This window comes from Micromonospora sp. NPDC048839 (assembly GCF_040649915.1).
GTDB lineage: Bacteria > Actinomycetota > Actinomycetes > Mycobacteriales > Micromonosporaceae > Micromonospora.
In genome coordinates, this window is the sequence record NZ_JBEZGL010000004.1 from 287534 (window position 1) to 345204 (window position 57671).

At 70.8% G+C, this 57671-nt stretch carries 43 protein-coding genes and 2 pseudogenes (2 of these 45 running past the window's edge); 22 read left to right on the forward strand and 23 right to left on the reverse strand.

The window, feature by feature from the left end; all coding sequences use genetic code 11:
- Positions 1 to 371: the start of a hypothetical protein gene (locus tag AB0C25_RS10040; protein WP_357371511.1), read on the reverse strand. 775 nt of this gene lie to the left of the window's left edge; the window shows 371 of its 1146 coding nt (coding positions 1-371); it begins with the start codon at positions 369 to 371; its stop codon lies beyond the left edge, outside the window.
- 196 nt (positions 372 to 567) lie between these two features.
- Positions 568 to 1701, reverse strand: a complete 1134-nt coding sequence (locus tag AB0C25_RS10045) for a pyridoxal-phosphate dependent enzyme (RefSeq protein WP_357371513.1) — start codon at positions 1699 to 1701, stop codon at positions 568 to 570.
- A gap of 842 nt (positions 1702 to 2543) precedes the next feature.
- Here AB0C25_RS10045 and AB0C25_RS10050 point away from each other — a divergent pair.
- The 5 genes and pseudogenes from AB0C25_RS10050 (at position 2544) to AB0C25_RS10070 (ending at position 7259) form a co-directional block, all read left to right on the forward strand.
- Entirely contained in the window at positions 2544 to 4109 is a 1566-nt protein-coding gene (locus AB0C25_RS10050) for a hypothetical protein (RefSeq protein WP_357371515.1), read from the forward strand.
- 272 nt (positions 4110 to 4381) lie between these two features.
- Positions 4382 to 4759: pseudogene (locus AB0C25_RS10055) on the forward strand (S-4TM family putative pore-forming effector); the annotation flags it as partial.
- A gap of 25 nt (positions 4760 to 4784) precedes the next feature.
- Positions 4785 to 5273 (forward strand): annotated as a pseudogene (locus AB0C25_RS10060) (S-4TM family putative pore-forming effector); the annotation flags it as partial.
- A gap of 117 nt (positions 5274 to 5390) precedes the next feature.
- Positions 5391 to 6335, forward strand: a complete 945-nt coding sequence (locus AB0C25_RS10065; RefSeq protein ID WP_357371517.1) for an NAD(P)-dependent oxidoreductase — start codon at positions 5391 to 5393, stop codon at positions 6333 to 6335.
- A gap of 3 nt (positions 6336 to 6338) precedes the next feature.
- The gene (locus AB0C25_RS10070; protein ID WP_357371519.1) at positions 6339 to 7259 is read left to right on the forward strand and encodes an RNA polymerase sigma-70 factor; all 921 of its coding nucleotides are present in this window, start codon (positions 6339 to 6341) and stop codon (positions 7257 to 7259) included.
- Between the two features lie 41 nt (positions 7260 to 7300).
- On the opposite strand, the gene AB0C25_RS10075 is transcribed toward AB0C25_RS10070, so the two are convergent.
- Positions 7301 to 8365 (reverse strand): SMP-30/gluconolactonase/LRE family protein, encoded by a 1065-nt coding sequence (locus AB0C25_RS10075; RefSeq protein WP_357371521.1) that lies wholly within the window; start codon positions 8363 to 8365, stop codon positions 7301 to 7303.
- Between the two features lie 319 nt (positions 8366 to 8684).
- Here AB0C25_RS10075 and AB0C25_RS10080 point away from each other — a divergent pair, with 319 nt between their 5' ends.
- Complete coding sequence (locus tag AB0C25_RS10080; protein WP_357371989.1) at positions 8685 to 9068, forward strand: hypothetical protein; 384 nt, start codon at positions 8685 to 8687, stop codon at positions 9066 to 9068.
- A gap of 68 nt (positions 9069 to 9136) precedes the next feature.
- Here the strand turns inward: AB0C25_RS10080 and AB0C25_RS10085 are convergent, their stop codons facing one another.
- The 3 genes from AB0C25_RS10085 to AB0C25_RS10095 are packed head-to-tail and all read right to left on the reverse strand — an operon-like array spanning position 9137 to position 12092.
- Complete coding sequence (locus AB0C25_RS10085) at positions 9137 to 9781, reverse strand: response regulator transcription factor (RefSeq protein ID WP_357371523.1); 645 nt, start codon at positions 9779 to 9781, stop codon at positions 9137 to 9139.
- A gap of 51 nt (positions 9782 to 9832) precedes the next feature.
- Entirely contained in the window at positions 9833 to 10951 is a 1119-nt protein-coding gene (locus tag AB0C25_RS10090; protein ID WP_357371525.1) for an ATP-binding protein, read from the reverse strand.
- A 1-nt stretch (position 10952) separates the two neighbouring features.
- Positions 10953 to 12092, reverse strand: coding sequence for a hypothetical protein (locus AB0C25_RS10095; protein WP_357371527.1), 1140 nt, complete (start codon positions 12090 to 12092; stop codon positions 10953 to 10955).
- A gap of 129 nt (positions 12093 to 12221) precedes the next feature.
- On the opposite strand from AB0C25_RS10095, the gene AB0C25_RS10100 reads away from it, so the two are divergent.
- Positions 12222 to 13367, forward strand: coding sequence for a hypothetical protein (locus AB0C25_RS10100; RefSeq protein WP_357371529.1), 1146 nt, complete (start codon positions 12222 to 12224; stop codon positions 13365 to 13367).
- Here the strand turns inward: AB0C25_RS10100 and AB0C25_RS10105 are convergent.
- The 3 genes from AB0C25_RS10105 to AB0C25_RS10115 form a co-directional block, all read right to left on the reverse strand.
- On the reverse strand, positions 13348 to 14817 hold the full coding sequence (locus AB0C25_RS10105) for a hypothetical protein (RefSeq protein WP_357371531.1): 1470 nt from the start codon (positions 14815 to 14817) through the stop codon (positions 13348 to 13350). The two genes, AB0C25_RS10100 and AB0C25_RS10105, sit on opposite strands and share 20 nt — an antisense overlap.
- Before the next feature lie 93 nt (positions 14818 to 14910).
- On the reverse strand, positions 14911 to 15996 hold the full coding sequence (locus tag AB0C25_RS10110) for a glycosyltransferase family 2 protein (RefSeq protein ID WP_357371991.1): 1086 nt from the start codon (positions 15994 to 15996) through the stop codon (positions 14911 to 14913).
- Between the two features lie 54 nt (positions 15997 to 16050).
- Entirely contained in the window at positions 16051 to 17856 is a 1806-nt protein-coding gene (locus AB0C25_RS10115; RefSeq protein WP_357371533.1) for a hypothetical protein, read from the reverse strand.
- Between the two features lie 259 nt (positions 17857 to 18115).
- Between AB0C25_RS10115 and AB0C25_RS10120 the strand changes: the two genes are divergently transcribed.
- The 5 genes from AB0C25_RS10120 (at position 18116) to AB0C25_RS10140 (ending at position 22525) form a co-directional block, all read left to right on the forward strand.
- Positions 18116 to 18505, forward strand: a complete 390-nt coding sequence (locus AB0C25_RS10120; RefSeq protein ID WP_357371536.1) for a GntR family transcriptional regulator — start codon at positions 18116 to 18118, stop codon at positions 18503 to 18505.
- Positions 18502 to 19383 (forward strand): ABC transporter ATP-binding protein, encoded by an 882-nt coding sequence (locus tag AB0C25_RS10125; RefSeq protein WP_357371538.1) that lies wholly within the window; start codon positions 18502 to 18504, stop codon positions 19381 to 19383. The genes AB0C25_RS10120 and AB0C25_RS10125 overlap by 4 nt, the downstream gene beginning before the upstream one ends.
- Positions 19384 to 19797: 414 nt before the next feature.
- The gene (locus AB0C25_RS10130; RefSeq protein ID WP_357371540.1) at positions 19798 to 20403 is read left to right on the forward strand and encodes a hypothetical protein; all 606 of its coding nucleotides are present in this window, start codon (positions 19798 to 19800) and stop codon (positions 20401 to 20403) included.
- A 126-nt stretch (positions 20404 to 20529) separates the two neighbouring features.
- Positions 20530 to 21417, forward strand: coding sequence for a helix-turn-helix transcriptional regulator (locus AB0C25_RS10135; protein ID WP_357371542.1), 888 nt, complete (start codon positions 20530 to 20532; stop codon positions 21415 to 21417).
- Positions 21418 to 21520: 103 nt separating this feature from the next.
- Positions 21521 to 22525 carry a hypothetical protein gene (locus tag AB0C25_RS10140; protein ID WP_357371544.1) on the forward strand — a complete coding sequence of 335 codons (1005 nt, stop codon included), beginning with the start codon at positions 21521 to 21523 and terminating at the stop codon, positions 22523 to 22525.
- Between the two features lie 71 nt (positions 22526 to 22596).
- Here AB0C25_RS10140 and AB0C25_RS10145 read toward each other — a convergent pair whose 3' ends face one another.
- The 4 genes from AB0C25_RS10145 to AB0C25_RS10160 all read right to left on the reverse strand — a co-directional run bounded on the left by AB0C25_RS10145 (position 22597) and on the right by AB0C25_RS10160 (position 27290).
- The gene (locus AB0C25_RS10145) at positions 22597 to 23079 is read right to left on the reverse strand and encodes a hypothetical protein (protein ID WP_357371546.1); all 483 of its coding nucleotides are present in this window, start codon (positions 23077 to 23079) and stop codon (positions 22597 to 22599) included.
- Positions 23080 to 23194: 115 nt separating this feature from the next.
- Entirely contained in the window at positions 23195 to 24346 is a 1152-nt protein-coding gene (locus AB0C25_RS10150; protein WP_357371548.1) for a hypothetical protein, read from the reverse strand.
- Positions 24343 to 26007, reverse strand: a complete 1665-nt coding sequence (locus tag AB0C25_RS10155) for a CHAT domain-containing protein (protein WP_357371550.1) — start codon at positions 26005 to 26007, stop codon at positions 24343 to 24345. Before AB0C25_RS10155 ends, AB0C25_RS10150 begins: the two co-directional genes overlap by 4 nt.
- Positions 26008 to 26009: 2 nt before the next feature.
- On the reverse strand, positions 26010 to 27290 hold the full coding sequence (locus AB0C25_RS10160) for a CHAT domain-containing protein (RefSeq protein WP_357371552.1): 1281 nt from the start codon (positions 27288 to 27290) through the stop codon (positions 26010 to 26012).
- A gap of 27 nt (positions 27291 to 27317) precedes the next feature.
- On the opposite strand from AB0C25_RS10160, the gene AB0C25_RS10165 reads away from it, so the two are divergent.
- Positions 27318 to 29474 carry an NACHT domain-containing protein gene (locus AB0C25_RS10165; RefSeq protein ID WP_357371554.1) on the forward strand — a complete coding sequence of 719 codons (2157 nt, stop codon included), beginning with the start codon at positions 27318 to 27320 and terminating at the stop codon, positions 29472 to 29474.
- A gap of 165 nt (positions 29475 to 29639) precedes the next feature.
- On the opposite strand, the gene AB0C25_RS10170 is transcribed toward AB0C25_RS10165, so the two are convergent.
- The 7 genes from AB0C25_RS10170 to AB0C25_RS10200 are packed head-to-tail and all read right to left on the reverse strand — an operon-like array spanning position 29640 to position 39172.
- A complete protein-coding gene (locus AB0C25_RS10170; RefSeq protein WP_357371556.1) occupies positions 29640 to 30425 on the reverse strand; it encodes a PP2C family serine/threonine-protein phosphatase in 786 nt (261 codons plus the stop codon).
- Positions 30422 to 31000, reverse strand: coding sequence for an FHA domain-containing protein (locus AB0C25_RS10175; protein ID WP_357371558.1), 579 nt, complete (start codon positions 30998 to 31000; stop codon positions 30422 to 30424). Before AB0C25_RS10175 ends, AB0C25_RS10170 begins: the two co-directional genes overlap by 4 nt.
- Positions 30988 to 31632 carry a 4Fe-4S single cluster domain-containing protein gene (locus tag AB0C25_RS10180; RefSeq protein WP_357371560.1) on the reverse strand — a complete coding sequence of 215 codons (645 nt, stop codon included), beginning with the start codon at positions 31630 to 31632 and terminating at the stop codon, positions 30988 to 30990. Before AB0C25_RS10180 ends, AB0C25_RS10175 begins: the two co-directional genes overlap by 13 nt.
- On the reverse strand, positions 31629 to 33491 hold the full coding sequence (locus AB0C25_RS10185; RefSeq protein WP_357371562.1) for an AAA family ATPase: 1863 nt from the start codon (positions 33489 to 33491) through the stop codon (positions 31629 to 31631). The genes AB0C25_RS10180 and AB0C25_RS10185 overlap by 4 nt, the downstream gene beginning before the upstream one ends.
- A complete protein-coding gene (locus AB0C25_RS10190; protein ID WP_357371564.1) occupies positions 33488 to 34738 on the reverse strand; it encodes a hypothetical protein in 1251 nt (416 codons plus the stop codon). The genes AB0C25_RS10185 and AB0C25_RS10190 overlap by 4 nt, the downstream gene beginning before the upstream one ends.
- A gap of 28 nt (positions 34739 to 34766) precedes the next feature.
- Positions 34767 to 37349, reverse strand: coding sequence for a serine/threonine-protein kinase (locus AB0C25_RS10195; protein WP_357371566.1), 2583 nt, complete (start codon positions 37347 to 37349; stop codon positions 34767 to 34769).
- On the reverse strand, positions 37346 to 39172 hold the full coding sequence (locus AB0C25_RS10200; protein ID WP_357371568.1) for a hypothetical protein: 1827 nt from the start codon (positions 39170 to 39172) through the stop codon (positions 37346 to 37348). The genes AB0C25_RS10195 and AB0C25_RS10200 overlap by 4 nt, the downstream gene beginning before the upstream one ends.
- A gap of 309 nt (positions 39173 to 39481) precedes the next feature.
- On the opposite strand from AB0C25_RS10200, the gene AB0C25_RS10205 reads away from it, so the two are divergent.
- The 6 genes from AB0C25_RS10205 to AB0C25_RS10230 all read left to right on the forward strand — a co-directional run bounded on the left by AB0C25_RS10205 (position 39482) and on the right by AB0C25_RS10230 (position 45747).
- Positions 39482 to 40657, forward strand: coding sequence for an ATP-binding protein (locus AB0C25_RS10205; RefSeq protein WP_357371570.1), 1176 nt, complete (start codon positions 39482 to 39484; stop codon positions 40655 to 40657).
- Positions 40645 to 41295 carry a response regulator transcription factor gene (locus tag AB0C25_RS10210; protein ID WP_357371572.1) on the forward strand — a complete coding sequence of 217 codons (651 nt, stop codon included), beginning with the start codon at positions 40645 to 40647 and terminating at the stop codon, positions 41293 to 41295. Before AB0C25_RS10205 ends, AB0C25_RS10210 begins: the two co-directional genes overlap by 13 nt.
- A gap of 484 nt (positions 41296 to 41779) precedes the next feature.
- Complete coding sequence (locus AB0C25_RS10215) at positions 41780 to 42577, forward strand: GntR family transcriptional regulator (RefSeq protein WP_357371574.1); 798 nt, start codon at positions 41780 to 41782, stop codon at positions 42575 to 42577.
- Between the two features lie 129 nt (positions 42578 to 42706).
- Positions 42707 to 43909 (forward strand): tryptophan synthase subunit beta, encoded by a 1203-nt coding sequence (gene trpB / locus AB0C25_RS10220; RefSeq protein ID WP_357371576.1) that lies wholly within the window; start codon positions 42707 to 42709, stop codon positions 43907 to 43909.
- Positions 43906 to 44688 carry a tryptophan synthase subunit alpha gene (gene trpA / locus AB0C25_RS10225; RefSeq protein WP_357371578.1) on the forward strand — a complete coding sequence of 261 codons (783 nt, stop codon included), beginning with the start codon at positions 43906 to 43908 and terminating at the stop codon, positions 44686 to 44688. Before trpB ends, trpA begins: the two co-directional genes overlap by 4 nt.
- A gap of 51 nt (positions 44689 to 44739) precedes the next feature.
- On the forward strand, positions 44740 to 45747 hold the full coding sequence (locus tag AB0C25_RS10230) for a hypothetical protein (protein WP_357371580.1): 1008 nt from the start codon (positions 44740 to 44742) through the stop codon (positions 45745 to 45747).
- A 37-nt stretch (positions 45748 to 45784) separates the two neighbouring features.
- Here AB0C25_RS10230 and AB0C25_RS10235 read toward each other — a convergent pair whose 3' ends face one another.
- Positions 45785 to 46264 carry a hypothetical protein gene (locus AB0C25_RS10235; RefSeq protein WP_357371582.1) on the reverse strand — a complete coding sequence of 160 codons (480 nt, stop codon included), beginning with the start codon at positions 46262 to 46264 and terminating at the stop codon, positions 45785 to 45787.
- Between the two features lie 256 nt (positions 46265 to 46520).
- Between AB0C25_RS10235 and AB0C25_RS10240 the strand changes: the two genes are divergently transcribed.
- Positions 46521 to 48164: a lectin gene (locus tag AB0C25_RS10240; protein WP_357371584.1), complete on the forward strand. Its 1644-nt coding sequence runs from the start codon at positions 46521 to 46523 to the stop codon at positions 48162 to 48164.
- 369 nt (positions 48165 to 48533) lie between these two features.
- Positions 48534 to 51533 (forward strand): glycoside hydrolase family 95 protein, encoded by a 3000-nt coding sequence (locus tag AB0C25_RS10245; protein ID WP_357371586.1) that lies wholly within the window; start codon positions 48534 to 48536, stop codon positions 51531 to 51533.
- A gap of 261 nt (positions 51534 to 51794) precedes the next feature.
- On the opposite strand, the gene AB0C25_RS10250 is transcribed toward AB0C25_RS10245, so the two are convergent.
- Both AB0C25_RS10250 and AB0C25_RS10255 read right to left on the reverse strand, forming a co-directional pair.
- The gene (locus AB0C25_RS10250; RefSeq protein ID WP_357371588.1) at positions 51795 to 55253 is read right to left on the reverse strand and encodes an alpha-glucuronidase family glycosyl hydrolase; all 3459 of its coding nucleotides are present in this window, start codon (positions 55251 to 55253) and stop codon (positions 51795 to 51797) included.
- Positions 55254 to 55396: 143 nt separating this feature from the next.
- A complete protein-coding gene (locus tag AB0C25_RS10255) occupies positions 55397 to 56479 on the reverse strand; it encodes a LacI family DNA-binding transcriptional regulator (protein WP_357371590.1) in 1083 nt (360 codons plus the stop codon).
- A 185-nt stretch (positions 56480 to 56664) separates the two neighbouring features.
- Here AB0C25_RS10255 and AB0C25_RS10260 point away from each other — a divergent pair, with 185 nt between their 5' ends.
- Positions 56665 to 57671, forward strand: the 5' portion of a protein-coding gene (locus tag AB0C25_RS10260) for an extracellular solute-binding protein (protein ID WP_357371592.1). It continues 214 nt past the right edge of the window; the window shows 1007 of its 1221 coding nt (coding positions 1-1007); it begins with the start codon at positions 56665 to 56667; its stop codon lies beyond the right edge, outside the window.

Consider the following 57671-nt stretch of genomic DNA (forward strand, 5'->3'; position numbering starts at 1 on the left):
ACCCGGTACCACTGCGCATCACCGAGGTCGAGGTCGGCGGGACCGACGCCGCCGGTCAGCGTGGTGACCGACAACCCACCAGAGCTCGAACGGTACGACGCCTCCAGGACGTCGTCGAACTCCTCGTGATCAGCAGGCGGCGGACCGTCGTGCAGTTCGAGACGTACCGCGTGATCAGCCAGGCCGGGCGCCTGAGCGGTGACCCAGCCGGCGCCGGTCCCGGCGAACGTCCCGGTCGGCCGACCGCCGCGATCACGGTACCGGGGCACCTCCGGATCCTCGTGACCCCACTCCACGTTCGGGTCCAACACGACAAGGAGTGCGTACTCGGGACGGTAGTCCTCGACCTCGACCGCCTGCACCAGTGTCACGATGCCAAAATAGTCGACGGCCGACCCCTGGATCCGCAGGTGCGACCGCGAGGTACTGCAACGTCGTGGGTTTGCGAGGCACTCACCGCCAGGCGCAGGTCGCGCAGGTCCACGTCTGTAGCCGCCGGGGCAGTGGTGGGCCGGTCAGCCGTGCTGGTCGGGCTCTGCTGTGGTGGGTGGCATGTGAGCGTCCGGCTCAGGCCGGGACCAGGCTGGCCATCTTGTCGGCGGACTTGAGCCCCGAGCCGGTGAGCACGACGACGGTCGTCTGATCGGGAGTGATGGTGCTGTTGGAGATGAAGTGGTCGAGTGCGGCGACCGCGACGGCGCTGGTCGGCTCGGCGTACAGGCCGCGGGCGGCCAGGGCGCGGACCGCAGCGTGGATATGCACCTCTGGAACAGCGACGCCCGCGCCGCCGCAGCGACGTAGTGCCTCGACGGCCTCGGGCAGCCGTACCGGGGTGGCGATGGAGGCCCCCTCGGCGACGGTCGGCACACGCTCGCCGCGCCCGGCCCGGTCGACACCGTTGAAGGTGTCGGCGATGGTGGACCAGTGCTCGGGCTGCCCGACGAGCAGCCGGGGTAGTCGGTCGATCTGTCCCGCGGCGAGCAGCTCGGAGAAGGCGATGTCGCAGCCGAGGATCTGACTGCCGGCTCCGGCGACGAGCACCACGTTGTCCGGGGCGGTGAAGCCGAGGCTTTCCCAGATCTCGTACGCGATCGTCTTGGTGCCCTGGACGAACATCGGGTGCCAGTTGTGGCTGGCGTACGGGATCTGCTCCGACTGCCGGACGGCCTCCCTGCCGACCTCGTCGCGGGTGCCACCAACAAGCTCGATCTCCGCGCCGAAGGCACGTGCCTGCAGGATCTTCGGTGCGCTCGTCGCCGCCGGCACGATGATCTTGGCACGTATGCCGGCCGCGGCGGCGTAGGCAGCGACCGCGGCACCGCCGTTGCCGGAGCTGTCCTCGAGCACGCGGTCAGCACCCTGTGCGCGCAGGTGCGACACCATCACCGACACGCCGCGGTCCTTGAACGACGACGTGGGGTTGAACCACTCCAGCTTGAAGTGCACCCGGTGCTCGCCCCAGGCCAGCGCGACCAACGGTGTGAGGCCCTCGCCGAGGCTCACCCGGTGATCAGGGTCGACGGGCAGGGCGGAGCGGTAGCGCCACAGCGACCGCTCGCGCTGGTCGATCTGCTCCGGCATCAACCCGGACAGGGGTGACAGCATGAGAGGGCTGTCGTCGTCGCCGCGCCAGCGCCGCTCATGCAGCGGGTAGCTGTTGCCGCTCCTGTCCAGCAGCAGCGGTTCGCTGTAGTTCCCCATCACGTCCTCCGTGCACAGCGGGTGCGGCGTTCCCATCAAACCAGGCACGCACGCTCATTGGCTGCCCCCGGTTTCCTGATCCGGATCGGCCTGCTCCTGATCAGGGAACCACCACAACCACAAATCTCGGCCCTCCGGCGCCGTCACGGTGCCAGCGGGTAACCGTCGACCGGGCGGGCTGAGCCTTGCGATATCCTGCAGACGCCCACCCCGGCGTCGACCAAAGTCGCGTCCGTCGGCTATCGATGGTCCATGGGGCGCCCCAGATCCAGGGAGATACCGATGCCGGAGCCTGAGCCCGTGCAAGACGACCACGAGGCGGATGCCGACGCCACGGCCGAGGCCGACCAGCCTGCCGCTCCTACGAATCGGGCCGCCCGACGCGCCAAGGGCAAGGTCGCCTCACCCCAACCGCACGGGAAGGGTCAGCACTTCGGCGGCCGGGGCTCGGTCCAGAGCCCGCGACAGTGGGGTAACCGGCGAAGCGGCTGACCGCCGCTCGTTCGGCCTGCCGGCGCGACCGTACGTCCTGGAGTTGGCGCTGTCCGGCAACCAGCGATCCGGCCGCCGGTTGTCGGTCCCACCCCGACCCGACCGGTGCCGTCTCCCGGTAGCGCGGGGCCTCCTGCTCGCTGAGGATGCGCAGCAGCGGTCTGTCTGCCGGACGCCTGCCGTGCTGGGCTGGGGATATCTGTACCTAATGTAGGACTTCTTCGCATAAGACCGGTTAACGCGAGTCCTGCTCCACTACGTTCATGTCGGGAGCGACACCCGATTTGTCGCTGTCTGCGCGGATTGTTACGTGCGGAGACATGGTGTAGGGAGAAGGGCTAGGTAGCTCGATGTCCAACCATCGACACCCGAACGTCAGCGAGGTAGCGGCAGATCAACCACCTCCCGCCAGGAGGCGGCGGGCACGGTGGCTCGTCGCCGGAGTGGCCGGGGTGGCGGGGCTGGCCGCCGTCAGCGCGCCGACAGGGGTGACCGGAGCGCTCGGGTCGAGCGGCAGCAGCCTGGTGAACGCCGGGGAGCAGGTCCTCGCCGGCAGTACCAGCCGGGTGACCGGCGACGACAACAAAGGGCAGGACCGGGGCGGCACGGACCACAAGAACGACGACCACCGGGGCGGCGAGGGCGACCACATCACGGACGTGCCGTGCGGTGCCAACGAGCTGATCGCGGCGCTCGTCCGCGCGAACGCCGGCAACGGGGCGACACTCAAGCTCGCCGGGAAGTGCACGTACACGCTCAACGCGTCCGCACCTCAACCACCAGTGCCCCACGGTCCCATCGGCCTGCCGATCATCACCCAGCGAGTCACGATCGACGGCAACGGCGCCACCATCGTCCGCGCGGCCAACGCGGCACCGTTCCGGATCCTCGAGGTGGGCGCCGGCGGCGATCTCCACCTCCGCGACGTGACCATCAAGGGTGGCCAGGACACGAGCGGGATCGGCGGCGGTGGGGGTGGAATCCGGATCGACATCGGTGGCAGGGCCACCATCGAGAACACCGACGTGGTCTTCAACCGGACCAACGGCTCGGGTGGCGGTATCGCCAACTTCGGCGATACCAGGATCCTCGGCCGCAGCGATCACGGCGAGGGTAAGGACCGCGACGGCAAGGACCGGGACGGCAAGGACCGGGACAAGCACGGGGACGACGAGAGCAAGATCAGTGACAACGCCGCCCTGTACGACGGCGGGGGCGTCCACAACAACGGCAACCTCACCGTGCGGAACACCAGAATCAGCGACAACAACACGATCGGGGTGGTCACCGTCCTGCCGATCGGTGGCACGGGTGGTGGGCTGTCCAACTCCAGCGTCGCCGTGCTCGACAACGTGCGCGTGCACCACAACACCTCGGGCTTCCGGGGCGGTGGCATCCGCAGCGGAATCAACGCCACCACCACGGCCAGGAACATCGAGGTCAGCGAGAACGCGACAGGCAGCGAAGGCGGCGGAATCTTCAGCGACGGCATCTTCCACCTGGAGCACAGCAAGATCAGCCGGAACAGCGCCGGCCAACGCGGCGGCGGGATCTTCAACCAGATCGGCCGGTTCGTGGTCGAGGACAGCCAGATCAGCGAGAACGCCGCCAGCACGTTCAGCACGATCGAGCACGGCGGCGGCGTCTACGTCGGCAGCGGCATCGTCGTACTGCGGCACACCCACATCAACCGGAACAAGGCCGTCGGCACGAACTCGCGCGGCGGCGGGATCTACAACGGTGGCACCGTCAACCTCACCGAGTCCACGGTGACGGAGAACGTCTCGGCCCTGGCGCCGGGCGGGATCTTCAACGAGGGCGGTCAGGTCACCGCGGATGACAAGTCGGTCATCAGCGAGAACCGGCCCACCAACTGCACACCCAGCGCGCCGCCCGTCCCCAACTGCTTCGGCTGATCATCTGGCCGCTCGGCTCGTCGAGGGCAACAGGCACCGACAGCGGTACGGGGCATCCGGTCCCGCCCGGGTTCGATCACCTGATCGGGTCCGTGGCGGGACCGGATGCGTGTGCCGTTCCGGCGGTGCGGGGCCGGGGCCGACAGCACGTGGCGACGTCAGGTCTCGTCGGAGTCGTCGATCAAACGGACGGTAGCGCCTCGATCGCTGATCGTGTCACCATCTGGTGGCAGGGGTGGACCGCTTGACGGTCGGAGGTTCCATTGGCAGGCATGCGGCGGATCAACCAGTCACAGAACAACGACCGTTCCCTGATCCTCTTCCGGGCCATCGCGGTGGCACACCGCTACACGCAACGCGCCCAGGCGGTCAGTCTGTCGATGTCACTGGTCGTCGCGAGCCTCGGCGTGGTGGCGAAGGTGGCGCTACCCCCGCTGCAACCCACTGTCTCGATCATCGGTGCGCTCTGGGCCGGCGTCTACGCGTTCGTACTGGCTCCCCTGATCGGCCGTCACCTGCACGTCAGCGCGACGTTGCAGGAAATGCTGGACACCGACCTGTTCGACCTGCCGTGGAACGCGGTCCTGGTCGGTGAGCGGCTGTCCGAGGACGAGTTGAGCCGTCTCAGCCGGCGCTTCCGCGGCGACGAGACGCGGTTGCGGGACCTACTACCTCGTCGCGACCGTCGCCGCTCCGTACGACGTGCTCTTCTGTCTGGAGCAGAACCTGGCGTGGGGCTCGCGGGTCCGGCGACGCTTCGCTGCCGCGCTGCTCGGCGTCGTCGCGGTCTGGTGTGTGGTGGGCGTGACCGTGGGCCTCACGACCGAGAGTACGGTCGGCAGCCTGGTCGGCGCGTGGTTCGTCCCGTCGCTGGGTCTGCTGCTGTCCTGTTCGGACATGGCCCGCGCGCAGATCCTGACCACCCGGGACCGCACCCGGGTGCTCGGCCTGGTGCGCGCGGTCACCGAGGGTCCGTCGCACGCGATTGCGGACGACCAGGCGTTCGCCGTGTTCGCCCGGCAGGTGCAGGATGTGCTGTTCGTCGCCCGCCGGCAGCAGCCGCGGATGCCGCAGTGGTTCTTCCGCCTCTTCCACGACGACGATCTGACCGACTTCCGATACAAGATGCAGGTGCTCGAACAGCGGGTGGGTGCCTCTTCCTAGCGTCAGCGCGGGCGTCCACTGGCGCGGCCGCCGCCGAGATGTGAGCTGGGTAACTGTCGTTCATGGGGGGCCGGGTCGTCTCGTCTCTGTTGACAGGTTCAAGTGGACGGAGACGTCATGAAGATCTTCCTCGCCGGCGCGTCTGGCGCGATCGGCCGCCAACTGGTCGCCCAGCTCGTCGCACACGGTCACGAGGTCGTCGGGACGACCCGCTCGGCCGCCAAACTCGACGCCCTGCGGGCACTGGGCGCCGAACCGGTCGTCGTCGACGCGCTGGACTCCGGTTCGGTGGCGGATGCGGTGGCGAAGGCCGAGCCGGAGGTCGTCGTCCATCAGCTGACGGCGTTGAGCGGGCCGCCGGACTTTCGACACGTCAAGCGGATGGCCGCCGCCACCGATCGGCTGCGCACCGTGGGCACCGACCACCTCCTCGCCGCCGCGCGCACCGTCGGGGTACGCGCGTTCGTGGCGCAGAGCAACGCCTCGTGGATGGAACGCACCGGCGGGCCGGTGGTCGACGAGGACGGCCGGATCGAGCCCCGCCCGCCGGCCGACGCCGAGGAGAGCGTGGCGGCGCTACGCCACCTGGAGACCGCCGTCACCACCATCACCTGGGCCGAGGGGATCGTGCTTCGCTACGGTGGCTTCTACGGTCCGGGGACCGGTGTGGGTCTGGCGCCGGACGCCAGCATGGCCAGTCTGATCCGCCGTCGGAGGGTCCCGGTCGTCGGCGGGGGCACCGGGGTGGTGTCGCTCGTGCACATCGTCGACGCCGCGACGGCCACGGTCGCGGCCGTCGAACGCGGCCGGCGCGGGATCTACCACGTCGCCGACGACGATCCGGCGCCGGTGGGTCAGTGGTTGCCGGAACTGGCCCGGGTGCTCGGCGCGAAGCCGCCGCGCCGCCTTCCGGCGTGGCTGGTGCGGACGGTGGCCGGCGCGGCTCCGGTGGATCTGATGACGCGGGCCCGAGGCATCTCCAGCGAGAAGGCCAAACGGGAGCTGGGGTGGACGCCGCGGTATCCGAGCTGGCGCACGGGTTTCGTCGAAGGGCTGGGCTGAGCCGTGTCGTCCGCTGATCTCTACGGCGAGCTGCGTCCGCGGGCGTTCGCCATCGCGTACCAGATGCTCGGCAGCGTGAGCGAGGCCGAGGACGTGGTGCAGGAGGCGTTCCTGCGGATGCACCAGACGCTGGGCCGCAACGAGCAGATCACCTCGCCGCGCGCGTACGTCGCCACGCTCGTCACCCGGTTGTCCATCGACCACTTCCGCTCGGCGCGGGCGCGGCGGGAACGCTATGTCGGGGAGTGGCTGCCGGAGCCGGTGGTCACCGACGCCTCACCCGCCGACCACGCGGAGACCGCGGACTCACTGTCGCTGGCGTTCCTCGTACTCCTGGAGACCCTGTCGCCCCGGCAGCGGGCCGCCTTCCTGCTGCGGGAGGTGTTCGACTATCCGTACGTCGAGGTCGCCGCCATCCTCGGCACCGACGTCGACAGCACCCGGCACCTGGTGGCGAAGGCCCGTCTCCGCCTCCAGGAGCGTCGGCCTCGCTACCACGCCACGCGGCGGCAGCGCGATGAGCTGGCTCGGCGGTTCGTCGCCGCCACCGAACAGGGTGACCTGCCGGCGCTGGAGGCGCTGCTGGCACAGGACGTGGTGCTGCACGGCGACGGGGGCGGGAAGGTTCCCGCGCTGGCGTCGCCGATCAACGGCCGGCAGCGGGTGGCACGGCATCTGGCGACCGCGATGTCCGTGGTGGCGCCGCACGGTGGGGTACGGATGCGGATCGCCGAGGTCAACGGCCGGCCCGGTGCGCTGATCTTCGACTCTCGGGACCGGCTCTTCGGCGTGGTGGGCCTCGACATCGCCGACGGTGCGATCCAGGCGATCCACTCCATCGTCAACCCCGACAAGTTGCGTCATCTCGACTCGGTCAGCGACCTCGGTGCGCGGATCCGCGCCGGCCGTCGTCAGCACTCCTGAACCGGGGCGCCTGGTGTCACCCGGGCGCCCCTCGACGACTGTCAGTACGGGTATCCGGGGATGTTGAGCCGCACGCTGTAGAGGCCGGAGTCGTTGCGCTGGCCGGAGGTGATGTAGAGGGTCTGCCGGTCGGGACCGCCGAAGGCCACGTTCGTGGTGCCGGAGTTGGCGGCCCGGATCGTGCCGAGCTGGGTGCCGGTGGGGGAGTAGACGTGGACCTGGCCATCGAAACCCGATGTCCAGTACACGTTGCCGGCACAGTCGATCGTCCCGCCGTCCGGACCGCCCACGTAGTTCACGAAGACGCTGCGGGCGCCGGTGCTGCCGTCGGCCGCGACCGCGTACTTGTAGATCTTGTTCTCGGAGTACGCGCCCACGTAGAGCGCCGTCCCGTCGGGTGAGAGCGAGATGCCGTTGGGCTGGCGTAGCCGGTCGTCGACGAGCGACACCTGACCGCCGGAGACGCGGAAGACGCTTGTGCGACCGTTCATCTGGTCGGCGCGGTTGCCGCGCTGGAAGTTGGGGTCGGTGAAGTAGGCGACGCCGTCCGACCGGACCGCGACGTCGTTGGGCGAGTTGAACGCCCGGCCCTGGTAGTTCACCGCGACGGTGCTGCGGGAGGAGTCGCTCAGCCGGTACGCGGACACGTTCCGCTGGTCGTGGGTGGCCGCGATGATCTGCTGGGAGTCGGCGCTGAGCGCCAGGCCGTTGCTGCCGGCGTTGGCGATGAACGTGTCGAAGGTCGCCGGCGGGGTGAAGCGGCGGATCGTGGACGGCTGCACGTTGTATGGACCCGTGCCGGCGGCCATGTCGGACATCAGCAGATAGCCGCCGTCGGCGACCCAGACCGGCCCCTCGAGGAACGAGAACCCACCCTGGATCTTCGTGGCCGACAGGGAACTCGCCGGTAGCGGTGATCCGTAACTGACCCCCGTCGGGCAGACCCCGGACGGCGCACCGGGCGGGCCGGCGAGCGCGGCGTGAGCGCTGACCGGAGCGGCGTCCACGGCTGTCGAGGGTGTGGCGGCGGCACCGGCGGCGAACGGCGCGGAGCCGACCGCGAGGCACAGCCCGGCGAGTGCGGCAATTGTGGGACGCCAGGTCATCGAATGCTCCAATCGGCGTCGGCCGTTTGCGTGGACCGGCGGTAGGTGGCGTGCGAGCACGCGGGGGACCAGCACGTTGGGGGTGCGGGCCGTCGATGTGTCACTCGGCAGCCTAGGTGACGAACGAGTGCGTCGCACCTGTTTCGCGGCGGTTAATTCGCCCGATATTACAAAGATGCTGGTCAATGCATAATCGGCGGTTGGAATATTCGCCCGGTCGTACCGCGCCGGTCCCGGACTCTGGATCGTTTCAACGACCCGGGTCCATGGGTACGCTCCCACCCGCTGCACCCTCGATCAACGGAGACCTATCGTGATCATGGCTTTGCTGCTCGACCTCGCCAACATCGTCGGCGGCTTCCTGCTCGCCGTCGCCCTGCTGCGGCTGCTGCCGCGGGTCGGCGACGACCTGGGCCGCCTCGCCGGTCGGGCCGCCCCGATCGCGTGGGTGGTCGGCGTCGTCGCGCTCGTGACCGGCGGCTACTACCTCATCGTCCACCTGGTGTCCGGACCCCGGGTGTTCCACTTCGAGGTGGTGGGGATCGGCGTCGGGCTCGCCCTGCTGTGGGAGCGGCTGACCGGACGGCCGGCGCCACGTGGCGAGCAGCCGACCGGAGCGACCGGCGTCCGCCTGCTGCTCGCGATCTTCGGTCTCATCGCGATCGTCGTCGGCATCCAGGGGCTCTTCACCCCGGACGGCTGACCGGGCCACCCGCGCCCGACGCGGCCGTGCGGTGGGTCGACCGGTCCGTCGCTCGTACCGTGCCCCGGTCAGGAGCGGGACACGAGGCCGGATTCCCAGGCCCAGGCGGCGATGCGGACGCGCGTGACGTTTCCGAGCTTCAGGGAGATGTGGGCAACGTGGGTCTTGACGGTGCCCGGCGAGACGTGGAGTTCCGCGCCGATCTCGTCGTTGCTCAGCCCGCGTGCCACGAGCATGGCGACGTCCCGTTCGCGGGCGGTCAGGGGCGGGTCCGCCTGGCGGGCTTCGCGATCGGTTCTGAGCCGTTCCAGCAAGCGGACGGTGACTTCGGGGCTGATCAGGGCATTGCCCGCCAGCGCGGCTCGGACGGCCTCGATGAGCAGCCCGGGTGCCGAGACCTTCAGCAGGAAACCACTCGCCCCGCTGCGCAACGCCCGGCCGACGTACTCGTCCTCGTCGAAGGTGGTCACGACGATCACCTTCGTGCCCAACTCGGGTGCGGCGGTGACGCGGCTGACGAGTTCGAGGCCGTCCATGCCGGGCATCCTGATGTCCGCCAGCAGCACCGCGGGGCGCAGGCGGCGGACCAGGTCCCAAGCCACGTTGCCGTTGCCGGCCTCACCGACGACGGTCAGGTCGGGCTGCGCCGCCAGCACCATGCGAAAACCGTGCCGGACCATGTCGTGGTCGTCGGCGATCACCACTGTGGTCATGACGTCGCCTTCCCGATGCCCAGCCGCAGGCGCGTCAGCGTGGGCATCGACTCAGTGTAGGGGGAGGGTGACGCGTACCTGCCACGATCCCTGCTCGCGACCGGCACGCATGGTGCCGTCGAGCGCCTCCACCCGGGCCCGGAGGGAGGCCAGGCCGGTGCCCTGACCCTCGGCCCGTGGTGGTGTCGCTCCGGTCGACGGTTCGTTCGCGACCACGAGGTCCAGGTGGCCGTCCCGTTGGGTCACCGACACCCGCACCGCGACGGCGGTGCGGGCATGCCGGGCGACGTTCGTGAGGGCCTCGACGATCACCCGGTACGCCGTGGCCTGGACCGCGGCGGAGATGTCGCCGTGTCCCGCCACCGCCATGGTCAGCTCGACCGGGATCGGGTGGGCGTCGACGAGGTCCGGTACGTCGGCGAGGCCGTACTGGTGGGTCGGGTGTCCGTCGTCCCGCATGAGCCGGATGCTGCGGTCGAGACGCCGCAGCGCCCGGGCGGCGGCCTGCTCGACCTGCGCGACGAGCGCTCCCGGGTCGCTCGCGCCGACCACCCGAGCCGACTGGGCCAGGACCGCGATGCCGGCGATGTCGTGGGCGACGTAGTCGTGCAGATCCGCGGCGAGCTGGCGGCGTTGCGCGGACCGGGCCTGCTCCACGACGGTCGCCCGCAGCTCGTCGAGGCCGCGCAGGTAGCGACCGAGCAGCGCTCCGGCCAGCACTGTGGAGGCACCCAGGGCGCCCAGGAACATCTGCTCGCCGACGGCGGCGTCGGGCAGGAGTCGGAACCCGATCGCCGACCCGGGCAACAGCAGGAGCACTCCGGTCAGCCGGCCGGCCCGGCCGGCGCCGCGGCTCACCGCGACGGCGAGGGTGGTCAGCGCGCCGACGTCGATCGTGGTCCACAGCAGGAGCTTGCTGGAGTCGTTGCCGTCGTCGACGAAGTCGTAGCCGAGCCACCGCCACGCCCAGAGGCTCCCGCCCAGCGAGACGACGGCCGCCAGGGCGGCGAGCGGCACCCGGGGGAGTCGGGACGACGAGATCGCCAGTGTCGCGGCGAGGACCGAGACCCAGGCGGTCAGGCGCAGCGGGGTCGGCTGGCCGTACCAGGGCGCCAGGACGGTGACGATTCCGGCCGCCAGCCCGGCGAGCCGCTTCACGCCGGTCAGCATCTCACGATGAGACCAGATCAACTGTCACGCCCGATTCCACGACTATCGTGCCGGCGTGCGCCCCGTTGACCTGGTGGTCGAAGAAGCTGGTCAGCGCGCGGCGGACAGTGCGGTACGCCAACGCGTGCACCTCCCCGACGTCCCGCCGCACGACTGGTTCGGCGCGGGGGTAGCGCTCGGCGATCTGTGCCAACACCACCCCGTCGTCGGTGAGCGACCGTGGAGACGCGCCGGGGATGGTGACCCTCGCCCGCCAGCCGGAGCGCGGGAGGTCGCGGTGCGTGCCGATGGGCGAGCCCCCGATGATGAGCAGGGGCACCATGCCGGTGTCGGTGACGTCGGCGGTGCCGGTCAGGTCCGCGACGGCCGACACTCCGGGCAGCCCGGCGAGGTGCGCTCGTTGTCTGGCGTCCGAGCCGGTCCACCCAAAGAGGCCCACCCGCCGCAGGTCCAGCACGCGGCTCACCTGCCGGTCCAGGCTGGAGAGTTTCCTCGTGACGTACTCGAGGTCGGCGACCCTGGTGGTGTCGGCATCGAGGCGCCCGACGGTGGCGACGGCGTCGCTGGGCTCGATCACCCGTCGAGTGGGATAGAGATCGACCACCGGCGCGTCGAACGGGTGGTCGACGGTGACGACCACGTATCCGCGGCTCGCCAGTTCCTCGGCGATGCCGTTGTACGCCGACCGCATCACCCCGGGTGGTGGCGAGCCGACCAGGACGGGGAACGAGCCGTCGGCCGGCGGCGCCCACTCGTGGGAGTGGGTGCGGAACATCCAGTTGACCTCGTCCGGTAGCAGTCCCAGGCGTCGCTCTTCGGCGGGCGCCCAGGCCAGGCCGCCGAATTCGGTCAGGGCGGGTGCCACCGCGTAGTGCGCCAAGGGCCGGGACCCGGAGTCGGCCGGGTAGTGCACGTCGAGCATCAGCGTCCGGTCACTGTCCGGGCGCCAGGGGTCGCGGCGGTCCTGGTCCACGAGCCGCATCCGTCGTACGCCCACGTCGTGCGATCCGGTCGGCGGTGGCAGGGCAGGGCTGAACGTGGCTCGCCAGCCGTCGGTGTCGCCATGGCGGGGTAGCACCATCATGGCGGTCCCGGCGAGGAGGAACCCCACGAGCGCGGATGTCAGCTGTCGCCTTCGCATGGGTCGATCCTGCACAGGCGACACGTGCCCGCGCGTCTCCCGACCGGTAGAGGTCGAGCGGTTCGAGGCCACCGGTCCACCCCGTACGGCAGATGTCGAGCCCACCCCCGCTGGCCGACACTGACCGGCATGACAGCATCGGTGGCACGCAACGGCGGGCGGCGGTCCTGGCGGCGGTGGGCGGCGGCCGCGGCGAGCGGATGGGCCTGGTTCCTCGTCGTGCTGGGCATCTTCTGGTCCTTGGGCGGTGCCGGCTACCCCTTCGGTCACAACGACCGCACCGGGCCGGACTACTCGTCGCTGCTGGCCGGCGTGGAGCGTGCCGTGGGTGGCCCGCTCATCACCGTGTTCGGTGTGGCGGCGCTTGTCGTGGCCGGGCGGCTCGACGGACGTGACCGCCAACCGACTCGACGTCGAGCCGGGATCGTCGGCGGTGTCGCCGTCGCGGCGGTCATCGTGTGCGTCGTGCTGGACGGACGGATGATCGTGATGTTGCCGCCGTTGGGCATTCTCCCGATCGGTTGGCTGCGGGCGGACTGGCCGACGCTGTTCCAGGTCGTCGCAGCGGCCGGCGCGGCCCTGTTCCTCCTGGCGAGCGTCGCCTACGCCGACGGCACGAGCGACCACGACCCGCGTGCTCTGCGCCGTCGCCGCGCCGCCTGGCTCCGGGCGGGCCGGATCGCCACCTACGTGGCGATCGCGTGCCCACTGCCGTACGCGGTGATCCGGGTGGCCTGGTCTCGGGGCTGGGCCCTCGGGGCACCGGAACCCTTCGTCAGGTCCCTGCTGCGCAACCAGCCGGAGAACGTGTACATCGAGCCGACCCTCGCCTCGTTCGCCACAGCGGGTGCTGTGCTGACCGCCGGGTTGCTCTGTCGCTGGGGCAGGGTGTTTCCACGCTGGATCCCGGTGCTGCGCGGCCGCGTCGTACCGATGTGGTTCCCGCTGCTGCTCGGCGGGTCGGCCGTCGTCGGCATCTTCGGATTCGGTCGCGGGCTGCTGCTGGACCAGTTGGGCGTGGACCTGCCCGGTCAGCTCGACACGTTTCAGGCGTGGGGAGAGCCGGTCCACGACTGGGCGTACTGGGGGGCCGGCGGCCTGGGCTGGTGCCTCTTTCCGCTGTGGTCGATCTCGTTGGCGGTCGCCCTGGCCGGCTACTACCACCGCTACGCCCCGTCCGCCGGAGAGGCGCCGAGCGCCGGAGCCGATTTCGCGGCGATATCTGGGGATGGTGGCGGCGGGGACGCGGTGTCGCTCAGAGGCCGGCGAGGGTGAGCAGACGCTCCATCTCGGCAACGGGCAGCGTCGGTGCCGCGGCGGCCGTCCGCGCCACAAACTCGCTGTCATCCGCGAGGAGGGCGCGGCGTGCGTGGGCCGGTAGTCGCGGATGCCCGGCGACAGTCTGGCGGACCGTGCTGTCCGGGTCGGCGGCCAGGCGTTCGATCAGCTCGACGGGCAGGTCCGGATCTCGGGGGGCCAGACTGCGCATGCGGGGATCCGGGTCGCTGGCGAGCCGGCGCAGGGTCGATGCCGGGAGCGGGAGGACGTCGGCGGGACGCCAGTCGGTCTTCTTGTCCGACCGGAAATCACGGTCGATGCGCTCGGCGGTGGCCGGGTCGACCAGGTGTGGGGCGTGCCTGGCCATTGTCGTACGGACGCCACTGTCGTCGTCGTGGAGCAGTCGGAGGACCGCGTCGGCCGGCAGCGCCGGGCTGTGTGCCGCGGATCGCCGGAAGCAGATGTACGGGGAGGACACGTGGGGCAGCGGGTCCGCGGTGACCCAGTCCAGCCGCAGGTGTCGCAGCTCGGAGACGCTCAGGTGGTCTTCGAACCGCTGCAACACCTCGTCGTCGTCGAGGTCGCCGCCGAGGACCTCGGTGAGCGGGCGCTCGCCGCGCTGGATGTCCGCATAGATGCCGTGACGCGTCGGCTCGGGCGTGTCCGGGCGCCGGAAGACCCCCACCCGCACGTTCGCGCTGGGATCCTCGGCCAGCACGTCCCGCACCGACGGGGGGAGCTGCGGGTGCTCGGCCACCTGCCGGCGGACCTGGTGGTCGGGGTCACCCGCCAGCCGGGCGGCCAGGGCCGGGGTCAGGACCGCGTGGCGTACGGCGCCGGTGCGGGTGACCGGATCGTCGAGCAGGCGCGCCACGAGGTCGGGCGGCGGCACCGGATGCGGTAGCCGTGCGTAGTAGGTCGAGCAGGCCGCCGCGCGAACGCTGTCGACGGGGTCGGTGAGCAGGACCCGCCGGACCGCCTCGGGTGCCTGCGTCCACCACCGTGCGAGCGTGGCCCGGACCGCCGGCTCGGGATCGGTGGCGAGGCGGGCGAGTAGATCGGCTGGCACATCGTCGCGTTTCGCGAGGTATTCCCGTGCCCGCGGCCCCGGATCGTTGATCAGCCGTTCGTGCAGCTCGCGGGGCGCGTCCCGGGCGCCCACGACCAGGGCGGCGCGGACCGCCGGGTCGGGGTACGTCGTCAGCCGCATCCGGACGGCGTGCGGCAGGTGGCGGTTGAGGGCGAGTGAGTGCAGCAGCCGGTGATCGTCCGACGCGAGGATCTCCTCGATCACGTCCGGGGGCAGGTCGGCGTACCTGGCCACGCCATCGGAGCCGCGGCGGTGGCGCACCAGCCGGCGGACCAGCTCGACCGGTAGCGCCGGGTTCTCGGCGAGACCGTCGAGCACCTCCGGAAGGTGGACTGGCGTCGGTCCGTCATCAGCCACCCGCTGCCCTCCCCGGATCCGTCGTGCCGGCACGAGTCTCGCCTGATCCGCGCGGATCGGGCGCCCTCGTCGAACCGGCCACTGTCGCGGGGCTCAGCCGGCGTCGCCCGTCGTGGCCTCCCCGGCGGCCGGTCGCTGGGCGGGCCGGCGGAACGGATCGTCCCGGGCCGGCACCGCCTGCTGGCCCCGATCGGTCGACCGCGCCGCTGGCTGCGACGGCATCCGTGGCGACTCGCCGGTCTCGGTGACCAGCCGCTCGGTCTCCTGCACCAGATAGTGCGGCCGGCGCTTCGTCTCGTAGTAGATCCGGCCGATGTATTCCCCGATCACACCCAGGATGGTCATCTGGATGCCGCCGAGCCCGATCACGCTGACGATGATCGTGGTGTACCCGGGAACGTCGATGCCCTTCTCGATGGCGTCCGCGACCACCCAGGCCATGTAGACAAGTGCGATGAGGGTGAGGAACATGCCGCCGTAGATCGCCAGGCGCAGGGGCCGGTTGTTGAACGACAGCAGGCCGTCGAACGCGTAGTTGAACAGCTTGCCGAACGTCCACCTGCTCCGCCCCGTCTGCCGGGTCTCGTTGCGGTGGGCCACCACGACCGTGCGGAAGCCGATCCAGGAGAACAGTCCCTTGGAGAACCTGTTGTATTCCGGCATCGCCAGGATCGCGTCCACGGCGAGCCGGGACAGCAGCCGGAAGTCGCCCGCCCCGTCCTGCAGGCGCACGTCGATCCACCAGTTGATCATCCGGTAGAAGGACCGCGAGGCGACCATGCGGACGAACCGGTCACCCCGCCGGTCCCGGCGGGCGATCACCTGGTCGAAGCCCTGCCGGTAGAGAGCCACCATCTCGGGCAGCAACCGCGGCGGGTGTTGCAGGTCGGCGTCCATGATGACGACGGCGTCGCCGGTGGCCCGTTGCAGGCCGGCGAGCATCGCCGCCTCCTTGCCGAAGTTGCGGCTCAGCGACGTGTAGCAGACCGCCGGGTCGGCGGCGGCGAGCCGGCGCAACGCCTCGAGGGTGCCGTCCTCGCTGCCGTCGTCGACGTACACCACCTCGACATCCAGGTCCGACAGCTCGGCGAGGGTGGCCGTGACGGTCTCGTGCAACCGCTCCACCGACGATTCCTCGTTGAAGCAGGGCACCACGATGGACAACCGCACCCCGCTCACCCCGCCCGGCCGGTGATCGGGCATCCGCCGTCGGGGCTCGCGGCGCCTTCCCGATCAGAGGCGGTAGAGCAGCGTGCCATCGAGATCCTCCCGAGTGATGCCCAGCCCGTCGATGGGCCGGGCCGCGATGCCGTCCCACGGCGTCCCCGCCGTGCGGTCCGGCACGGCCACCACCGACCGCACGCCGATCCCCCGCAGGTACGCGACACTGCCGGCGTCGGGGAACGATGCCACCGCGATCCGGGTCTGCGCCTGGCTGACCGGCTCGAACCCGGCCAACCCGTTGGTCACCCGGGGGAACCCGTCGGTCGTCCACAACATGTACGTCAGATCGCCCACGCCGCCCGCGGGCAGCACCAGGATCGGGTCCTGCGCGGCCCGCATCGCGGCCGGTGGCGGAGTCACCGTCGGGTGGGGTGTCCGGTTGACGCCCTCCAGGGTGACCAGGGCCAGCGGCACCAGCAGGACCACCGGCATGAGCATCCGCGTCCAGCGGCGGGCCGAGGGCTGGTCCGACGATGCCGAGGTCTGACCCGATGATTCGGCCAGCGCCGTCACCGCTCCGGCGGCGAGCAAGGCCAGCAACAGGCTGGTCCAGTGCATCATCCGGCCCGGTGTGCGCAGGGCGTCCCAGCCCGGCAGGGAGGTGGACAGGGTCAGGTAGCCCGGGTCTCCGTCACCGCCGAGGGTCGAGCCCAGGCCCAACAGCACCGTGCCGAGCACGCCGAGGCCCAGCGCGACCCGGTGCCGAGCCCGGTACGTCGAGATGAACAGGCCCGCCGCGGCCAGCGCGATGAGCGTGATCCCCGGCAGCAGCGCCATCTCCGGCGGCCAGGACAGCTGTTCGCGTGCGGCGGCGTGCCGCTCACCCCACAACCACGAGTCGCCCGGTGCGGTCACGAACCCGATGAGGGGAGGAGAGAACATCTTCGTCCACTCCAACCCCCGTTCGGCCTGCGGGTTGAGGTCGACGACGCGCAGGTAGACCAGACCGAGCAGCACCGTCACCGCGCCGAACACGGCACCGCCGCCCAGATCCGCGAGCAGCAACCGCCGACCGAACGGTGGGCGCTCCCGCTTGCGCCACCAGGACCAGCCGTGGCAACCGGCTGCCACCAGCACCGCGGCCAGCAGGAAGTAGACAAGGGGTAGCCCGATACCGAAACCGAGCGTCACCTGCCAGGCGGCGACGAGCCACCCGGCCAACGCCCAGCCGGGCCGCCGTCGCTCCGGCCGGTAACCGTGGCGCAGCGACCAGCCGTGCCCACGGGCCAGCATCGCCAGGCACAGCGCGATGCCTCCGCTGGACAGGATGTTGAGGTGGCCGGCGTGCGCCAACCGCCAGGGCGCGAACGCCCACGCGATCCCGGCGACCGCCCCGCCCCACCTGTTCGCGCCGAGCTGCCGCGCCAGCACGTACGCCCCGAAGGCCGCGAGCGCGTGCAGCAGCACGTAGAGCACGTTGTACCGGATCACGGCCGCCTCGAAGCCGGAGCCGAGCATCCCGATCGGGGCGTACCCGAGCAGGGTGTCGCTGTAGGCGTACGTGTATTTCTCCGGGAAGAACGTGTTCGAGTCCCAGAGGTTGGCCGGACTGTTCAAGAGCGCATGCCCTGACCAGGCGACCTGCCACGCCTGCAACGTCGGGTCGCCGAGGTCGTTGGGGATCGTGCTCGCCGGGTGTCGCATCGTCGGCCAGGTCAGCACCACCGACAGCAGCAGACTGCCCAGTGCCGCCAGGGTCCATTCGTGACGCGCCCAGCGCCACCGGCCCCGCCCGTCCGTTGCCCGGTCGTCGGCCGTCTGATCCGGGCTCGCGTCTTCGGCGGTTCGCTGAGCGGCGGTGGAGCGGGTATTCACGGAATAGATCCTCTCCGATGACCTGGGCATTGTCCAACATGTGTCCGAAGCATGGTTCCACGGGGTGGCATGGCCCGCCCATCGTTACCAACGCGATCGTGGCGGCGCACGACGCGATCGGGGCCGGCCGGGCGGTCGCCGGCCGGTCCGGTGCGGTCCGCGCGGTGGTCGGCTCATTCTGCACGGCATCCGGCGAGGGCTGGTGGGCCGCCCACGGATGGCCTAATCTACTAGGTACCTAGTAGATTGAGGTGGTGAGGTGATCGAGTTTCACCTGGACCTGCGATCCGGGGTCGCGCCGTACATGCAGCTCATCCAGCAGGTACGGCACGCGCTCCGGCTCGGTGTCCTGAACGAGGGCGACAAGCTGCCCACCATCAAGGAGGTGGTGGCCCGGGTCGCGATCAACCCGAACACGGTGTCCAAGGCGTACCGCGAGCTGGAGTACGAGGGCCTGGTCATGGCCCGGCCAGGGCTGGGCACGTTCGTCACCCGCACGCTGGGCAGCGACTCGCTGAGCAAGCACGAACCGCTGCGGCAGGACCTGACGCGCTGGCTGACCGAGGCTCGGGAGGCGGGCCTGGACGACGAGAGCATCGAGGCGCTCTTCCTGAGCAGTTTTCGGGCGTTTTCGGAGGCCCGAGCATGACTAGCGCACTGAGCGCGGGCGGTCTGACCAAGCGGTACGGACGGCGTACCGCTCTCAGGGACTGCACCCTGGACATCCCGGCTGGCCACGTCGTGGGCCTGGTCGGGCCGAACGGCGCCGGTAAGTCCACCCTGTTGCAGTTGGCCTGCGGGCTGCTCAATCCGACCGCAGGGCGGATCGAGGTGCTCGGTGCGCGGCCGGTCAGCGGGTCGCCGCGGGTCGGGTTCGTCGCGCAGGACACCCCGATCTATCCCAGCCTGACCGTCGCGGACCACCTGCTGATGGGCGCGCACCTCAACCCGTCCTGGGACGGTGCGCTCGCCAGGCAACGAATCGCCCAGGTCGGCCTGGACCCGGCACAGAAGGCCGGCAAACTCTCCGGCGGCCAGCGCGCCCAACTGGCCCTGACCGTCGCCGCGGCGAAGCGGCCCAGCCTCCTGTTGCTCGACGAGCCGGTGGCGGCACTCGACCCGCTCGCCCGGCGCCACTTCCTGCAGGGGCTGATGGAGCTGACCGCCGAGCAGAGCATGAGCATCGTCATGTCCTCGCACCTGGTCGCCGACCTGGAGCGGGTCTGCGACTACCTGATCGTGCTTGTCGAATCTCGGGTACGGGTGGCCGGCGACGTGGACGACCTGCTCGCCACCCACCACCGCCTGGTCGGCCAGCGGCGCGACACCACCGACCTGGGCGTCGGGCGAGCCCTGGTGGAGCAGAGCCACACGGACGTGCAGTCGACCCTGGTGGTACGCAGCACCGCACCGATCGACGACCCGTCCTGGCAGGTCGACCGACTCGACCTGGAGGACATCGTGCTGGCGTACATGAGCGGAGCCGCCGGCAACGGGCCGGACCGGATGCTGGAGGGACAGCGATGATCTGGATGACCTGGCGGCAGTTCCGGACCCCGGCCCTGGCCACCGGCGCCCTGTTGGTGGTGGTCCTGGGCGGCCTGGCGCTGACCTGGTCGGAGGTGACGGAACTAGCCTCGCGGACCGGATACACCGGCTGCCAGGGCGATGCCTGCCGCGCCGCGGGCGAAGCCTTCCTCCAGGCACTGCAACCGGGGTGGGCGAGCGAGTTCCACATCGCAGCCATCGCAGTCCTGTATCTGCTGCCCGCCCTCGTGGGCATCTTCTGGGGGGCGCCGCTGGTGGCCCGGGAGTTGGAGTCCGGCACGTACCGAATGGTCTTCAGTCAGTCCGTCAGCCGCGGCCGCTGGCTGCTGGCTGCTGGTCAAGCTGGCGGTCGGCGGCGGTGCCGCCGCGCTCGGCGCGGGCCTGCTCAGCCTGATGCTGAGCAGATGGGCGCAGCCGATCGACGGAGCCACGGCGGATCGGATGAACCCGTTGGTGTTCGCGGCCCGAGGAATCGTGCCGGTCGGCTATGCGGCGCTGGCCTTCCTGGTGGGTGTCACGACCGGGCTGCTGCTGCGGCGGACCCTCGCCGCGATGGCGGTGACCCTACTGGTCATCGTCAGCGTCCAGATCGCCGCGCCGTTCGTGGTGCGCCCCTGGCTGGCCCAGCCGATCACCATGGTCACCCCGCTGCGGGTGGACGGGGAGTACGGATTGTCGCTGAGCCCCGACAGTGGGGAGATGAGGATCCATCTCGAGCCCGACCGCAGAGGCGACTGGGTCCTGTCGAGCACCACGATCACCGCGACCGGAGCGGAGTTCCGGGGTCCGGCGGACATGACCCAGTGCGGCCCGTTGGCCCCCCGGGACCGCGAGACGTGCCCGAGGTGGCTGGAGAAGCAGAACCTCAGACAGGAGGTGGTCTACGTGCCCGGCTCGGCGTTCTGGATCCTGCAATGGCGCGAGTTCGGCGTGCTGTTCGCGCTGACCGCCGCGCTGTCCCTGTTCTCCCTCTGGTGGATCAGGCGACGGCTGGTCTGACGGGTCCTTCGTGGAACCGTCTACATCGAGGATCACGCTGTCGGCGGACGACGCAATCATCGGTCTGTCCTGCCTATCCCTGGCAGGATGTGGTTGCGTCGAGGCGAGGTCGCAATACTTCGAGTCATGAACGCGAGAGGACAGCTCGGCGACTTCCTCCAGGCCCGACGCTCCCAGTTGAGTCCGGCGGACGCCGGCGTGGTGACGTACGGCGACCGGCGTCGCGTCCAAGGGCTGCGCCGGGAGGAACTGGCCCTCCTGGCCGGTGTCAGCGCCTCGTACTATTCGCGCCTGGAGCAGGGGCAGGCCGTCAACGCCTCACCCGAGGTCCTCGAGGCGCTCGCCCGGGCACTGCAACTCGACGAGGCGGAACGTCGCCACCTGAGCGAACTCGCGGCCGGGACCCGTCGCCGGCCCCCCGTACGGCGTCCGCCGCCGGAGCGGGTGAGCCCGGCGGTACGCCAACTCGTCGCGACGCTCGGTGACGTACCCGTGCTGGTGCTCGGACGTCGTGCCGACGTGCTGGCCTGGACCATCGGTGGCCATGCCCTGTTCGCCGGTCACCTGGACCACCGGATCCCCGAGCGGCCGAACCAGCGCCCGAACATGGCACGGCTGGTGTTCCTGGACGCGCACACCCGCGACCTGTACGTGGACTGGCCTGCCAAGGCCCGCGCGGTGGTGGCGACGCTGCGGATGGTCTCCGGGCAGCACCCGAACGACCCGTTGCTGGCCGCGCTGGTGGGTGAGTTGACGGTGCGGAGTCCGGAGTTCGGCGCCCTGTGGGCTGACCACCGGGTCAAGGCCGGCGGCGGCAGCCGGTACGAGATGCGCCACCCGCTGGTCGGCGCGATGGCCGTGACCCAGCAGGCCCTGCAGACCGAGGACGGTCAGACGGTCGTCGTCGCCACCACGGAACCCGGTTCGGCGTCGCACGCCGCGATGACGCTGCTCGTGCACGGCGCCGTCACCTCCCGCGCCGGCACTCGGCAGCAGCCGGCCATGCGCGACTAGCGCCGCTTCTTCCACCGCGCGAAACGAGGTGCTCCGAAAGGAGCGCCAGGCCCTTCGCGCCCACGACAGCCGAGTCAATTCGGCTATTTCGAGAGGAACAGAAATGCGCAAGAGGATGATGACCCTCGCAGTGGCCCTCGCGGCGGCCGGGGTCGGCGTCGTGACGGTCCCACCGTCGGGCGTCGCCCAGGCGGGGGCCGCACGGGTGACCGCCGTCGAACTGGCGGCGCCGTCGTCCGCGCCGCTGCCCTCGCGGATCGCGGTCCACTTCGATCTGGCGAACGGGCAGATGCCGGAGAACATCGCGCTGGGTCCGGACGGCACGGCGTACGTCACCTTCGCGGCCGCCCGACAGGTCGCCGCCGTCAGCCCGTCCGGTGCGACGCGGATCCTGGCGACCCTGCCCGCACCGGCCGACGGCGGCGTGAACACGCCGGTGCTCGCGTTCGCGTTGACCACCGGCATCGTCCGGACGAGCGACGGCACTCTCTACTTCCTCTACGCCAGCGGTGACGCCGCCACCACCGGCCTGTACCGGCTGCGCCCCGGCCGGGCACCGCAGCGCATTGCCGCCCTGCCGGCTGCCGGACTGCCCAACGGCCTGGCGTACGACGCGGTGGCGCGCAGGTTCTACCTCACCGACTCGGTGCTCGGCACGATCTCGACAGTGCCCCTGGAAGGTGGCCGTGCCGAGATCTGGTCCTCGGCACCCGAACTCGCCTCGACGGGTTTCCTCGGTGCCAACGGCATCAAGGTACGCCCCGACGCGATCTGGGCGACGAATCTCGACCAGGGAACGTTGCTGCGCATCCCGCTGCGGCACGGCCGTCCCGGACCCGTCCGGGCGGTGGCGACCGGCCTGGTCGGCATCGACGACTTCGCCTTCGTGGGCGCCGGCGACCACCAGGTCGTCGCCGCCCTCAACGGGCCGAACACGCTGGTGAGCATCGACGCCGCCGGCCGTTCGCGAACGCTGATGAGCGGTGCCGACGGGTTGCGGAACCCGACCTCGGTGGCCGTCCGCGGCCGCACCCTCTACGTGCTCAGTGCCGCCTACACCACGGGCGTCGACCCCAACCTGGCGCTGGCCACCCTGCCGTCGTGCTGATCCGTCAGCCCCACTGATCATCCGGGTGCCCGCCACCGTCACGCGACGGTGGCGGGCGTCCGGCCTTTTCGTCATCGGGTCGGACTGGTGGTCGCGGGGCGCCAGGCCAGCCAGCCACGGCAGAGCACGTAGGCCGTCGCGACGACGGCGACCAGCCCGAGGTCGATGAAGGCCGACAGGCGTGCCTCGGCAACATCTCCGATCGCCATGCCGAACACCACGAGGGCGGTCTTGCCGGCGAGCACGATTTCCCAGACGCCGGCCGACTGGCGTGGCCGGAACGCGAGCAGGGCGAAGAGCCCGGCGAAGATGGCGAAGCTGGAGACTCGCCAGCCCTCGATGAACAGGCGGTCGTCGGGAGCGTCGAGGGTCAGCAGGAGGCCGTTGACGAACGCCACGACAGTGGCGAGGGCGGCGAGGGCCGCGAACCCTCGTCCGATGCGGTCGGTGGCGCCGGTGGGGGCGCTGGCGCCGGTGGTGTCGGTGGTGTCGGTGGTGTCGGTGGTGTCGGTGGTGTCGGTGGTGTCGGTGGGAAGGGCGGTCGCGGTGGTCATGAGATCCCCATCTCTGTGAAGCGAATTAAACTTACAGTCGTTAACTTACCCCCTTACCTAACGACTGTAAAGTGATGGGGTCGGGATCGTTCGTCGGGGTGCCGGTCGACGTCTGTCAGTCGGCAGGTGCGAACGTCGAGTGCAGGGCCGCGACGAGGCTCGGGCTGGCCCAGTAGGACGAGTGGGTGTACAAGTCGTCGGACAGCAGATGGTCCACCCGCTGGTCCACCGGGCCGGCACGGTCGGCCCAGCCGAACAGCCGACTGGCGACGAATCCCAGCGGATCGAGCGGGTGCCACAGATTCGTCCACCGCAGCAGCGATTCCGGCGGCAACAGGACTGGTCCGGTGCCGTCGTACGGAGCCAGTTGTCCGCCGCGGGGGTCGAAGACGTGGAACAGCGGCCACTGGCATCCGAAGGTCACCAGGCCAGCGGTGTGAACTGGATCCTCGGCGGTGGCCAGATCGAGCGCGATGACGGCGCCGAGGCTGTGGCCGATCAGGTGAACGGGGTCGCCCGCGTCGATGCCGCGGCCTCCGGAAATCGTCCTGATCTGCTCCCGGACGTGGTCCCGGATCGCTTCGCCGTGCCGTTGGTAGACCAGAACGTCACCCAGGGTCAGGCTGAGGTAGTGGGCCTTGGCGCTGCGGACCCAGGTGTAGAAGCGCTCGCCGGCGTTGCCGATCGCAGCGCCCGCGACCCGGTCCAGTTGCGGAAGATGTCGGCGGACCACCCGACGGACCGGCCCGGGATCGCGTAACTCGTGCCCCGGTACGCCGTCGGCGACCGCCTCGAGCGCGGCGTCGGCCAGTGCCTCACCCACCGCGGCGAGCAGCGCGGCATCATCGGTACGCCCCAGCCAACGGGTCTGCGGCCAGGTTTCGGCGATAGCGTCCAACGCCGCGGCGGTGACCTCCGGCGTCGGTGAGGGCATCCCGGCGCCGGGTCGGGCGAGGCGCTCACCCGCCCGGCTGCGGACGAGTTCCAGCCGGGCCGGCGGGTCCAGCGGCACCGGACCGGCGAGGCCCAACTCCGCGCCGTCGGGCTCGGGCGGGAAGTCGCCGCGGGTCTGCCACGACTGCCCGGGCTCGGGCGGCATCGCCAGCTTCGCGCCGAGCGCCGCCGCGCCGAGGTCACCCCAGTACACCGGATGCAGGGTCCAGCGGTGCAGCGCGGCGGTACTCAGCTGCGCCACCCGATCCTCGATGATCGACGGTTCGCGGTTCGCGATTCCGTGGATGACGAAGACGGGCAGGTCGTCGCTCATACGTCGGGTCCTTTCGGGACGGTCGCCTGCGGGTCGCCGTAGACCGCGTAGGCGAGGTGGGTGGGATCGGTGGGGTCCTGCCCCACCGCGCGTCGGGCGGCCAGCGACGCCGTCGCCAGGGACTGTCCCGCGCGCAGTTCGGTGTACAGGCGCGCGGCGTACTCACTTGCCGGCTCGGAGCGGACGGCCCAGGTCGAGCCGACGAAGGCCCCGGCTCCGGCGCTGAGAAACTCGTTCGCCCAGCCACCCATCAGGGTGTCGTACGAGCCGCCGTCGGCGCTGTGACAGGCGTTGAAGAAGACGAGCGGGCAGCGGGCCGCCAGGCTCCGTCGAGTGGCCGCCGGGGGCAGCGCGATCGGCCGGAACGTGCCGTCGTCCATCCGTACCCCGCCGCCCCCGTCGCCGTCGGGATGCTCCTGATGGCAGGCGAGGTGCAGCAACCCGAAGTCGCCCTGTTCGATTCGCCGGACCAGCTGCGCCGCCGAGGCGATCACGGTCGGCTTCGACCCGTCGATCAGGGCGGCGATACGGCGGATCTCCGCCTGGGCGTGATTCGGGGGGTGGGCGCCGAGGACGAACACGGGATCGCGCAGCGGCAGCGACCTGGTGAGCGGGTACCGGCCGGGCTGACGGAGCACGGGCAGCCGCTCGGCGACGAACGTCTCCCATCGGGGTGGCCGCAGCAGCTCCCACGGCAGATCGGCGAGCTCGGTGCAGATGACGAGACCTGTCGCCGACTCCAGGAGCGACGCGACAGCCGCACCGATCTCGGGTGGGAGCACCCGCCAGAGCGCCGCGCCGAAGCCGTTCAGGATGCCCCGGTCCACCGCCGAATGGTTCCGGCTGGTGCCGGCGGCCATCGTGTTCACCGAGCGGACCAGGTCGGCGAGCATCTGACGCGGCACCGCATCCGACGTGGCCGTGATCCCGTCCCGCCCGACCAGTCGGAACAGGTAGCCGCTCCGAATCCGGTCGACCTGCAGGGCGATCGTCCCGGGGCTCGCGTCGACGTGTTCGACGCGCGCCGACGACCGCCGCGGCGGCGCGTAGGGTGCGTCCGCCAGGACCAGCACCGTCCGGGTCGTCGCGGCCAGTTGGCCACCGCCACCCTCCAGGAAGATCTGGACCTTGATCTCGTGCGGCCCTTCCCGGTCGGCCTCGAAGGTGAAGGCGACGGTGTTCGAATCCGAGTCCGGGTACACCCGGACGTAGTGGACGCCGTGGCCGTGCAGCGTGAGGGTGGGCGACTGGACCGCGACCTCGACGACCACGCCCTCGTCGGGGATGGCGATCGGCCGGATGGGCACACTGCCCTCGCCACCGTCGCGGGTGATCGTCGCCCAGAGCGAGATCCGACTGCCCAGCCGCACCCTTACGGGCAGCTCGGTGGTCAGATACCGGGCCGGCGGGACCGCACCGGGTGTGCTGCGGAACTGGCTCTCGGCCGCCCGCACGGTCTCCATGGCCCACCGTTCGAGCGCGGGATCAGTCCGTAGGGCATGCGCGATCCGCAGATCGGTCACCGGGCCGGGGGGCCGGGCGAGCGCCTCCGCCAGCATCCGTTCGATGCGTTCAGCCAACGCCGTGTCGTGGACGAACTCGCCGACGCGGCCCCGGGCCTGCTCCGCGACCCACCGCATGGCCCAACCGCTCTCTCCCATGATCACGCCCCGGTGAACGCGAAGGCCGCCCACACCGCTGGCGACGACCACGGCCGGGAGTCACCGCTGCCGCTGCGGAACAGGTGCGGCAGCAGAGCTTCGGCGGCCTCCTCCGGAAGCCAGGCCTCGTGCGCGTCCAACGCCCGCACCCACTGCTGCTCGACCTCGGCGACCGTCGCGTCGCGCAACCACCGCTGGGCACCTGCCAGCGCCGTGGCCGGCGACTGCGGGCACTCGATCCGCCAGCGCCTGTAGAACTCCGTCATCAGCAGCGCGGTGGTGTGGTCGTCGACCGGCCACATCGGCGCCAGCACGCCCGCCGCACCGGCCTGCACCAGGCCGGTCGGCAGTGAGATCACCTCGTCCGGCAGGTCCCGCCCCGGCACGAAGGCCGAGCAGGCGGACAACACCGCCAACCGCAGGGTCAGCCGCATCGGCATGATGTCGGACAGGTGCAGACGGCCGTCCCCGGCGAGCCGCAGCGCGCTGCGCAGTGGATCGGTCGGCTCGGCGTTGCCGTGACAGCCGAAGTGGGCCAGCCAGGCGGTGGGCAAATCCGCGCGTACCCGCTCGACGGTCGCGTCGGGACCGCACAACTGCGTCACCGGACCCGGGAATGTCGCGGCGGCCACCTGGGCCTCCCATCGTGCGTACGGCAGCCGGTCGGCCGGAGCCGAGGCCTGCGGGTCGGCCACCGTCAACAGCCTGCCGGTGGGCGTCGACGCGGCCCGTCGGCGGCTGGCCGCCAGCGCGCGGGCATTCGGCACGTACCCGATGCTGAGGTCGTCGATCAGGTACCGGAAGCCGGTGGGCCGGGTGCTGTCCCGGTATCCGGCGACGTGGACCGGGAGCAGACCGACGAGGCCGCAGGGCACGAGCGAGGCATGGGGTACGCCGGACAAGTCGGCCAGCAGGGGCTCGGCCACCGCCTCCCACAGACGGTCGCGCAGGTCCGCCAGGTGGCGGTCCCACCCGCCGCGCTGCGCCGCCCCCCGCGATCCTGCCGTGGGGAAGTGCTCGCGGTGCCGCTCGGCCCACTCGCGCAGCGGCGCCGTGCGCAGGGCGGGCAGCGGTACGGAATCGACACGGTCACCCCGGACCACCAGGGCGACACCCGCGTCGTCGCTCGCCGTGAGGTAGACCAGCGGATGATCAGCCGCCGCGCTGATCTCGTCCATCTCGACCGGAGCGAGGAAACGCTCATAGCCGGGGATCAGCTGAATCTGCTCGATCGCCTCGTGCAGCTCGGCACGGGCCGCCCGCAGTTCGTCGAAGAGCGACACTGGACCCGTACCCCCATCATGGAGCCCGTGCGGACTGCTCTCCTGAGGTTGCGTCATCAGTCCCTCGTTCCCGGTGCCGTCGCTGCGACTGTCGGCACTGTCGGTTTGATCATCTGGTGGCCCGATCTGGAGACCGCCGATCGGGTGGCGAGCATCGGCAGCTTCGCCGTGGCGGCGATGACGATGCTGGTCGCTGTCCTGGGCCGGCGTGGCACCCGCGAGACCCGGTCTCTGGCCGAGCGGCAGGCGGCGTTGCGGGCCGCCGTCCGCCAGCAGTGGCGCGTCGAGGAGGCGCTGCGCCGGGTGCAGGACCCGGCGCCCATCCCGGTGCGCTGGGCGCCTGTCGACGAGGAACTGGGGGTCCAGGACCACTGGGTGAATGTGCGGTTGGCGGAGGCGGTCACCGGCGACCCGGGGCACCCGGCCCGGGGCGGCCAGGAGCCGGTTGCCGTCGCCGGCCGGGTCCACGAGGTAGCCGAGGTGTTCCGGCGGATCCCGTCGCGGCGGTTGGTCGTGCTGGGCGCCGCGGGCGGGGGAAAGTCGGTGCTGCTGATCCGTCTGGTGTCGGACCTGATCGATGACGGCCGACCGGACGACCCCGTGCCGGTGCTGCTGTCCCTGACCACCTGGGACGTCCGCCGGCAGGGCTTCATCGACTGGCTGACCGCCCGACTGATCGCGGAGTACCCGGCGTTGGCGGCCCCGGAGAACGACGTCGACAGCACGGCTGCCGCACTGATCGCCGACCGGCGGATCCTGCCGGCGCTGGACGGTCTCGACGAACTGCCGGTGCTGGTTCGCCGTGCCGCGTTGCTCGCCCTGAACGCCGCCGCGCCCCGGCTGCCGGGCTTCGTGTTGACCAGCCGGGTCGACCAGTACGTCGACGCGGTACGCGACAGCGACGTGCTGACCGGGGCCGCCGTGGTGCGGCTGCTGCCGCTGCGTTGGGCCGACCTCGCGGCCTATCTGCCCCGTACGACCCGTCCGACGGGCCCGGACCTGGCCAGCAAGTGGGATCCTGTCCTCTCCCGGCTGCGCGCGGTGGCCGACGAGGCCATGTCCGATCCGCCCGAGCCCGACGTACGGAACGCCGACGTGATCGGCGACGGTGACCAGCGGCAGGCTCGGATCCTCGCTGCGGTGCTGGCCACCCCGTTGCTGACCTCGTTGGCGCGCGCCGAGTACAGCGACACCGGCGCGGACCCGACCGAGTTGCTGGACCCGGGCCGGTTCGGCACCGTCCGCGACCTCGTCGGCCATCTGCTCGACCGCGCCGTTCCGGTCGCCTACGCCGGGCACCAGGGTGCGCCGATCGCCGCAGACGTGACCCGGGTGACGTCCTGGCTGGCGTGGCTCGCCAGGCACGGCGGGCCGGACATCGCCTGGTGGCGGTTGTCCACCACGCCACCCCGGGTCGTCTTCGCGACGGTGGGCGCGCTCGCCGGTGGTATCGGCCTGGGCCTGGTCGCCGGGTCGGCTGCCGGTTCGACGGTCGCCGGCCTCGGCGCCGTCGTCGGTGGTCTCGCCGCCGCCTTCATCATGGTGCGTCTGCCGCTGACCCCCACCGGCCTGCGGGGCGGGCCGAATTCGGGTGGGCGTCGTCGTCCCGTCACTGGCCCCGTCCGGCCCCGATACCGTCCGACCTCCGGTTCCCTCGGCTGGCTGACCGGGGGAGTGGCCCTGGTCGTGGCCGGCTGGCTGGCGGCGGGGGGCCGCGCGGCAGCGGCGGGCGCGACCGCCCTGCTGCTGGCGTGGGCCCTGGACGCCTGGTTGGACGTGCCGACCGACGTGACCGCCGCCGCCGGCCCGCTCGCGGTACTGCGTGCCGACCGGCGCGCCGCGCTGCTGCGGGCCGCTGCCCGGGGCGGCATCATCGGCTGTACGGTCGCGGCGCTCGTCGACATCCGGACCGGCCTCGCCGTCACGGCCGCGGTCGCCCTCGCCAGCGTGCTCTTCACCGCTTGGGGGCGGTTCTCGGTCGCCCGAGCCTGGTTCGCCCTGCGGGGCGAGCTGCCGATTCGGCTGATCGCGTTCCTCGACGACGCCCACCACCGTGGCGTGCTGCGTCAGATCGGCGGCGTCTACCAATTCCGCCACGCGCGCCTCCGGGAACGCCTGCTCACCAGGTCCCCCGATCCGACGTACGGCCCCCCAAGAGACTCGCGGCGAGAAACGGATATCTGATCTCGTACGCCGGGCCGACGCGGCGCAGCACGCCCCGGAGTCGCGCATCGTCCAGAACGCGTTCAGCGTCGTGCTCGGGGACCGGTCCCTGGATGCCCGTCCCCAGCGGCAGCAAAGCGAGGACCCACCCGGCTGGCATCCGCCACTGGACTTGACGCAACCGGTTCACCCCTCCGGATCTTCGGCGGGTGCGACCGGATGGGCGTGCAGGTCAACGACGACGGCAGCGAGGTTGTCGGTGGCACCTGCGGCGTACACCTCGTCGCGGAGCCGCTCGACCACGCCGCGGGCCTCGGGTTCGCGGCAGAGCCGGCGCAGATGCTGTTCGTCGAGTTGACCGTGTACGCCATCGGTGCACAGCAGGAAGCGGCCACCGGCCGGGTCCAGCGGTGTGAGCGTGACGTGCGGCACCAGTGGATCGTCAGGCGGATCGCCGAGAGCCTGCGTCACGGTGGCGGAGGTGGCCGCGTCGTCGATGCTGAGTTGTTCCAGGTAGCCGTCGGTGAGTCGGTAGACCCGGCTGTCGCCGACGTTGAACGCGTAGCCGCCATGCGCGGTGAGCAGGATGCCGGCGATCGTGGTGCGCATTCCCACGGTGCCGGAAGCACGGGCGGCGGCCTCGTGCAGGACCCGACCGATCGTGACCAGCCCGTCGTGGATGGCCTCCGGGCGGTCCCAGGCGATGTACCGGCCGGCGAGGTCGGCGAGGGCGAGCCGACTGGCCAGCTCACCGGCGGGATGTCCACCGAGGCCGTCGGCGACGGCGCAGACCAGCGGTGGTGTCCAGTCGGCCACAAGCTCGGTGATCCGTGCCCGGGGCGATTGGCTGATCCAGTCGAAGATCAGGACGGCGTCCTCGTTGATTGGACGGACGGCGCCACGGGCGGTGACGGCACAGGCCCGCACCGTCGCGTACGCGTGGGGGTGCGGTGGGGGCGCGGTCGTCGTCATCGCTGTCCTCCGGTCCTGCGCACGCGCGCCCGGACGGTGCTCGCCAGACGCACCTCGTCTCCGTCCGACAGGCGCTGCCGGGCTCGGGGGTCGAGTTGGCGGTCGTTGACGTAGGTGCCGTTTGTCGAGCTCAGGTCGCGCACGTACAGTTCCCCGTCCTCCACCCAGAGCAGGGCGTGTTGTCGGGAGACGTTGCCGTGGTCGCGGAGTCGAGCGGCGATGTCACCGAGCTCATCGGCTCGGCCGATGCGCAGCTCGCCGTGCCCGACCGGGACCGGTCCGAACGGGAACTCCAGGTGGAAGATGACACCCGGTGCCGCCTCCCGGGTGGTCGCCGGCGGTCCGCCCGTCGTCCGCGGGTGCTCCGCGTAGCTCGCCACCTCGGTGGCCATTCCGCCGAGGTCGTGCAGCGGGCAGCCGCCGGCGGCGTCCACCGGGTTGTCACATCCGGGGACCGGGCAGACCGGTTCGGCGGCGGGCGTCGCGGTCTCCGGCACCAACACCTCCATGCACTCCGGACAGAAGGTGCCGCCGGTCGGTTGGGGGCCGTGGTTGGGGCAGATCAGGGCCGCCATGAGACCTCCTCCAGTCGGATGCCCTGCCGCCGCAGGTCACGGTGGATACGCGCGAGGTCCCCGCGGCCCGGGATGCCGATCAGCCAGACCTGCTCGTCGTCCACCTGCACCTGCACCTGGGGTCGTTGCCGAAGCGCGCCGACCAGGTGGTCGTAGCGCTGTCGCCCCAGCTGGGTGCACGGGACCAGTTGCTGGTTGGCCGAGCCACGCCAGAGCAGATCGGTCGGCTCGGCCGCCCGGAACGGTCCGGTGATCAACGCGTCGATGAGCGGGTAGGCGGCGGGGCAGCGCTCCCGGAACGCCGCCAGCTCGACCCCGGTGTAGCAGAGGATGTCCCAGTCGCGCCCGGCGCCGAGTCGGCTGAGACCAGTGACGAGTTCGGCGAGGGCGTCCGGCTGCTCCGACGGCTCGCCGCCGGTGATGGTGATACCGTCGATCAAAGCCGGGTCCCGGGCCTCGATCCAGTCCAGCACGTCGCCGACCTCGGTGTCGTGCCGCGCCTCGGCCACCCAGGTGTCCCGGGAGGCGCATCCGGGGCAGCCGATGTCGCAGCCCTGCAACCAGATGCCGACCCGCCGCCCCGGACCGAGCGCGGTTACGGGATGGTGCAGCCGGGCCAGTCGCAGCGTCACGTCATCACCAGCGCACGGTTCTGCCCGTCCTGGACGATGGCGTCGACGTGCAGGGTCTGGCCGACGGCGGGAGGGTTCGCGAACAGCTCCCGGGCGAGCGGGTTCACCAGGATGCTCTCGATGGCGGCGACGATGCCGCGCCCGCCGTTCGACAGGTCGTAGGTCGCCTCCTTGCGCAACTCCTCGCGGGCCTCCGCCGCGAACTCCAGACGGGCGCCGAAGACTCGGTTCACCGTCTCGGCGACGCGGTCGATCGCCCGGTCCGCGATCGCGACCGCCACCTCCGGGCGGAGGAAGTCGAAGACCACGATGCTCTGCTGCACCCGGTTGAAGAGTTCGGGACGGCGCAGCAGATGCCGGAAGAAGACCTCGATGTACTGCCGCACGCCCTGCTCGATCTCCGGCAGATCCTGCGCCGAGGTGACGTTCTCCTTCGGTTTGCCGTCGTCGTCCTGGATGACGATGCCGAGGTTGGTGGTGAAGACGATGAGCGCCTCGGTGAAGTAGACGGTGCCACCCCGGCCGTCGGTGAGCCGGCCGTCGTCGAGGATCTGCAGGAACTTGTCCAGCAGCCGGGGGTGCGCCTTCTCGATCTCGTCGAACAGCACGACCCGGAACGGCTGCTGCCGGATCCCGTTGGTCAGCTCGCCACCCGCGTCGTGGCCGATGAAGCCAGGTGGGGCGCCGATCAGTCGGGCTTCGGTGTGTTCGGCGGCGAACTCGCTCATGTCGAAGCGCAGGTAGGCGTGCTCGTCCCCGAACAGCAACTCGGCGAGCGCCTTGGCCAGCTCCGTCTTGCCGACGCCGGTCGGGCCGGCGAAGAAGAGGACGCCGCGCGGCTTGGCGTGTCCGCCGGTGTGCGCGCCGGCCAGGCCGGTCACCGAGCGGGCCAGGATGTCCAGCACCCGGCGTACCGCGTCGGGCTGGCCCAGCACGCGCTCGCCCAAGTTGTCCTGTGCGGCCCGCAGCCGCTCCCGCAGGGCGGCACTCTGCCATGGGTTGTCCGGCACGCCGACCCGGAACGCGCGAACCGCGTCGTCCACGCGGGGGCCCGGAATGCCGGCGGCCGTCGCCAGCCGTACCACGTCCCGCATGCTGCGTAACCGCATGCCGTGGCTGACCTCGGCGAACCGTCTGCTGACAGCGTCGCGCTCCGTTGGGTCCTGCGGCATGCCGGGCAGGCCCGCCACCAGGTCGGTGGCGGTGCGCAGCCGCACCTCCAGGTCGGGTTCGGGAATCGCGGTGACGCGCAGCGTGTGGTTGCCGGTGGCGAACCACGACGGCAGGTCGTGTTCGCGGTCGAGCACCCAGAAGATGGTGTTGTAGCCCTTGCCGACGGGCGTGGCCCGGTAGGCCAGCCGGTCGGCGGTGGCGAGGAGCAGCCGCTCCTCGGGGGCGAGCAGTTCGCCGGTGAACAACCGCGCCGCGTCCACGAGGACGAGTGCCACCGGCGGACCGGCCGCGTGCCGGCGGCGTACGTCGACGACGGCGCTGATGAGATCGCGCACCTGCGCCAGGTGCAGTGGCCGGTTGAGCTCGACGTCCGCCTCGCGCAGGATGGCCTGCACGGCGGCGGCTCCCTGCTCCGGCACCTGGGCGGCGACCTCCACCCCGACTCCGCTGGAGTAGGTCAACAGTGCGCCGTAGCCACGACCCTGCGCGGCGGTCCAGAGCGCGTCGACCAACATCATGAATCGGACCCGGACCCGGTCCGCATGTTCCGGATCCGGCTCCGGCAACCGGTACAGGTCGCGGACGTTGCCCGTGAGCAGGATCTGCGGGTGCGCGCAGAGCGCCAGGTCAACCTCGCGCAGCCACGCCGGCCGTTCGGCCGGTCGTTCCACCGCGTCCGTACTCATAGCTGCTGTTCCCTTCGTTGCTCGTTGGCGCGGCGGCTCGCCGCCGGAATCGCCGTGTCGGCGACCACCTGCACCGGACGCTCGCCCGGTTCCCGACGTCCGATCTCCTCGATGGGGATGCCGTCGCGACGCGCACGGCGCCGCACGACCTGGTAGTCGTCGCAGAACTTCTGCTCCGCCGCCTTGTCCTCCGAGGTCGAGGCCCGGATGCCGCCGGTTCGCACCACCTGGGTACGGACGACCGGGTCGTCGTGGTCGAGCAGCACCTTCACGCCGTAGCCGGTGTCGCCGCTCATGGCGGCGTAGGCCAGCCCGGTGCCGGCCAGGCGGGTCTCGAAGCCCTCGTCCACCTGGTAGCCCAGGTCGGTCAGTCCGACCCGCAGGACGTCCGCCACCGCCTTGCGTCGCCGTGCCCGGTCGGCCTGCTCCACGATCGCGGCGGCCTCGGCGCGCAGTCCGTCGGGCACGTGCTCGACGCGTTCCGCGACAAGCCGTTCGATCTGCTGCCTGAGCTTCTCCGCCGCCTCTCCCGGCACTGTCTCCAGCGGTGCGGCGACGGTCAGCAGGTCCCGCCGGACCTGCACGATCCTTTCCTCGGCGCGCGCCTGAGCGCGTACCCGTCGCTCCAAATCGCGCAGGAGCAGGTGGCCCCGGCTCGCGGTGGTGCCGGTGGAGATCTCGGCCACGGCCTCGGCGCACGACCTCCGGACCTCCTCGGGCGTCGAGGCGGGCAGTCGGGCGAACAGGTGAGCGGCCCGGTCGGCACGAGCAGCCTGGTGCCGCGCCGCCTCGGCGTCCGGTGCCGCGCCGGTGCCGGCCGTCGACGTCGCCGTCGACACGGTCTCGCTGGACCGGGCCGGGGCCTGCGCCAGTGAGTCGTCCCATTGCCGGCGGGACGCCTGGCTCGTCGCGGGCGTCGGCAGCGCACCGAGGAGGCCGCCTGTGTCCCCGCGCGCGGCGGCGAGCACGGCGTCGCGGAGCTTGTCCCGCTCACCGCGAACCAGGAGGGCGACGTCGGCGGTGGCGGTGGCGATGCGCCGGGGGGACTGGTCGGGTCGGGCCTTCGCCCCGGCGGGGATCTTCGCGATGCGGCTGCCGTACACGGAGCGGTAGGCGTCGGCCTCTGCCCGCAGCGCCGCCAACTCCCCCCGGGCCTGGACGAACTGCTGCCACTGCGCCCGCTGTTCCCGGGCGAGCTGCTCGGCGGCCGTCTCCACCACGTAGCGGCCACCTGTCATTGCGCTCATCGCGTCATCCCCTTCAACATGGTCTTCCTCACCACAGGAACCAGATCTGGCTGGGATCCGGCAGGAACGGCACCGCCACCTGTTTCCAGACGTAGAGCGGCTGGAGGAGATACAGCCCCAGGACGGTGAGGACGACGCCGCCGCGGACCCGACGGGCGACAGGCCCGGTCAGGGTGCTCCTCTCGGTCCGGAACGCCCGGTTGACGAGGCGACGGCCCAGCCAGATCGCCAGCAGCAGGCCGCCCGCCGCCACGTACGGGATCGACGTTCCCCAGAACTCGGTGAGCCAGGTCAGGGCCGGCAGCACGCCCGTCTCCACGATGATTGGGAAGCGCAGGAAGTTGGCATGTTCGGTGACGACGAGCAGGAAGACCGCGAGCGCCCAGCACCAGCACAGGGCCCGGGCCCGTCGCAGTGCGGTGTCGGGTGTGGTCGGCCGGACCAGCAGACACGCCATCAGCACCAGCAGGGGGAGGGCGAACATCCCCTGGACCCGGGCGATGGCGGCCAGCATCTCCGGGGGGTACACGTCCGACAGGGCGATCGACGCGCGTTGCGCGGTCGTTTCCGCCGCCGGGTCGAACCAGCGGTAAGCGACTGCGGCCGTCACCGCGGCCAGCGTCGTGAGATAGGCGAGCACCCCGGTGATCAGGAAGTTCGCGGTGTCCCGTCGGACGGTTCTCGCCGTGTCCCGCCAGTCGCTGCCGGACACCGGTTGGGCGCCGCCGGTCGACGTGCTCGTCTCGCGGGCCTTCTCGGCGGCGGCGGCGGCCCTCTGCTCGGCGACGAGTCGGGTGGCGAGCCCGGTCAGCGCCACCGCGACCGTCCCCGCCGCCAGCTGCCGGTCGTCGTCGAGCGAACCAGCGGTTGCTCGCAGCTCCTTCCACCAGACACAGTTGCGGGCCGGCTGCCGCTTGGCCAACTGCGCCACCAGCGCCGAGCGATGACCGGGATCGACAAGCACCCGCGTCGCGATCGCCCGGGCGACAGGCGCCGCTTGCTCGACCTCGGGAATCCCACCGTGGGTCGGCCAGCCACCGGTGCCGGCAGCGCTCGACCTGACTGTCGCCCCGAGCGAGGCGATCCGCTCCTCGACGAGACCGCGGACACCGTCCAGGCGGTTGGCGGCCGACCCGAGCACGGCGCAGCCGTCCGCGCAGTCGGCATGCGAGCGGCAGCGGTGTCGGGCGAGGGCACGGAGAAGCCCGACGTCGATCCGGTCGACGATGTCCACGGCCACGGTGTCGCCACTCGCCGCCCGCTGAGCCAGGACGGCGAGCCCGGGAGCGTCGGCCGGCTCCTTCTCGAAGACCGGCGGTTGCTCAGGGGCCACCCACGAGATGAAACGGGCCACCTTGACGGCCGCGCCGGCACGCTCGGTCACCGCCTTGCGGACGAGGTCGACGGGGAGCCCGGTGTCGGGAAAGTTGTCGCGCAGCCAGTCGGAGAGGTCCAGGTGCGACTCACGGCGCAGGAAGAGATCCACGCCGGCCTGCCAGTTCTCGCTCATCGCGACGCCCACGTCGGCGGGGGTACGGCAGAGCCGGCCGGCCAGCTCGAACGGCGGCACGATCGGCGCGACCGGTGGCAGCGGTGCCGCGGTCGGCGACAGCTCAGGCTCGTACACCGTCGGGGTTTCGCCGGCCAGCCAGGCGCGGACCTGCTGCGCCCCCCAACGCCGGTCGGGGGCGCGGGTCAGCAGGCCCCGGCACAGCGGCAGCCAATCCTCCGGAACACCGCCCAGGTCGACCCCGTGGGTGGCGATGTGCTCGAAGATGATCCGTTCGTTCGCGGTGGCGCCGCCGATGCCGCTGTTCGGGTTGCGCCCGGTCAGCAGCTCCACGACGAGAATGCCGAGCGACCACCAGTCCTGTGCCGGGTCCTGGCTCTTCTGCCACCAGGTCTCGGGTGCCTGGTACGCGGCCGTGCCGGCCCGGCCGGTGGTGCGCCGGGTCGCCCGGATCTCGGCCACCAGACCGAAGTCGCACAGCACCACGTCGATCGGTGTGAGCCGCCGGACCAACACGTTCGCCGGCTTGATGTCCCGGTGCGCGATGCCGGTCGCCTCGCCGTGGCGCAACTCGCCGTGCAGGTAGGCGAGCGCGTCGGTGACCTGCTCGACGATCCGGCGGATCTCGTCATGCCCCAGTGGGCCGCCGCGCTTGGCGGCCAACTCGGCCAGCGAACCGTGCTCGACGTACTCCATCACCTCCCAGCTGCGTGCGGTGCCGTACGGGCTGGTCTCCTCACCCCAGTCGATCATGCGGACGACGTGTCGCCGGTCCGCTCGACGTAGCGCGTCGAGCAGCCGGCGATCCGGGCGTACCGAGGTGGGGTAGACCTTCACAACGCGTCGCTTTCCGGACGAGCGATCCACCACGCGCATGACCAGGTGCGCCTCGCCGCCGGTGGTGAGGTCCTGGTCCGGTCGGTAGCGAGCGAAGACCGCCTTCGGCAGGCCACCGCTGTCCTCCTCGGAGCCGACCGCCATCGGGGCCCGCGCGCCGACGGGGGTTTCCCTGGTCGTGGCGGGTGCGCCACGGGCCGGCTCGGCGGTTGTGGGCGCGACCGGCAGGCCCGCGCTCTCCCGCTGGGTGGGGACGTCACTCATGCCCACTCCTCGTCCTCGGGGTTCAGGTTGGCGTGCAGTGCCCGCTCCTCCAGGCCGTGCAGCCGCTGCACCGCTCGCCGGTAGCGGTCCCGCACGGGCGCGTGCCGTGGGCTGGTGAGGCCGACCAGATCTCGTTCCAGCGCGGTGGAGAGCAGCACCGCGCGCCCGGACTCCAGGGCGACCACGGCCTCCGTCAGCCGGTCGCGCCGGGCCAGCGCGTAACCGGCCCTGCCCACCAGGCTCTGGCTGCGCCGCCGCAGGATCAGCTCACTGTGGGCGCGGCTGAGCTGGGCTCGGGCCAGCCGATTGAGGGCCCGCAGGGCGAGCAGGCAGGCGTCGCCGGCGTCGTCCATCCGACGGCGCCGCCAGGACCAGTCCGCCCAGGCCAGCGCGGTGTCGAAGGCCCAGATGAGGCTGTGCTCGGCGGTCCACGTCGACGCCTTGCGGGACGCGTCCGCGGCGCGCAGCTGATCCTCGGTGGTCCCGGTCGCCTCGGCCCGTACGTGCAGCATCGCGGCGACCCGGGAACTGCCGATCGCGTGGTGCAGCGACCCCGGCCGGTACCGGTCCCGGTGTGTCGTCACCAGTTCGACGGCCTCGTCGATCTGGTCCAGGTCGCTGTCGCGCCAGCCGCGGGCGGCCAGCGCCTCGGCGAGCTGACCACGCGCCGCGCGCCGCATCTCGGGGGTGAGGGTGCCGCCGCTGGTGGCCCGCCGCAGCAGTCTGACGGCGTCGTCGAGCAGGCGCTGGTTCGGGCCGTCCGGACGGTAGTCGTCCAGCTTGCAGCCCGCCAGGACCATCCGGGCCACATCACTGCTGCCCCCGGGGAGGGCGAGCACCTCGCCGGCCAGGTCGGCCGCCCGGACCCGGTCCGGTCCGGCGGACGGATCGTGTGACAGCGCCTTGGTCCGGGAGCGCAGTTGATAGAGCATCGCGAGGCCGGCCAGGGTGGAGGGCGGGTCGGGGTCGTGCTGGTCCGGGTCGGCGCGCTGCGTCTCGATGGCGGTGATCTGCGCGTCGAGCGCGTGCAGGTCACCCTGGACGCCGTAGCGCATGCTGTCCTGGACCAGCTCGGTCAGGCTCGTCATCTGCCGTACCGCGCCGGGGTGCGGCACGCCGTCCGCGAAGGAGATGGACTGCGCGACCGCCAGGGGGTCGGCCGCCTCGCCCCGCACCAGCCCCTGCCGAAGAACACGGACCCGTTCGACCGAATCCGCGACGAAGGCGGCTTCCGGCGACAGCCGGTCGACGGTGGCGAGCAACGCCCTTATGCGTTCCTCGTCGCGTTCGTCGCCATCGGGGGAGCCCTCCCGGGCCCTGAGCGCGGCGGCGAGATGAGACCGTGTCAGCGCTGCCGCCTGCGCTGTCACCGCTGCCAACTGAGGGTTCGACCGATCCTTGGCGACCTCGCGGTCGAGCACCTCAAGGGCGCGTTCCAGCCGGCCGATGGCGCCGGACAGGTCGTCTCCGCGACGGAAACGCAGGAACTGCGGAAGCAGCAGCGCGGCATACACCATGTCCAGCGTCGCGTGCTCCAGGCTGTCGGACCGGACGCTGCGCTCTGCCGCCTCGATCGTCGTCATCGCCTCCGCCACGTCCTCCGGCCGGTTGCGGCTGCCCAGCAGCACCGCCAGCCAGGTCGCCATCGTCCGGGCCTCGGGCCGGGCGACGGGGACCAGCTGTCGGGCGGTGCGGACCGCCGTGATGGCCCGGTCGAGATCGGCCGACGAATGAGCGCACAGGAAACGGCTGAAAAGGGCGGCCGAGAGCGACCACAGTGCGGCGACCCGGTCCATGGCGGAGCGACCGCCGGAAGCGGACACCCGATCTTCGGCGTCCCGGACCGCGGCATTAACCTGATGGCAAGGAATGGTGAACGTTTGCGGCATGGCGTCATCATCCGAGGAGTGGGTTGAATCGTCCGAATGGCTAAGGCCGAATGGTTGCGGTGGCAAACGGTGCGACGCGCCCACGCCGCATGACGCGACGCGACGGCCGTGCCAGCCTTGCAGTCCGATATTGCATTAGTCAATGCCCTGGACGGCCCGACTGTCCATACCGGAGCTCATTCTCGGCTGTGTCCCCCGAATTACCGACTGGGCAGGCGACGGGCGGCATGGCAGGGTCGATCCGTGGCAGAAACGGATGCCCCGGCCCACGGTCCGGCCGCCGAACGGGTGGACCTTCTATTGATCAAGGCCGCCGCCTGCCTGCGTGCTGTCCAGCTCGTGGTCCGGATCCCGGTTCCGTTCATCGGCGGCCTGCAGACGTACCGGTATCCCGGTCTGGTGATCGTGGGCTACCTGCTGACGGTGGCCTGGACCGTGGTGTTCTTTACGCGGGCCCTGCAGGCACGGCGGATGGATCCGACGTGGGTCTACGCCGATGTGGCGGTGGCGATGCTCGGCCTGCTGCTGATCCCTGCGGCCTGCGTCAACTCCTGCGCCACCGGGTGGCAGCACTGGGTCCTGCCCCCGGCCATGGGTGCGGCGATCGTCGTCGCCGGCTTCGCTCCGGCCTGGGTCGCGGCGACGGGAGTCGGTCTACTGGTCGGCGCCTACCTGGTCGGATCGGTCCGTCAGTTGGCCGCCGGTCCGGAGGCGTTCGGCCCGGTGGTCGTCACCGTGCTGTCCATGGTGGCCTTCGCGGTGCTGGCCGCGGTGGTCGCCGGGCACCTGCGCGCCGATGGCCGGCAACTGGACGCCGCGACCGGCGCCGCGCTCGCCGCCGGCGCGCGCGAAGCGGCCGCGCAGGCCCGGTTCGACGAGCGGACCCGGCAGTACGACGTGCTGCACCGCACGGTGCTGACGACCCTGAGCATCATCGCCCGGGGCCGCCTCGATCACCGTGCGGCTGAGGTCCGGGCACTCGCTCAGCGCGACGCGGACTACCTGCGTGGTCTGATCACCGCCGCCAACGGTGGCCCGATGACGAGTCTGGCGAGCGCCCTGGCCGGCGTCGTCCGCGACAAGCAGGCGCTCGGCCTCCAGGTGCACTCGCAGTTCCACGAGTTGACTGACCTTCCCGCCGACGTGGAGGAGTCCCTCACCAATGCGGCCCGGGAGGCACTGACCAACGTCGCCAAGCACGCCGGAACGGGTGAGGCGTGGCTGACCGCGGTCGGCGACGACGGCGGCGTGGTGCTCAGGATCGTCGACCGGGGTCGTGGTTTCCATCCGGACACCGTGCCGCCCGGTCGGGGGATGCTGCGCGAGCTGCGGCACTGCGTGATCGAGGTGGGCGGCGAGGTGTCCATCGACTCCGCGCCCGATCAGGGCACGATGGTGGAGGTTTCGTGGTGTCGGTGATCGAGGTCGGTGCCATCGACAATGACCAGATGCTGCTGGAGGGCATGTCAGCCTGGATCAGTCGGCTGTCCGACATCGAGCTGAGTACGCTCGCGGCCTCGGTGGAGGAATATCTGGCGGTCCCGGCACCGCCACGGATCGTGATCCTCGACCTCAACCTGGAGAATTTCACCGACCCGGCCGCCAACGTTCGTCAGCTCGTCGACGCCGGGCACGCCGTCATCGTGGTGTCGGTCATCCCGGACCCGGTGTACATCGCCGGCACCACCGAGGCCGGTGCGGTCGCGTACGTTCCGAAGGCCAACAACCTGAGCGTCCTGGCCGACGTCATCAGGAGCGTCGCCGCCGGGGAGACGCCGATGACTATCGAGCAGGCGTTCTGGCTGGGGCGCGACGCCCGGCCGGAACGGCCGCAGCTCTCCGCCCGCGAGCGGGAGGTGCTCATCGCGTACGGCAGCGGACGAACGGTCGAGGCGGTTGGTCGCGGGTTGGGCATAGCTCCCGGTACAGTGCGGACCTACCTCGACCGGATCAAGGAAAAATACGCCCGCGCGGGTCGTCCGATCGAGCATCGGGTGCAGTTTCTCGAACGCGTACGCGAAGACGGCTTCGGCCGGGAACGTCTTCCGCCGCCATAGCACCCGAGCGTGCGGGAAGATAACGCGGAACCGGCGTCTCGCATTCGGGCTACGTCTCGACTGGCCAAATCCCGAGGATGCCGTTCGGATGGGAAAGTGAGGCCGAATCGCACCGGCAAATGTGTCGAGTTTGCGACAGTCCCGGCCGTTTGGTGGGTACGCAAACCGCTGGCGACGCAAAAGCGGTTCGCCGACTGATGGCGAATGTCGACCGGGGGAGAGGGCGTGACCTGACCGCTGAACGGGATCGTGTCGGCCGGGCACGGCTGCTCGCTGGCGGCCCGGGCCTGGCGACGGGGAGGTCCCATCGGTACGGCACCGGCCGCGAACGGCTGCCGCGCCGCCAGCAGACCGCCCGGATGGCGAGACCCGTGCGTAGGTCGGGGCCGACGTCGGTCATACGCTGGCACCCGGAAGATGGACGTGGCGCATCGCTCTGGTCAGCGACGCGACCGCGCCGTTGCGACTCAGGGCTGGGTAGTGCATGCGCGTCATTCCGGGTAGGACTCCGAAGTACATGGTCATCCGCGACGACCTGATCAAGCGGATCGGCAGGGGCGAGTTCGCTCCCGGCGACGCGCTGCCCGGCCAGCGACACCTGAGCGAGGAGTACGGCGTCAGCCTCATGACGCTGCGGCAGGCTCTGGACGAGCTCTGTGACCGGGGATTGGTGGAGCAGTTTCCGGGCAAGGGCACCTACGTCCGGGCGATGCCGGTCCCGTACTCGATGGGCAATCTGCGCAGCCTCGCCGACGACCTGCGCGCCCGCGGCATCGAGGTGCTGACCCGGGTGCTCGGCCGCAAGACGGTCACGGTGCCCGACGATGTCGCCAAGCGGTTGGGCATTCCGGCGGGCGACGAGGTGCTCCGGCTCGAGCGGATCCGGGTCGTCCGGGGCGCTCCGCTGATTCATCAGGTGTCCTACCTCCCGCAGCCGTTCGGCGGCCTGCTCCGGGACGTCGACTTCGAGAAGAACGAGCTGTACGCCGTGCTCGCCGAGCGGGCCGGCGCGGTGGCCGTGCAGGCCGAGGAGACGATCTCACCGGTGCTGATGCCCGAGCGCATCGGCCACCTGCTCGGACTACCCGAAGGCGTTCCGGCGATGCGGAGCGAGCGGATCACTCGCGACGCCGACCGACGCCCGCTGGTTGTCGACGTCGCCATCCTCGCGGGAAACAGCGTGGTGATCATGAATATTCGTGAGGTCAGCGGTCATCAGGTCAGCTACGCGGTCGGCGACGGCACCGGGCTGTCCGGGGTGGGCAGCTCACCGCAGGGCTGACGGGAGCGGTGACGGACCACCCGCACGCTCACCGAAACTGTTCTAGAACTATTTCCAGCAGATCTAGAACACCGGCCCTCCGCCCTGCTATACAGATCTCGTCGTTCTAGAACTGTGAGGTGATGTGTCGTGGACCAACTCCTACGCTCCGCCCGCCCAGTCGCCCAGGTCGACCCCCGTCGGCCCTCGGGGCTCGGCAGGTTCGGTGACTACGGTGGACGCTTCGTGCCGGAGTCGCTCGTTCCGGCCTGTGTCGAGGTCGAGCGGGCCTTCGTCGAAGCCTGGACGGATCCGCTGTTCCGGGGCGAACTCAACCACCTGCTCTCCGTCTACGTCGGCCGGCCGACGCCACTGACGCCTGCGGCGCGACTCTCCGCGGAGTTGGGCGTCAACCTGTTGCTCAAGCGGGAGGACCTCACCCACACCGGATCCCACAAGATCAACAACGTGCTGGGTCAGGCGCTGCTGGCGCGGCGGATGGGTAAGCGGCGACTGATCGCCGAGACCGGCGCGGGCCAGCACGGCGTGGCCACCGCCACCGCCGGTGCCCTGTTCGGCATGCCGACCACAGTCCTGATGGGCGCGAAGGACATCGAACGGCAGCAGCTCAACGTCTTCCGGATGAAGATGCTGGGTGCCGAGGTGGTGCCGGTGACCTCCGGGAGCCGAACCCTCAAGGACTCCTGCAGCGAGGCGCTGCGTCACTGGGTCACCTCCGTCGACGACACCTACTACTGCTTCGGCTCGGTGCTGGGTCCACACCCGTACCCCTGGATGGTCCGCCAGTTCCAGCGGGTGATCGGTGACGAGGCCCGCGCGCAGTGCGCGGCCGACCTCGTCACCGGCACCCCCGACTACGTCGTGGCCTGCGTCGGTGGCGGGTCCAACGCCGCCGGCACGTTCGCCGGCTTCATCGACACGCCGGCCCGGTTGGTCGGTGTCGAGGCGGCCGGTGGTGCCGCGATCAGCGCCGGCACCCCCGGCGTGTTGCACGGCTTCCGCTCCCTGGTGCTGCAGGACCAGCATGGGCAGATCAGCGAGGCCCACTCGATCGCCGCCGGTCTGGACTACCCGGGCGTGGGACCGGAACACGCGTACCTGGCCGAGTCGGGCCGGGCCACCTACGTGACCGTGGACGACGCCGAGGTGCTCGCCGCCACCCACCGGCTGGCCCGCACGGAGGGCATCCTCTGCGCGCTGGAATCCGCGCACGCGGTCGCGTGGGTGATCCGTGCCGTCGGTGACGGCACGGTCCCCCCGGGTTCGACGGTGATGCTCACGCTCTCCGGGCGGGGCGACAAGGACATGGCCACCCTGATGGAGCTGTCGTGAACGCACTGGAGACCCGCACCCGCGCCGCCAAGGCGGCCGGCCGCAAGCTGCTCGTGCCGTACGTGACCGGCGGCGTCACCCGGAACTGGACCGACCTGTTGCGGGCCGCCGTGGACGCCGGCGCCGACGCCATCGAGATTGGCCTCCCGTTCTCCGACCCCATCCTGGACGGACCGGTCGTGCAGGAGTCGTCGCACCGGGCCCTGCTACGGGGCGTCACCACCCGGCAGATCCTCGACGAGGTCACCCGGCTCGCACTGCCCGTGCCGTTGATCGCGTTCACCTACGCCAACCTGGTCCTGCACGGCGGAGCCGACCGCTTCTGTGCCGCGCTCGCCGATGCCGGAGTGGACGGTCTGATCGTGCCGGACCTGCCGGTCGACGAGATGGAGCCGGTCTCCACCGCGGCGGCGGGCAGCAGGGTCGACCTCGCGCTGCTCGCATCCCCGGCGACCACGCCGCAGCGCCTGCACGAGATCGCCACGCGCAGCCGGGGCTTCGTCTACGCGGTCAGTGTCATGGCGCCCACGGGCGAGCAGTCGACGGTGGGCGCGGCCGGCGAACAGGTGGTGAGATCGCTGCGGGAGGCCACGGACCTGCCCCTGGTCCTCGGGTTCGGGATCTCCGGCCCGCAGCAGGCGGCCGAGGCCGCCGGGTACGCCGACGGTGTCGCGGTGGGCTCGGCGCTCATGCGTCGCGTGCTCAACGGGGCCCAGGCGGCGGAACTCGGTGTCTTTCTGACCCAGCTCCGGACGGCGCTGGACGAGACCGGCCGGTGACGGCCCGCCCCCGGGCGGTGCGAACGACTCCTGTTGCCCGATGATCGGTGCATGAGCGCGGCTACCTGGCGGGTGGCGGGTCGGACACTTCCCGGCCCGAAGATGCTGGCACTGTGGATGCTGGTGACCGTGCCGGCGCCGCTGGTCTTCTTCGAGTGGACACACCGCTGGGAAGAGGACCCGGGGGTCTCAGCAGCGGTGTGGTGGATCGTCGGGGCGGTGCCCGTGCTCGCCGCCATGGTGGCGGCCCGGTGGACCGGGGCCGCCGCCCCGCGCCGCGGCGCCTCGGCCCCGGTGGCCGCCGTGGTGGCGGCAGCGCTGGTCAGCGCGGTGTTCGTGGCCGCGACGATGGCCGTCTACCGGTGGGTCATCCCGCTCACCGGTGTGGCCCCGTGGCGAGGTCTGGTGATCGCCTGCGTCCCGCTGGTGATCTGCGGCGCGGTGGTCGGCCACCTCCTTGCCCGAGGTCGCCCACGCCGCAGCCACCCGTCGAGGCGACACGGTCTGGTCACGGGCGGGATCACCGTCGTCGTGGGTGCCCTGCTGGCCCAGCTGACGGTGCGGTTGGGGGCCGAGGGCAGCACCGTGCGCTACGGCGAGTGGGAATACGGAGCAGTGGGGCCGTACGCGAGCTCAGCCAGCGAGTCCGTGCACCTGACGTTGCCGGCGGCGGGCCGGTACGCGATCTACGCGGTGGGTTTCGCACCTGCCGATCCGGACTGCGAGGTCACCGGCGCTGGCGCAACCGCCCGGCGGGCGCAGCCGGTGCCGATCCCGCCCGGTGGCTACGGTGGCGACGCGGCCTCCTACGCCTGGGTCGCCACCGTCGACGTGCCCAGCGCCGGTGCCTACTCGCTGTCCTGTCGAATGTCCGACCCGGAGACGTCGTACACGGTCGGGGAGGTCCCGGAGATCCGCGGGGCGGTGGGCGCGCTGATCCACTGGCCACTGACCGTGATCTGGCTGCTCGGCGCCGCCCCCGGTCTCGCGACCATCGCGGCCACCGTCCGGCGACGCGCCGGGCGCCGCCCGGCGCGGGACGCGACCATCGAGGTGTAGCGCGTCCAACGGCGGCGGTGCCGTCGACACCAACCGCTCAGCGGTCGTGACAGCCGACCTGGTCGCCGATGTCCTCCGGGATGCCGAACGGGCTGCACTCGAGTGCGCTGCCTTCGCCGAGCTTCCGCCACCTGCCGTCCGAGTACTCGAACACCAGCACGCCATCGCCCTGCATCCCGGGATCGACAGCGCGAACACCCGCAGTGGCCCACCGGCGTGCGCAGTTGATCTGGTCGGGGTCGATCCGGTGGGTGCTTCCCAGCCCCGACACCCGCTGTAAGGTCGCGGCGCTGACGGGACAGGCGCTCTCGGTGGTGGTCGGTGTCGCCGGGACCGCGCTGCGGCTCGGCGACACGTTGCTGGTCGGCCCCGCGGCGGGGGCGGACGGGGTGGTGGTGCCGGCCCCGGGAGCGGACGGGGTGGTGGTGCAGGCGGCCAGGCCCGCCAGCACGGCGACGGGCACGAGGGCGCGGAGCGCGGTGAGGGGCACGAGGGCGCGGAGCGCGGTGAGGGTCATCGTTCCTCCAGATCGGCAGGGTGGTGATGTCCCTCAACACGTCCTCCGGCGCACTGTGGTTGCGGCCGGTCGGGATTGCTACACGTCGCGTGCTCGTGACGATCCGCGAGCGGACGCTCCCCGTACTCTTAAGGTTCTTTGAAGTTTCGTGGCTCAGCTTGGAAGTTGGCAAAACGGCTCACTAACCTCATCCCGTCCGGATCGTCGCTAGCTTGACGATCCGGGCAAAGTCCCCTGAGGAAGGTTGCCAACGCCAATGAGGCTGTCCCGCCGTACCCTGCTCGGCACCGCGGTGGCCGGCACCGCCGTCTCCGTCGCCGGAGTCTCGTTCGACGCCTACGCGGCCGAACCCGCCGCCGCCGCGGTCAGCCCGTCCGGCGATGTCGTCGGAAAGGTCACCGTCGGCTACCAGGGCTGGTTCACCGGGGCCGGTGACGGGAGCCCGTTGGCGGGTTGGTGGCACTACGGCCAGGACTGGCAGAAGACGCCCTCGCCGGTCAACGAGGCCCTCAAGTCGTGGCCGGACGTGCGCGACTACGAGCGGGTGTACAAGAGCGGATACCAGAACCTGGGCAACGGGCAGCCGGCCTCGCTGTTCTCGTCCTACGACCAGCAGACCGTGGACACCCACTTCCGCTGGATGCAGGAGAACGAGCTGGACACCGCGGCCCTGCAACGCTTCAACCCGGTCGGCGGGGAGGGCCCGATCCGCGACGCCGTCACGATCAAGGTGCGCAACGCCGCCGAGCGGTTCGGGCGCAAGTTCTACATCATGTACGACGTCAGCGGCTGGACGACGATGCAGCAGCAGATCAAGGACGACTGGGTCAACAAGATGAGGGCCTACACGACCTCCCCGGCGTACGCGAGGCAGAACGGCAAACCGGTCGTCGGGATCTGGGGTTTCGGCTTCAACGACGAGAACCACCCGTGGAGCGCTGCGGCCTGCCTCGATGTGATCACCTGGTTCAAGGCGCAGGGCGTGTACGTCATGGGCGGCACGCCGACGCACTGGCGCAACAGCGACGGCACCCAGGACTCGCGGGCCGGATTCGCCGACGTCTACCACGCGTACGACATGATCTCGCCCTGGATGGTGGGCCGGATCGGCGACGAGGCGGGGTCGGACTGGTTCTACACCAACGTCACGCTGCCGGACGTGCGGGACTGCGTGGCGCACGGCATCGACTACCAGCCGTGTGTGTTGCCCGGTGATCTGCAGGAGCGGCAGCGCGCACACGGTGACTTCATGTGGCGACAGTTCTACAACGTGATCCGGGCGGGCGCTCCGGCGATCTACATCTCGATGTTCGACGAGTACAACGAGGGCAACCAGATCGCCAAGACCGCGGAGAGCGCGGCGTTCGTGCCGGTCGGCTCGACGTTCCTGGCGCTGGATGAGGACGGCACGGCCTGCTCGGCGGACTACTACCTACGGCTTGCCGGTGACGGTGGCCGGATGCTCAAGGGCGCGTTGGCGTTGACCGCGAACCGGCCGACCGCCCCGGTGCTCGGTGCGACTCCGCCCACCACCGCGGCCGTCGGCGTCCGCTCCCGCGCCAACGGCCTCTTCGTGGGCGGCTCACCGTTGGTCGCCTCGCTGACCTCCGCGTCGGAGAAGTTCACCGTCGTCGACGCGGGCAGTGGTCTCGTGGCCCTCAGGTCCACCCGGACCGGCAGGTACGTCTGCGCGGAGCAGGCCGGCGCGGCGGCGCTGGTGGCCGACCGGGACGTGGTCGGAGGTTGGGAGGTGTTCACCCAGGTCGCGAACGCGGACGGCAGTGTCAGTTTCCGCAGCAACGCGAACGACAGGTACGTCTGCGCGGACAACGCCGGCGCCGACGCGTTGATCGCGAATCGCACGGCGGTCGGTCCGTGGGAGTCCTTCGACCTCGTGTAGTCGTACCGCGACGCGCTGCGCCGATCTCGCCTGATCGGCGCCCATCATCCGATGTATACAGCGTCGAAGCGCCGCCAGTGGCCTCTTCTCCGCTGCTCCCGCCCTGTCGGGTCGCGTCGGTGCGCTGCCATCCTCCAGCAGAAGCCTGCCGTCGGGTGGGCGGCGAGTGCTGATCTCGTCACCGATCGATCGTTGCCGATTGCGTGGCGCCGGAGTAACCTTCGCGAAACACATCAGATGTCTGCCCGACTCGGGGCTCGACGCTGACCTGCTCCACAAGGTCCTGGTCGGTCCGGGAAGCGGACCCATCGCGGTTACCACAGTTGTCACGCATCGGGGTGGCCGGATCGGTCACCGTTTGGAGGATCGATGTCAGACCTGACCCGACGCCAAGCCCTCAAGATCGGTGCGGCCGGTGCGGGCGGTGCCCTCCTGCCGCTGCCCTGGACGGCCGTAGCGAAAGCGGGCTCGGTGGCGCCGCCGCAGGTGCTGGCCGCCGGTGACCTCGCCCTCTGGTACGACGAGGGCGCCGGCACCGACTGGCTGCGGGCGCTGCCGATCGGCAACGGCCGGCTCGGCGCGATGGTGTTCGGCAACGTCGACACGGAACGACTTCAGCTCAACGAGGACACCGTCTGGGCCGGCGGCCCGCACGACCCCAGCAACACCCGTGGCGCGGCGGCGCTGGCGGAGATCCGGCGGCTGGTCAACGCGAACCAGTGGACCCAGGCCCAGGACCTCATCAACCAGACCATGATGGGCAACCCGGGCGGGCAGTTGGCCTACCAGACCGTCGGCAACCTCCGGCTCGCCTTCGGCTCCGCCAGCGGCGCGTCCCAGCACAACCGGACGCTCGACCTCACCACTGCCACGGCCACGACGTCGTACGTGCTGAACGGCATCCGGTACCAGCGTGAGGTCTTCTCCAGCGCGCCGGACCAGGTCATCGCGATGCGGCTGACCGCCGACCGCAGCAACTCCATCAGCTTTACCGCCACCTTCGACAGCCCGCAGCGCACCACGGTGTCCAGCCCGGACGGCACGACGATCGGCCTCGACGGCATCTCCGGAAACATGGAGGGCGTCACCGGGCAGGTCCGCTTCCTCGCACTGGCCAACGCCACCGTCACCGGCGGCAGCGTGTCCAGTTCCGGCGGCACCCTGCGGGTCACAAACGCCACCAGCGTGACCCTGCTGGTCTCCATCGGCACCAGCTACGTCAACTACCGCAACGTCGGCGGCGACTACCAGGGCATCGCCCGGCAGCGCCTCACCGCCGCGCGGGCCAGCAGCTACGACCAGTTGCGCAGCCGGCACGTGGCCGACTACCAGGCGCTGTTCGGCCGGGTCACCCTCGACCTGGGCCGCACCTCCGCGGCCGACCAGACGACGGATGTCCGGATCGCCCAGCACAACAGCGTCAACGACCCGCAGTTCTCCGCGCTGCTGTTCCAGTTCGGTCGGTACCTGTTGATCTCGTCGTCGAGGCCCGGCACCCAGCCGGCCAACCTCCAGGGCATCTGGAACGATTCGCTGACCCCGTCCTGGGACTCGAAGTACACGATCAACGCCAACCTGCCGATGAACTACTGGCCGGCCAACACCACGAACCTGGCCGAGTGCCACAACCCGGTCTTCGACCTGGTCCGAGACCTCGCCGTCACCGGGACGCGGACCGCCCAGGTGCAGTACGGCGCCGCCAGTGGCTGGGTCACCCACCACAACACCGACGCGTGGCGGGCCACCGCGGTGGTGGACGGCGCGTTCTGGGGCATGTGGCAGACCGGTGGCGCCTGGCTGTCCACGTTGATCTGGGACCACTACCTGTTCAACGGCGACATCGAGTTCCTGCGGACGAACTACCCGGCCATGAAGGGTGCGGCGCAGTTCTTCCTGAACACCCTGGTGACCGAGCCGACCCTCGGTTACCTGGTGACCAACCCGTCGAACTCGCCGGAGCTCAGCCACCACTCGAACGCCAGCGTGTGCGCCGGTCCCACGATGGACAACCAGATCCTGCGGGACCTGTTCGACGCGTGCGCACGCGCGAGCGAGATCCTCGACGTGGACAGCACCTTCCGCGCCCAGGTTCGCGCTACCCGGGACCGCCTCCCACCCATGAAGATCGGCTCGCGCGGCAACATCATGGAGTGGCTCTACGACTGGGTGGAGACCGAGCCCAACCACCGGCACATCTCGCACCTGTACGGGCTGGCGCCCAGCAACCAGATCACCAGGCGGGGCACGCCCCAGCTGTTCGAGGCCGCCCGCCGGACCCTGGCGCTGCGCGGCGACGACGGGACGGGCTGGTCGCTGGCCTGGAAAATCAACTTCTGGGCGCGGATGGAGGAGGGCAAGCGGGCCCACGACCTGATCCGCTATCTGGCCACCACCGCCCGGCTCGCGCCCAACATGTTCGATCTGCACCCGCCGTTCCAGATCGACGGCAACTTCGGCGCCACCGCCGGCATCGCCGAGATGCTGTTGCAGAGCCACGCCGGCGAGTTGCACGTCCTACCCGCGCTGCCGCCGGCCTGGCCGAGTGGGCGGGTGGCCGGCCTGCGGGGTCGGGGCGGGCACACGGTCGACGTCACCTGGAGCAGCGGTCAGGCCACCGAGATCCTCGTCCGACCGGACCGCGCCGGCACCGTCCGCCTGCGCTCCCGGATCCTCACCGGCACCGTCACCGTGGTCGACACCGCCGACGGTACGGCGGCGCGGGTCACCCGGATCGAGTCCGACCTGATCGAGGTCACCGTGCAAGCCGGGCGCACCTACCGGGTCACCAGCACGGGTGTCGCCCTACCGACGCTGGAGCAGAGCTTCAGCAACGTCGGCATCACCAGCGACAGCAACACCAACGTCGGCAACTTCGACGGCGGTGGGGCGTCGCTGTCGGCGCAGGCCCTGGCCGCGGCCGGTGCCAGCCCGGGCGGCACGGTGAGCCGCAACGGCGTCAACTTCCGCTGGCCCAGCGTCAGCTCGGGCACCGCCGACAACGCCATCGCCTCGGGCCAGACAATAGGGGTGACCGGCACGGGCCGGACGCTCGGCTTCCTCCTGACCGGCACCTATGGCGCCCCGTCGGGCACGGGCACGGTGGTCTACGCCGACGGCACCCGCCAGACGTTCACGCTGAGCACGCCCGACTGGTACGGCGGGCCGAGCTCCGCGGGGACCGCCGCGATCGTGTCCGCGTACCAGAACCGGCCCAACAACCAGCGGCAGAACACCGCTGCCTGCATCTACTACGTGGGCGTCACCTTGCAGAGCAAGGCGGTCGCCTCGGTCGTGCTGCCCAACATCAGCGCCCGGCCGGCGACGAACGTATCGACAATGCACATCTTCGCCATCGCCATCGGCGGCTGACGGCGACGGAACCCGCTCGGGGGAGCGCGACCGGGTCCGTCCCCACTGGGGACGGACCCGGTCGCGGGTTCCGGTGCCGCGGTGGCTCCCGGACCTGGCTGGTGCCGTGGGCGTGGCGGGCGTTCCGGGATGGCCTTCGGTCGCCTCCGTCGGGGCGGACGCGGTGTTGAGCGGTATACCTCGGAGTCATATTCATGACTCTGAGGTATACCGCTCAACAGCACATCGACATGCCGGGTCAGCCAACGCTCATGCTGGAGGTCAGCGGACCCGCTCCCCGCGGCTCTCGATCCGGAAGTAGTCGAAGGCGACGTCGAGGTCGGTGGAGGCGCCGGCCCGGTTGAAGGCCAGCAGGCCGGCCTTCGTCGCCTCGACGGTCAGCGTGGTGGAGCCGATGTAGCGGTAGACGCTCCCGTCGCGCGAGTAGTAGGCGCGATAGCTGTCCCCGATTTTGGTGAGTCGGAGCCAGATCGCACCGTCGGCCCCGACGATCCGCTGGGCATCCGCGCCGGTGATCTCCACGGTCGACGTCGTGCCGTTCTGCTCACGCAGGAAGACGAGACGGACCTTGTTGATGGCCGCGGTGGCGCTGCCCATCTCCCAGGCGAGCTTCACGTAGTTGTTGTCGTCGGCGTACCCGATGACACCGCCCTGCTCGTTGTTGGCGGCCAGCGGGCGGGAGAAGACGACCTTGGACTCGACTGTCCAGTCACCCTCGACGTCCTGCAGGGCCAGGTTCTTCGCGGTGTTGGTACTGCCCTGCAGGTCACCCTGCTGCGCGGTGATGACCAGGGACCCGTCGGCCAGACGCCGCCGGCTCTCGTCCGGCCGGACCCACTGCCACGGCGGGCCGAGCTGGGCCGAGTCGAACTCGTCGCTGCCGGTGCTCGTGGTGTTCAGGTCCACGGTGTAGACCGACGAGGCCGCGCCGTTGGTGACGGTGACCCGAGCCTGCCCGGTGGGGCTGGTCGCCTGCTCGACCGCGACCGTGGCGGCGGGGTCAGCGGCGCTGGCGGTGACCGTCGGGACGGTCGTGGTGCCGGCTGCCGTGAGGGCGTTGTACCGCAGCACCGTCGGCGTGAAGGACGCCAGGCGCTTGCCGTCGACGCGCAGGGCCGTCAGCGTCGTGTCGGGCACCAGGTTGAAGACGTAGTTCTTCACCAGCGGGCCGAAGAAGCTCTCCGTCGTGACCTTGACGACCGCCTGCCCGGGAACGCTCGCCGCCTGGGAGACGATCTGGTAGCGCGCCTTCCGGTCGGCCGTCCGCACCTTGGTGATGGTGGGGGAACCGCCGGCGCGAACCGGAATGGTGTACGAGGTGTCGGACAGGTTGAAGCCGCCGAACTCCCTGCCGTTCACCACGATCTTGGCCGAGAGGGGCGCGTCGTCGACGGGGATGGCCCTCCCGCTGAACTCCTTCCAGTAGTTCACCGACGTGTCCCGCCAGTCGGCGGCGTCCGCCTCGTGGACGGCCAGCTTGGCGCGTACCTCCGCGAACCGGCGTGCGTCGATGTCGGCCTGGAGCGTTTCCCAGGTCTCGCGCATCCAGGTCACGTACTGCACGCCCATCTGGTAGCGGTAGACCAGCTCGTCCCAGAACGGTCGGCCGCTGTCCATCCGATGGCCCCACGGCACGTGGTGGAACCACATCAGCAGGTTCTCCGGGACCGAGTCGATGTCTCCGTAGCGCTGCTGGAGTCGGGGGAAGTACTGGGCGGCCAGGTTGCTGCCGGTGGGGGAGCGGTCGTAGCCGAGGCCGACGCTGTCGGCCTGGTTGTAGTAGACCGGGCTCCAGTCGTCGCGGCCCGCCCAGTCGGCCGGGTCGGGACGGTAGTGCGCGCCCTCGGCGAACTGGTGGCCGATGCCCAGCGGCGTCTGGTAGCTCACCAGCGCCTCCCACGAGCCCATCATCATCTTCCGGATGGTGTCGACGACACGCCTGTCGTTGCCCCAGGTCATCCGGACCCAGTCGGTCGCGATGTCTTCCGAGTCGAGCGTCCAGTTCCACGCCTGCCGGCCGAAGGCGAAGAGGTTCGCCTGGGCGAAGTGGTGCCCGGTCAGGTTGTCGGCGTTGCCGAGATTGGCGACACCGACGATCGCGGTGTCCGGGTGGTGCTGGGCGCTTCCGTCGACGATGTCGCCGACGAGGCGCTTCTTGAGCAGCTTCCCGTTCGCGTCGGTCGCGTACGTGTCGGTCTTGAGGATCTCCTCGTACATCGGGCCGAGGTAGCTGAGCATCCAGTTCTGACCCGTGTACTCCTGCGTGATCTGGAGTTCGAGGGCCTGGTTGGTGTTCTCCATCCGCCCGAACATCGGGTGGATGGGCTCCCGGGCCTGGAAGTCCAGCGGCCCGTTCTTGGTCTGCAGGAACACGTTGTCGGCGAAGCGCCCTCTGCTGCCGTCGGGTTGGACCTCGTCGTCGATCGGCCCGAACTCCAGGTAGGCCCGCTTGAGTCGGTCGTTGTCGACCTCGGCGTTGTAGACGAACGTCCGCCAGTGCACTGTCATCCCGAGTGGTGCGACCGCCGCGCCGATGGCGTTGGCGCCGTCGCCGTGGTCGTACCCGAAGTCCTGTGGACCGGGCTGGCCCTCCGAGTTGGCCTTCACGGTGAAGCCCATGAAGTCCGGGATGGCGGCCTGGATCTGCTGCGCCCGGCGCTGCCACCAGCCCCGGAAGTCGGTGCCGTACGGATCGAGTTGGCTGTTGGTCAGCGTGTCCGGCGCGAAGCGGCTGTCCGTGGGGGCGGTGTAGCGGATCGACAGGCCCAGCTTGATGCCGTACGGACGCAGAGCGTCGGCGAGGGCGGCCTCCTGCGCGATCCGAGCGCTCGTCAGGTACGCGTTGTCGGCGTTGACGTTGTTGATGGTGATGCCGTTGATGCCCAGCGACGCCAACGCGCGTGCCACGACGACGTAGCGGTCGAGGATGACGGGCAGGTTGGCGCCGGCGCTCGCTCCGGTCGCCGCGAAGTTGAAGATCGCCCCACTCTCGCCGTTCAGGCCGCCGAGGCCGGAGGCGTTGTTGCCGGCGTAGAGGCGCTCGGTCTCCCAGTTGTTCAGCAGCCGATGCTTGATCTTCGGTGACTCCGCGACACGGAGGTGGTCGATGGGCTTCTGCGTCTGCATCAGCCGCAGGAGCGCGTAGGTCCCGTAGAGCGCGCCGAGGTCGGTGTTGCCGGCGATGACGGTGAACCGGTCCCTGCCGCGCGACAGCGAGCGCACGAGGTAGCCCTCGTCGCCGACCCCGGCCAGGTCGCGGGCCGGGATGAGGCGGCGCACCAGCGGCGAGCTGGCCGGCGTGCCCACCACGACCGCGCCATCGGGGACCCGGTCGCCGCTGACCTCCGTCACGGGTATCGCCCGGTCGAGCAGCCCGCCCAGGCCGCGTACCAGCTCGTCACGGGCCGCGCCGAGGGTGGTCTCGGCCAGCTTCTCGGTGGAGCCGGGCGCCATGGCGAGGTCGGTGGTGTGCCGGTGGACCCGGGTGGCGTCGGCGTTCTCGACCACGATCGACGTGGCGGTGCGGCGGTAGTCGCGCAGCAGCTTCGCGTCGCTGACCGGCACGTATCGCAACCACAGGTCGGAGCCGCTGTAGTCGTCCGGCGACTCGGCGGCGGTGGCGGGCGTGGTGGCGACGGCGAGGGTGGCCGCGACCGTGGCGAGCGCCGTGCCGAGCACGATGAGAACTCGCCGCAGCCTGGGCACCGGACCTCGGTTCATTGCCTTCTCCTCTGTTGTCCGATGGAGACGTCGATCGGGACGGCGCACGCACGTAGTGACGCAGCTGAATGGAAGGTGCGCCGATCCTGTCCGGGGTGCCCCAGCCTGGGCAAGGAGTTGTCGTTTCTTGTCGCCGGGTGGCCTCACCACAGGCGCGCCGCCGGGTTGGCCGCCGGCCGCTGCCGGACCCAGGGCGGTCGGGCCCGACCGGGGCTCGGGTTGCGGGCGGCCGTGGACTGGCGGACCACGAGGCGTACCGGAAGGACCATCGGTCGACCGGTGTGCCCGGGCGCCCCCTCGATCATCGTGAGCAGGTGTCGGGTCGCGGCCGAGCCCTCCGCGTAGAGGGGTGCCGCGACAGTGGTCAGCCCGGGTGTGACGAGGTCGGCCGCGACGATGTTGTCGAAACCCACGATGCTCACGTCGCCCGGAATGTCGACGCCCCGCTGACCGAGACCGCGGATGAGGCCGATCGCCATCTGGTCGTTGAAGGCGAGGACGGCGGTTGCCGGCCGCACGCACAACTCCTCGGCGGCCCGCTCCCCGCCCGCGATGGTCGGGCTGAAGGGGCCGATCTGGCGTACCTTGATCTCCAGCTCCATGCCGGCCTCGAGCAGCGACCGCCAGCGGATGCCGTTCGGCCAGGAGGCCTCCGGCCCGGCGACGTACGTGATGTGGTCGTGCCCCAGCTCACCGAGGTGTTCGACGGCCCGCCGCACACCGCGGGGGTTGTCCGTCACGACGCAGGGCACGTCGGCGATGGCGCGGTTGAGGACCACCACCGGCCGTTGCTTGGCGAACATCCGGATGGCCGAGTCGGACATCCGGCTGCTGGCCAGCACGATGCCGTCGACGGTGGGCATCGTGCGTTCGATCGCCTCCCGTTCCCGCCGGTCCGACTCCTGGGCATCGATCAGCACGGTGGTGTACTCGCCGTCGGTCGCCGCCTCCTGCGCGCCGCGCACGATCTCGGCGTACACCGGGTTGGTGATGTCGGCGATGACCAGCGCGATCATCTGCGTGCGTGCCGTGCTGAGGGTGCGGGCGAGAGGGCTGGTCCGATAGCCCAGCCGCTCCGCGACCTGCCGGACCCGCTCGGCGGTCTCGGAGTTGACGCGGCTCGGCCTGGAGAAGGCGCGGGACACCGTGGACGGTGAGACGTCGGCTTCGCTCGCGACGTCGTAGATCGTGACCCTCTTGTCGGGCGGCCTGGTGTGGTCGGGCATCTGCATGCTCCTCCCGGCTACGCGCCGTGATCATGGTATGACGGCGGTGCGGACTCGGCAATGCCCTCGCAACAAACCGGTGCCACGAACGCATTCGCGCGAGGCAATACATGGCAACCCATTGCCGTCGCGCCACGCCGGCTGCCTGAATCAGCGGGGATGACACCTGGCGGAGGGAACAGCTCATGGGTATGACGCGGCGCGGCGCTCTTGCGGTCACGGCATCGTCGCTCATCGTGGGCGCGGTCGGGTGCGGAGCACCGGACGGTCCCGGCAAGACCACCGGCGACACCACGGGCGAGGTGCCGCAGCGACCCGGTCGGGCGGTGACACTCAACGTCCTCGACGTTGCCGGAAATCTGCAGCTGACCCAGGGGATGATCGACGACTTCGTCGCCAAGAACCCCGACGTGATCTCCCGGGTGACCTATTCGAAGGCGCCCGCACCGGAACTGTCCGGCAAGATCAAAGCTCAGCAGGGCGCGAACCGGGTGGACATCGGTCTCGTGCTGACCGGCGTCGACGGGCTGGCTGCGGGCATCGAACAGGGCCTCTGGCTCGACCTGCTGCCGACGTTCCAGGACCGCCTCGGCGGCATGGGCAACTACCTGGCGCCGGCCGCCGCGATGCAACAGCTCGCCGGCAACGCCGGGGTCACCGTCACCTACTACCCGTCCGGCCCGCTGCTGGAATACCTGCCGGCCCGACTGGCCACACCGCCGACCACCGCGGAGGCCCTGCTCGCCTGGGCCAGGGCCAACCCCAAGAAGTTCCAGTACGCCCGGCCGGCCAACTCCGGCCCCGGCCGCACGTTCCTGATGGGGCTGCCCTACATCCTGGGCGACGCCAACCCCAAGGATCCCACCGCGGGGTGGGACAAGACCTGGGCCTTCCTCAAGGAGCTGGGCCAGTACGTCGACTACTACCCGTCCGGCACCACCGAGACGATGAAGAACCTCGCCAACGGCACGGCTCACCTGATCGTCAGCACGACCGGCTGGGACATCAACCCACGGGTGCTGGGCACGGTGCCGAAGGAGGCCAGGATCGCCACGATCGACGGCTTCCACTGGGTCACCGACGCGCACTACGCCGTGCTGCCCAAGGGCGTCTCGACCGACACCCAGGCGGCGGTGCTGGCCCTGCTGGCGTTCATGCTCACTCCCGAGCAACAGGCCAAGGCGTACGACGA

What these genes read in the sequence shown, in the direction of transcription:
- AB0C25_RS10045 (WP_357371513.1), bottom strand. Translation starts at nt 1,701, where the DNA reads ATGGGGAACTACAGCGAACCGCTGCTGCTGGACAGGAGCGGCAACAGC.
- AB0C25_RS10050 (WP_357371515.1), top strand. Translation starts at nt 2,544, where the DNA reads ATGTCCAACCATCGACACCCGAACGTCAGCGAGGTAGCGGCAGATCAA.
- AB0C25_RS10065 (WP_357371517.1), top strand. Translation starts at nt 5,391, where the DNA reads ATGAAGATCTTCCTCGCCGGCGCGTCTGGCGCGATCGGCCGCCAACTG.
- AB0C25_RS10075 (WP_357371521.1), bottom strand. Translation starts at nt 8,365, where the DNA reads ATGACCTGGCGTCCCACAATTGCCGCACTCGCCGGGCTGTGCCTCGCG.
- AB0C25_RS10080 (WP_357371989.1), top strand. Translation starts at nt 8,685, where the DNA reads ATGGCTTTGCTGCTCGACCTCGCCAACATCGTCGGCGGCTTCCTGCTC.
- AB0C25_RS10085 (WP_357371523.1), bottom strand. Translation starts at nt 9,781, where the DNA reads ATGACCACAGTGGTGATCGCCGACGACCACGACATGGTCCGGCACGGT.
- AB0C25_RS10090 (WP_357371525.1), bottom strand. Translation starts at nt 10,951, where the DNA reads ATGCTGACCGGCGTGAAGCGGCTCGCCGGGCTGGCGGCCGGAATCGTC.
- AB0C25_RS10095 (WP_357371527.1), bottom strand. Translation starts at nt 12,092, where the DNA reads ATGCGAAGGCGACAGCTGACATCCGCGCTCGTGGGGTTCCTCCTCGCC.
- AB0C25_RS10100 (WP_357371529.1), top strand. Translation starts at nt 12,222, where the DNA reads ATGACAGCATCGGTGGCACGCAACGGCGGGCGGCGGTCCTGGCGGCGG.
- AB0C25_RS10125 (WP_357371538.1), top strand. Translation starts at nt 18,502, where the DNA reads ATGACTAGCGCACTGAGCGCGGGCGGTCTGACCAAGCGGTACGGACGG.
- AB0C25_RS10130 (WP_357371540.1), top strand. Translation starts at nt 19,798, where the DNA reads ATGCTGAGCAGATGGGCGCAGCCGATCGACGGAGCCACGGCGGATCGG.
- AB0C25_RS10135 (WP_357371542.1), top strand. Translation starts at nt 20,530, where the DNA reads ATGAACGCGAGAGGACAGCTCGGCGACTTCCTCCAGGCCCGACGCTCC.
- AB0C25_RS10140 (WP_357371544.1), top strand. Translation starts at nt 21,521, where the DNA reads ATGCGCAAGAGGATGATGACCCTCGCAGTGGCCCTCGCGGCGGCCGGG.
- AB0C25_RS10145 (WP_357371546.1), bottom strand. Translation starts at nt 23,079, where the DNA reads ATGACCACCGCGACCGCCCTTCCCACCGACACCACCGACACCACCGAC.
- AB0C25_RS10150 (WP_357371548.1), bottom strand. Translation starts at nt 24,346, where the DNA reads ATGAGCGACGACCTGCCCGTCTTCGTCATCCACGGAATCGCGAACCGC.
- AB0C25_RS10155 (WP_357371550.1), bottom strand. Translation starts at nt 26,007, where the DNA reads ATGGGAGAGAGCGGTTGGGCCATGCGGTGGGTCGCGGAGCAGGCCCGG.
- AB0C25_RS10170 (WP_357371556.1), bottom strand. Translation starts at nt 30,425, where the DNA reads ATGACGACGACCGCGCCCCCACCGCACCCCCACGCGTACGCGACGGTG.
- AB0C25_RS10175 (WP_357371558.1), bottom strand. Translation starts at nt 31,000, where the DNA reads ATGGCGGCCCTGATCTGCCCCAACCACGGCCCCCAACCGACCGGCGGC.
- AB0C25_RS10185 (WP_357371562.1), bottom strand. Translation starts at nt 33,491, where the DNA reads ATGAGTACGGACGCGGTGGAACGACCGGCCGAACGGCCGGCGTGGCTG.
- AB0C25_RS10190 (WP_357371564.1), bottom strand. Translation starts at nt 34,738, where the DNA reads ATGAGCGCAATGACAGGTGGCCGCTACGTGGTGGAGACGGCCGCCGAG.
- AB0C25_RS10195 (WP_357371566.1), bottom strand. Translation starts at nt 37,349, where the DNA reads ATGAGTGACGTCCCCACCCAGCGGGAGAGCGCGGGCCTGCCGGTCGCG.
- AB0C25_RS10215 (WP_357371574.1), top strand. Translation starts at nt 41,780, where the DNA reads ATGCGCGTCATTCCGGGTAGGACTCCGAAGTACATGGTCATCCGCGAC.
- AB0C25_RS10230 (WP_357371580.1), top strand. Translation starts at nt 44,740, where the DNA reads ATGAGCGCGGCTACCTGGCGGGTGGCGGGTCGGACACTTCCCGGCCCG.
- AB0C25_RS10235 (WP_357371582.1), bottom strand. Translation starts at nt 46,264, where the DNA reads ATGACCCTCACCGCGCTCCGCGCCCTCGTGCCCCTCACCGCGCTCCGC.
- AB0C25_RS10240 (WP_357371584.1), top strand. Translation starts at nt 46,521, where the DNA reads ATGAGGCTGTCCCGCCGTACCCTGCTCGGCACCGCGGTGGCCGGCACC.
- AB0C25_RS10245 (WP_357371586.1), top strand. Translation starts at nt 48,534, where the DNA reads ATGTCAGACCTGACCCGACGCCAAGCCCTCAAGATCGGTGCGGCCGGT.
- AB0C25_RS10250 (WP_357371588.1), bottom strand. Translation starts at nt 55,253, where the DNA reads ATGAACCGAGGTCCGGTGCCCAGGCTGCGGCGAGTTCTCATCGTGCTC.
- AB0C25_RS10255 (WP_357371590.1), bottom strand. Translation starts at nt 56,479, where the DNA reads ATGCCCGACCACACCAGGCCGCCCGACAAGAGGGTCACGATCTACGAC.